53 protein-coding genes (1 of these 53 only partly in view) are annotated in these 56,437 nt (G+C 75.0%); 13 read left to right on the forward strand and 40 right to left on the reverse strand.

Going from position 1 to position 56,437, the window contains the following annotated elements:
• Nucleotides 1-227: 227 nt before the first annotated feature.
• From Cpa01nite_RS08810 to Cpa01nite_RS08820, 3 genes are all read left to right on the forward strand, one after another.
• Nucleotides 228-1,058, forward strand: coding sequence for a purine-nucleoside phosphorylase (locus Cpa01nite_RS08810; protein ID WP_203668384.1), 831 nt, complete (start codon nucleotides 228-230; stop codon nucleotides 1,056-1,058).
• Between the two features lie 109 nt (nucleotides 1,059-1,167).
• The gene (locus tag Cpa01nite_RS08815; protein WP_203668385.1) at nucleotides 1,168-3,069 is read left to right on the forward strand and encodes a phospho-sugar mutase; all 1,902 of its coding nucleotides are present in this window, start codon (nucleotides 1,168-1,170) and stop codon (nucleotides 3,067-3,069) included.
• 87 nt (nucleotides 3,070-3,156) lie between these two features.
• Complete coding sequence (locus Cpa01nite_RS08820) at nucleotides 3,157-3,507, forward strand: hypothetical protein (RefSeq protein ID WP_203668386.1); 351 nt, start codon at nucleotides 3,157-3,159, stop codon at nucleotides 3,505-3,507.
• Between the two features lie 70 nt (nucleotides 3,508-3,577).
• On the opposite strand, the gene deoC is transcribed toward Cpa01nite_RS08820, so the two are convergent.
• From deoC to Cpa01nite_RS08880, 12 genes are all read right to left on the reverse strand, one after another.
• Entirely contained in the window at nucleotides 3,578-4,252 is a 675-nt protein-coding gene (gene deoC / locus Cpa01nite_RS08825; RefSeq protein ID WP_203668387.1) for a deoxyribose-phosphate aldolase, read from the reverse strand.
• Nucleotides 4,249-5,352 (reverse strand): adenosine deaminase, encoded by a 1,104-nt coding sequence (locus Cpa01nite_RS08830; RefSeq protein ID WP_203668388.1) that lies wholly within the window; start codon nucleotides 5,350-5,352, stop codon nucleotides 4,249-4,251. Before Cpa01nite_RS08830 ends, deoC begins: the two co-directional genes overlap by 4 nt.
• Nucleotides 5,353-5,504: 152 nt before the next feature.
• Nucleotides 5,505-5,726, reverse strand: a complete 222-nt coding sequence (locus Cpa01nite_RS08835) for a hypothetical protein (protein ID WP_203668389.1) — start codon at nucleotides 5,724-5,726, stop codon at nucleotides 5,505-5,507.
• A gap of 126 nt (nucleotides 5,727-5,852) precedes the next feature.
• On the reverse strand, nucleotides 5,853-6,791 hold the full coding sequence (locus Cpa01nite_RS08840; RefSeq protein WP_203668390.1) for a hypothetical protein: 939 nt from the start codon (nucleotides 6,789-6,791) through the stop codon (nucleotides 5,853-5,855).
• Between the two features lie 135 nt (nucleotides 6,792-6,926).
• On the reverse strand, nucleotides 6,927-8,219 hold the full coding sequence (locus Cpa01nite_RS08845) for a thymidine phosphorylase (RefSeq protein WP_203668391.1): 1,293 nt from the start codon (nucleotides 8,217-8,219) through the stop codon (nucleotides 6,927-6,929).
• On the reverse strand, nucleotides 8,216-8,629 hold the full coding sequence (locus tag Cpa01nite_RS08850) for a cytidine deaminase (protein WP_203668392.1): 414 nt from the start codon (nucleotides 8,627-8,629) through the stop codon (nucleotides 8,216-8,218). The genes Cpa01nite_RS08845 and Cpa01nite_RS08850 overlap by 4 nt, the downstream gene beginning before the upstream one ends.
• A gap of 78 nt (nucleotides 8,630-8,707) precedes the next feature.
• On the reverse strand, nucleotides 8,708-9,988 hold the full coding sequence (locus Cpa01nite_RS08855; protein WP_203668393.1) for an ABC transporter permease: 1,281 nt from the start codon (nucleotides 9,986-9,988) through the stop codon (nucleotides 8,708-8,710).
• Nucleotides 9,985-11,268 carry an ABC transporter permease gene (locus Cpa01nite_RS08860; RefSeq protein WP_373307372.1) on the reverse strand — a complete coding sequence of 428 codons (1,284 nt, stop codon included), beginning with the start codon at nucleotides 11,266-11,268 and terminating at the stop codon, nucleotides 9,985-9,987. The genes Cpa01nite_RS08855 and Cpa01nite_RS08860 overlap by 4 nt, the downstream gene beginning before the upstream one ends.
• A complete protein-coding gene (locus Cpa01nite_RS08865) occupies nucleotides 11,265-12,845 on the reverse strand; it encodes an ABC transporter ATP-binding protein (protein ID WP_203668394.1) in 1,581 nt (526 codons plus the stop codon). Before Cpa01nite_RS08865 ends, Cpa01nite_RS08860 begins: the two co-directional genes overlap by 4 nt.
• 148 nt (nucleotides 12,846-12,993) lie before the next feature.
• Nucleotides 12,994-14,085 (reverse strand): BMP family lipoprotein, encoded by a 1,092-nt coding sequence (locus Cpa01nite_RS08870; RefSeq protein WP_203668395.1) that lies wholly within the window; start codon nucleotides 14,083-14,085, stop codon nucleotides 12,994-12,996.
• A 228-nt stretch (nucleotides 14,086-14,313) separates the two neighbouring features.
• Nucleotides 14,314-15,516, reverse strand: a complete 1,203-nt coding sequence (locus Cpa01nite_RS08875; protein WP_239068647.1) for an amidohydrolase — start codon at nucleotides 15,514-15,516, stop codon at nucleotides 14,314-14,316.
• Nucleotides 15,517-15,586: 70 nt separating this feature from the next.
• Complete coding sequence (locus tag Cpa01nite_RS08880; RefSeq protein ID WP_203668396.1) at nucleotides 15,587-16,753, reverse strand: mannose-1-phosphate guanylyltransferase; 1,167 nt, start codon at nucleotides 16,751-16,753, stop codon at nucleotides 15,587-15,589.
• Between the two features lie 317 nt (nucleotides 16,754-17,070).
• Between Cpa01nite_RS08880 and sdhC the strand changes: the two genes are divergently transcribed.
• The 4 genes from sdhC to Cpa01nite_RS08900 are packed head-to-tail and all read left to right on the forward strand — an operon-like array spanning nucleotide 17,071 to nucleotide 20,511.
• Nucleotides 17,071-17,406, forward strand: coding sequence for a succinate dehydrogenase, cytochrome b556 subunit (gene sdhC, locus Cpa01nite_RS08885; RefSeq protein ID WP_239068656.1), 336 nt, complete (start codon nucleotides 17,071-17,073; stop codon nucleotides 17,404-17,406).
• Entirely contained in the window at nucleotides 17,406-17,855 is a 450-nt protein-coding gene (locus tag Cpa01nite_RS08890; RefSeq protein ID WP_203668398.1) for a succinate dehydrogenase hydrophobic membrane anchor subunit, read from the forward strand. The genes sdhC and Cpa01nite_RS08890 overlap by 1 nt, the downstream gene beginning before the upstream one ends.
• Before the next feature lie 50 nt (nucleotides 17,856-17,905).
• The gene (gene sdhA, locus Cpa01nite_RS08895) at nucleotides 17,906-19,744 is read left to right on the forward strand and encodes a succinate dehydrogenase flavoprotein subunit (RefSeq protein WP_203668399.1); all 1,839 of its coding nucleotides are present in this window, start codon (nucleotides 17,906-17,908) and stop codon (nucleotides 19,742-19,744) included.
• Nucleotides 19,744-20,511, forward strand: coding sequence for a succinate dehydrogenase iron-sulfur subunit (locus Cpa01nite_RS08900; protein WP_166942903.1), 768 nt, complete (start codon nucleotides 19,744-19,746; stop codon nucleotides 20,509-20,511). Before sdhA ends, Cpa01nite_RS08900 begins: the two co-directional genes overlap by 1 nt.
• Nucleotides 20,512-20,607: 96 nt before the next feature.
• Here Cpa01nite_RS08900 and Cpa01nite_RS08905 read toward each other — a convergent pair whose 3' ends face one another.
• The 9 genes from Cpa01nite_RS08905 to sigE all read right to left on the reverse strand — a co-directional run bounded on the left by Cpa01nite_RS08905 (nucleotide 20,608) and on the right by sigE (nucleotide 28,775).
• Nucleotides 20,608-20,886, reverse strand: coding sequence for a hypothetical protein (locus tag Cpa01nite_RS08905; RefSeq protein ID WP_203668400.1), 279 nt, complete (start codon nucleotides 20,884-20,886; stop codon nucleotides 20,608-20,610).
• A gap of 10 nt (nucleotides 20,887-20,896) precedes the next feature.
• Nucleotides 20,897-21,931, reverse strand: coding sequence for a putative endonuclease domain-containing protein (locus Cpa01nite_RS08910; RefSeq protein ID WP_203668401.1), 1,035 nt, complete (start codon nucleotides 21,929-21,931; stop codon nucleotides 20,897-20,899).
• Between the two features lie 195 nt (nucleotides 21,932-22,126).
• Complete coding sequence (locus tag Cpa01nite_RS08915; protein ID WP_203668402.1) at nucleotides 22,127-23,161, reverse strand: YihY/virulence factor BrkB family protein; 1,035 nt, start codon at nucleotides 23,159-23,161, stop codon at nucleotides 22,127-22,129.
• Between the two features lie 94 nt (nucleotides 23,162-23,255).
• Nucleotides 23,256-23,795, reverse strand: a complete 540-nt coding sequence (locus Cpa01nite_RS08920; protein ID WP_203668403.1) for a 2'-5' RNA ligase family protein — start codon at nucleotides 23,793-23,795, stop codon at nucleotides 23,256-23,258.
• Nucleotides 23,792-24,814 carry a tryptophan--tRNA ligase gene (gene trpS, locus Cpa01nite_RS08925; RefSeq protein ID WP_203668404.1) on the reverse strand — a complete coding sequence of 341 codons (1,023 nt, stop codon included), beginning with the start codon at nucleotides 24,812-24,814 and terminating at the stop codon, nucleotides 23,792-23,794. Before trpS ends, Cpa01nite_RS08920 begins: the two co-directional genes overlap by 4 nt.
• Nucleotides 24,815-24,882: 68 nt before the next feature.
• Nucleotides 24,883-25,272, reverse strand: a complete 390-nt coding sequence (locus Cpa01nite_RS08930; RefSeq protein ID WP_203668405.1) for a twin-arginine translocase TatA/TatE family subunit — start codon at nucleotides 25,270-25,272, stop codon at nucleotides 24,883-24,885.
• 79 nt (nucleotides 25,273-25,351) lie between these two features.
• Nucleotides 25,352-26,602 (reverse strand): S1C family serine protease, encoded by a 1,251-nt coding sequence (locus tag Cpa01nite_RS08935; protein WP_239068648.1) that lies wholly within the window; start codon nucleotides 26,600-26,602, stop codon nucleotides 25,352-25,354.
• 455 nt (nucleotides 26,603-27,057) lie between these two features.
• On the reverse strand, nucleotides 27,058-28,179 hold the full coding sequence (locus Cpa01nite_RS08940) for a zf-HC2 domain-containing protein (protein ID WP_203668406.1): 1,122 nt from the start codon (nucleotides 28,177-28,179) through the stop codon (nucleotides 27,058-27,060).
• A complete protein-coding gene (sigE, locus tag Cpa01nite_RS08945) occupies nucleotides 28,176-28,775 on the reverse strand; it encodes an RNA polymerase sigma factor SigE (protein ID WP_203668407.1) in 600 nt (199 codons plus the stop codon). Before sigE ends, Cpa01nite_RS08940 begins: the two co-directional genes overlap by 4 nt.
• 288 nt (nucleotides 28,776-29,063) lie before the next feature.
• On the opposite strand from sigE, the gene Cpa01nite_RS08950 reads away from it, so the two are divergent.
• Nucleotides 29,064-29,696 (forward strand): O-methyltransferase, encoded by a 633-nt coding sequence (locus tag Cpa01nite_RS08950; protein WP_203668447.1) that lies wholly within the window; start codon nucleotides 29,064-29,066, stop codon nucleotides 29,694-29,696.
• A 181-nt stretch (nucleotides 29,697-29,877) separates the two neighbouring features.
• Here the strand turns inward: Cpa01nite_RS08950 and Cpa01nite_RS08955 are convergent, their stop codons facing one another.
• The 6 genes from Cpa01nite_RS08955 to dapE all read right to left on the reverse strand — a co-directional run bounded on the left by Cpa01nite_RS08955 (nucleotide 29,878) and on the right by dapE (nucleotide 36,219).
• On the reverse strand, nucleotides 29,878-31,491 hold the full coding sequence (locus Cpa01nite_RS08955) for a leucyl aminopeptidase family protein (RefSeq protein WP_203668408.1): 1,614 nt from the start codon (nucleotides 31,489-31,491) through the stop codon (nucleotides 29,878-29,880).
• A gap of 22 nt (nucleotides 31,492-31,513) precedes the next feature.
• On the reverse strand, nucleotides 31,514-31,681 hold the full coding sequence (locus tag Cpa01nite_RS08960) for a DUF3117 domain-containing protein (RefSeq protein WP_082812748.1): 168 nt from the start codon (nucleotides 31,679-31,681) through the stop codon (nucleotides 31,514-31,516).
• A gap of 239 nt (nucleotides 31,682-31,920) precedes the next feature.
• A complete protein-coding gene (locus Cpa01nite_RS08965; protein ID WP_239068649.1) occupies nucleotides 31,921-33,192 on the reverse strand; it encodes a putative hexosyltransferase in 1,272 nt (423 codons plus the stop codon).
• Nucleotides 33,189-34,127: a dihydropteroate synthase gene (gene folP / locus Cpa01nite_RS08970; RefSeq protein WP_203668449.1), complete on the reverse strand. Its 939-nt coding sequence runs from the start codon at nucleotides 34,125-34,127 to the stop codon at nucleotides 33,189-33,191. Before folP ends, Cpa01nite_RS08965 begins: the two co-directional genes overlap by 4 nt.
• Before the next feature lie 55 nt (nucleotides 34,128-34,182).
• Entirely contained in the window at nucleotides 34,183-35,034 is an 852-nt protein-coding gene (locus tag Cpa01nite_RS08975) for an LOG family protein (protein ID WP_203668409.1), read from the reverse strand.
• 81 nt (nucleotides 35,035-35,115) lie between these two features.
• Nucleotides 35,116-36,219 (reverse strand): succinyl-diaminopimelate desuccinylase, encoded by a 1,104-nt coding sequence (dapE, locus tag Cpa01nite_RS08980; RefSeq protein WP_203668410.1) that lies wholly within the window; start codon nucleotides 36,217-36,219, stop codon nucleotides 35,116-35,118.
• A 59-nt stretch (nucleotides 36,220-36,278) separates the two neighbouring features.
• Between dapE and dapD the strand changes: the two genes are divergently transcribed.
• Complete coding sequence (gene dapD, locus Cpa01nite_RS08985) at nucleotides 36,279-37,232, forward strand: 2,3,4,5-tetrahydropyridine-2,6-dicarboxylate N-succinyltransferase (protein ID WP_203668411.1); 954 nt, start codon at nucleotides 36,279-36,281, stop codon at nucleotides 37,230-37,232.
• A gap of 1 nt (nucleotide 37,233) precedes the next feature.
• Nucleotides 37,234-38,151 carry a hypothetical protein gene (locus Cpa01nite_RS08990; protein ID WP_239068650.1) on the forward strand — a complete coding sequence of 306 codons (918 nt, stop codon included), beginning with the start codon at nucleotides 37,234-37,236 and terminating at the stop codon, nucleotides 38,149-38,151.
• A gap of 18 nt (nucleotides 38,152-38,169) precedes the next feature.
• On the opposite strand, the gene Cpa01nite_RS08995 is transcribed toward Cpa01nite_RS08990, so the two are convergent.
• From Cpa01nite_RS08995 to fdxA, 3 genes are all read right to left on the reverse strand, one after another.
• Nucleotides 38,170-39,468: a citrate synthase gene (locus tag Cpa01nite_RS08995; protein WP_203668412.1), complete on the reverse strand. Its 1,299-nt coding sequence runs from the start codon at nucleotides 39,466-39,468 to the stop codon at nucleotides 38,170-38,172.
• Between the two features lie 241 nt (nucleotides 39,469-39,709).
• Nucleotides 39,710-40,867 (reverse strand): succinyldiaminopimelate transaminase, encoded by a 1,158-nt coding sequence (gene dapC, locus Cpa01nite_RS09000; RefSeq protein WP_203668413.1) that lies wholly within the window; start codon nucleotides 40,865-40,867, stop codon nucleotides 39,710-39,712.
• A gap of 4 nt (nucleotides 40,868-40,871) precedes the next feature.
• Nucleotides 40,872-41,198: a ferredoxin gene (gene fdxA, locus Cpa01nite_RS09005; protein WP_203668414.1), complete on the reverse strand. Its 327-nt coding sequence runs from the start codon at nucleotides 41,196-41,198 to the stop codon at nucleotides 40,872-40,874.
• A gap of 126 nt (nucleotides 41,199-41,324) precedes the next feature.
• On the opposite strand from fdxA, the gene Cpa01nite_RS18575 reads away from it, so the two are divergent.
• Nucleotides 41,325-41,642, forward strand: a complete 318-nt coding sequence (locus Cpa01nite_RS18575) for a putative acetyltransferase (protein ID WP_239068651.1) — start codon at nucleotides 41,325-41,327, stop codon at nucleotides 41,640-41,642.
• A 40-nt stretch (nucleotides 41,643-41,682) separates the two neighbouring features.
• Here the strand turns inward: Cpa01nite_RS18575 and Cpa01nite_RS09015 are convergent, their stop codons facing one another.
• The 6 genes from Cpa01nite_RS09015 to Cpa01nite_RS09040 form a co-directional block, all read right to left on the reverse strand.
• A complete protein-coding gene (locus tag Cpa01nite_RS09015; RefSeq protein ID WP_203668415.1) occupies nucleotides 41,683-43,470 on the reverse strand; it encodes a VanW family protein in 1,788 nt (595 codons plus the stop codon).
• Nucleotides 43,471-43,637: 167 nt separating this feature from the next.
• Complete coding sequence (locus Cpa01nite_RS09020; RefSeq protein ID WP_239068652.1) at nucleotides 43,638-44,171, reverse strand: flavin reductase family protein; 534 nt, start codon at nucleotides 44,169-44,171, stop codon at nucleotides 43,638-43,640.
• A complete protein-coding gene (locus tag Cpa01nite_RS09025; protein WP_203668416.1) occupies nucleotides 44,168-44,551 on the reverse strand; it encodes a hypothetical protein in 384 nt (127 codons plus the stop codon). The genes Cpa01nite_RS09020 and Cpa01nite_RS09025 overlap by 4 nt, the downstream gene beginning before the upstream one ends.
• Before the next feature lie 100 nt (nucleotides 44,552-44,651).
• On the reverse strand, nucleotides 44,652-45,722 hold the full coding sequence (locus Cpa01nite_RS09030; protein ID WP_203668417.1) for a PIG-L family deacetylase: 1,071 nt from the start codon (nucleotides 45,720-45,722) through the stop codon (nucleotides 44,652-44,654).
• A 24-nt stretch (nucleotides 45,723-45,746) separates the two neighbouring features.
• Complete coding sequence (typA, locus tag Cpa01nite_RS09035) at nucleotides 45,747-47,687, reverse strand: translational GTPase TypA (RefSeq protein WP_203668418.1); 1,941 nt, start codon at nucleotides 47,685-47,687, stop codon at nucleotides 45,747-45,749.
• A 128-nt stretch (nucleotides 47,688-47,815) separates the two neighbouring features.
• Nucleotides 47,816-49,735 carry an ABC transporter ATP-binding protein gene (locus tag Cpa01nite_RS09040; protein WP_203668419.1) on the reverse strand — a complete coding sequence of 640 codons (1,920 nt, stop codon included), beginning with the start codon at nucleotides 49,733-49,735 and terminating at the stop codon, nucleotides 47,816-47,818.
• Nucleotides 49,736-49,828: 93 nt separating this feature from the next.
• Here Cpa01nite_RS09040 and Cpa01nite_RS09045 point away from each other — a divergent pair, with 93 nt between their 5' ends.
• Entirely contained in the window at nucleotides 49,829-50,443 is a 615-nt protein-coding gene (locus Cpa01nite_RS09045) for a PH domain-containing protein (RefSeq protein ID WP_203668420.1), read from the forward strand.
• Nucleotides 50,444-50,447: 4 nt separating this feature from the next.
• Here Cpa01nite_RS09045 and Cpa01nite_RS09050 read toward each other — a convergent pair whose 3' ends face one another.
• The 4 genes from Cpa01nite_RS09050 to Cpa01nite_RS09065 all read right to left on the reverse strand — a co-directional run bounded on the left by Cpa01nite_RS09050 (nucleotide 50,448) and on the right by Cpa01nite_RS09065 (nucleotide 55,921).
• Nucleotides 50,448-51,518 carry an ABC transporter permease gene (locus Cpa01nite_RS09050; RefSeq protein ID WP_203668421.1) on the reverse strand — a complete coding sequence of 357 codons (1,071 nt, stop codon included), beginning with the start codon at nucleotides 51,516-51,518 and terminating at the stop codon, nucleotides 50,448-50,450.
• Nucleotides 51,515-53,131: an ABC transporter permease gene (locus Cpa01nite_RS09055; protein ID WP_203668422.1), complete on the reverse strand. Its 1,617-nt coding sequence runs from the start codon at nucleotides 53,129-53,131 to the stop codon at nucleotides 51,515-51,517. Before Cpa01nite_RS09055 ends, Cpa01nite_RS09050 begins: the two co-directional genes overlap by 4 nt.
• A gap of 193 nt (nucleotides 53,132-53,324) precedes the next feature.
• Nucleotides 53,325-55,175, reverse strand: a complete 1,851-nt coding sequence (locus Cpa01nite_RS09060) for an ABC transporter family substrate-binding protein (RefSeq protein ID WP_203668423.1) — start codon at nucleotides 55,173-55,175, stop codon at nucleotides 53,325-53,327.
• Between the two features lie 332 nt (nucleotides 55,176-55,507).
• Nucleotides 55,508-55,921, reverse strand: coding sequence for a VOC family protein (locus tag Cpa01nite_RS09065; RefSeq protein WP_203668424.1), 414 nt, complete (start codon nucleotides 55,919-55,921; stop codon nucleotides 55,508-55,510).
• Between the two features lie 181 nt (nucleotides 55,922-56,102).
• Here Cpa01nite_RS09065 and Cpa01nite_RS09070 point away from each other — a divergent pair, with 181 nt between their 5' ends.
• Nucleotides 56,103-56,437: the 5' portion of an iron chaperone gene (locus tag Cpa01nite_RS09070; protein ID WP_203668425.1), read on the forward strand. 106 nt of this gene lie beyond the right edge of the window; 335 of the gene's 441 nt are visible here — the first part of the coding sequence; the start codon lies at nucleotides 56,103-56,105; its stop codon lies beyond the right edge, outside the window.

The raw sequence follows: 56,437 nt of genomic DNA on the forward strand, positions 1-56,437 counted from the left end.
GCGGCGGGGTCGGCGGGCGCGGGCGTGGGTGTCGGCTGCGTCACGCGGTCCATCTTCCCGGACCGGCGCCGGTGCGCACGCCCGCGCCGCGCGCGGGGCCGGGACCTTCCGGGGCTCCCCGGGGCGGCACGGCCCGGTACGCTCGATCGTCGCGACCACACGCCCGTCCGCGCGCGCCCGGGTCGCCGCCACCGACACCGCCGCACGCACCCGCGAGGAGCACCCGCATGGCCGACGACGCCCGGCTCGACGACCCGACCACCGACCCGCTGGCCGTCGCCGCCGACGCCGCCGCGTACCTCGCCGAGGCGACCGGGGTCGAGAAGCACGACGTCGCCCTGGTGCTCGGCTCCGGCTGGGGCGGCGCGGCCGACCTGCTGGGCGAGACCGTCGCCGAGATCGCCGCGCCCGACGTCCCGGGCTTCGCCGCGCCGGCCGTCGTCGGCCACGTCGGCACCATCCGGTCGATCCGGATCGCCGCGACCGGCAAGCACGCGCTCGTCCTCGGCTCGCGCACCCACCTGTACGAGGGCAAGGGCGTCCGCCGGGTCGTGCACGGCGTGCGCACCGCCGCGGCGGCCGGCTGCTCGACCGTCGTGCTGACCAACGGCTGCGGCGGCCTGAACCCCGCGTGGGGCCCCGGCACCCCGGTGCTCATCCGCGACCACATCAACCTGACGACCGTGTCGCCGCTCGAGGGCGCGACGTTCGTCGACCTGACCGACCTGTACGCCGGCCGGCTCCGCGACGTGGCCCGCGAGGTCGACCCGTCGCTGGACGAGGGCGTCTACGTGCAGTTCCGCGGCCCGCACTACGAGACCCCGGCCGAGGTGCGGATGGCCGGGATCATGGGCGGCGACCTGGTCGGCATGTCGACCACGATCGAGGCCATCGCGGCGCGGCACGTCGGCATGGAGGTGCTCGGCATCTCCCTGGTCACCAACCTCGCGGCGGGCGTCGGCGACGAGCCGCTGTCCCACGCGGAGGTCCTCGAGGCGGGCGCCGCGGCCGGCCCGCGGATCAGCCGCCTGCTGGCGGACATCGTCGGCCGCATCTGATCGGCGCGCCGCCGCACCCACCCGGGCGCGGCGGCGCAGCACGGCACCACCGCGGCCTCGCGCCGCGCACCACGGTCGGGGCGGGGCGCCCCGGGAGGGACGGCAGTCGATGAGCGAGCGCACCGAGACCGGTGGGCCGACGCAGGAGCGCGAGCAGGACGGGGCGTGGGCCGCGCTGGCCGCGCAGGTCCGGGAGTGGATCGCGGACGACCCGGACCCGACGACCGCGGACCAGCTGACCCGGTTGCTCGAGCAGGCCGAGGCCGGCCCCACCCAGGTCGCGCCCGCCGCGTCCCCCGAGGACCAGCAGGGCGCCACCGACGTCCGCGCCGCCCGCGAGGAGCTCGCCGACCGGTTCCAGGGCCTGCTCCAGTTCGGCACCGCCGGCCTCCGCGGCGCCGTCGCGGGCGGCCCGCACCGGATGAACCGCGCGGTCGTGATCCGCGCCGCGTCCGGGCTGGGCGCGTACCTGCTCGGCGAGCTCGAGGGCGTGTCCCCCGCGCCCAAGGTCGTCGTCGGCCACGACGCCCGGCACGGCTCCCTCGACTTCGCGCGCGACACCGCCGCCGTGCTGACCGCGGTCGGCATCGACGTCGTCATGCTGCCGCCGTACCTGCCGACGCCCGTGCTGGCGTTCGCCGTCCGGCACCTCGGCGCCGACGCCGGCGTCATGGTCACCGCGAGCCACAACCCGCCGCAGGACAACGGCTACAAGGTCTACCTCGGCGGGCGGGTCGTCACCGACTCCGGCCAGGGCGCGCAGATCGTGCCGCCGATGGACGGCGCCATCGCCGCCGAGATCGGCCGCGTGCCCTCCGTCGCCGCCGTGCCGCGCGCCGCGGCCGGCTGGTCGACGGTCGGCCCCGAGATCGTCGACGCGTACGTCGCGCAGGTGCTCGGGCTCGCGGACCTGTCCGACGAGGCGCGCGCCCGGAACGCCGCGCTCCGGGTCGTGCTCACCCCGATGCACGGCGTCGGCGGCGGGACGGCGCGGCGGGTGCTCGCCCAGGCGGGCTTCACCGACGTGCACGTCGTCGAGCTGCAGGCCGAGCCCGACCCCGACTTCCCGACCGTCGCGTTCCCCAACCCGGAGGAGCCGGGCGCGATCGACCTGGCCGTGGCGCTCGCCGCCGAGGTCCGGGCCGACCTGGTCATCGCGCTCGACCCCGACGCCGACCGGTGCGGCGCCGCGGTGATCGACCCGCGCGCCCGCACGCACATGAGCCCCGGCGCGGCCGGCTCGGACGGCTGGCGCATGCTCCACGGCGACGAGACCGGCGCGCTGCTCGGCAGCGTCGCCGCGGAGCGGTTCGGCGCGGGCGCGCCCGGCGCCCTGCCGAAGGACGACGCCCCGGTGCTCGCCAACTCCATCGTGTCCTCCCGGCTGCTCGGCCGGATCGCCGCGCACGCCGGCCTCCGGCACGCGCAGACGCTCACCGGCTTCAAGTGGATCTCCCGCGTCGAGGGCCTGGTGTACGGCTACGAGGAGGCGCTGGGCTACTGCGTCGACCCCGCGCACGTGCGCGACAAGGACGGCATCTCCGCCGCCCTCACCCTCGCCGGCCTGGCCGCGCGGCTCAAGGCGGAGGGCCGCGCACCGGTCGCCGTGCTCGACGACCTGGCCCGGCGGCACGGCCTCCACCTGACCGACCAGCTGTCGGCCCGGTTCACCGACCTGTCGCAGATCCCGGAGACCATGCAGCGGCTGCGCGAGCACCCGCCGGTCGTCCTCGCGGGCTCGCCGGTGCTGTCCCTCGTGGACCTGGCCGCCGGCTCGGACGCCGACCGCGACGGGCTCCCGCCGACCGACGGCATCCGCCTGCTCACCCAGGACGACACCCGGGTCATCGTGCGGCCGTCCGGCACCGAGCCCAAGGTGAAGTGCTACCTCGAGGTCGTCGTGCCGGTCGAGGAGCACGCGTCCGACGAGACCGTCGGCGAGGCGCGGAAGGCGGCGCGAGCGCGGCTGGACGCGGTGCGCGCGGACGTGGCGGCGGCGCTGGGGCTCTGAAGGGCCGCACGGGCCTGGGCGACGGCCCGTCCCCGCACCCGCGGGGACGGGCCGGCTCCGCGTCCGGTGGGCGCTAACGTGCTGGGGGTGGCCTCGACCGGGGCCCGGCGCCCGCCCGCTGTCCGCGTCCTCGCCCTGGGGCCGGTGCTCCTCGCGACCGCGGTGCTGGTCGCGGCCCTCGCGGTGCTCTGGCTCCGCACGCTGCCCGCCGCGAACCCCCATGAGGTCTGCCCCGCGATCTACCCGGGGCCGTGGTGGTGCACCGCGGCCCAGGTCCAGGCGCGCGGTGCCCGGATCACGCAGGTGCTCCTGCTCGTCTACGCCGCCGTGGTCGCGGCTGCGACGCTGCTGCACCGGCGGTGGCCTCGCGCGGCGTGGCTGCCCGTCCTGGTGCTGCCGGTGGCGGGCTGGCTCACGCAGGTCGCCGCGACGCCGTGACCCGGGACGGATCACGGCCCGGCCCCGCGCGGGGAGCCGGGCCGTGACGGCCGTCGGTGACGGGTGCGGGTCAGTACCCGCCGTCCGCCTCGAACCCGCCGAGCACCGCGGCGGTGCCGGACAGGCCCAGGCGAGTCGCGCCGGCCTCGATCATCGCGAGCGCGTCCGCGGTGGTGCGGATGCCGCCCGACGCCTTGATGCCGAGGCGGCCGCCGACGGTGGCGTTCATGATCTCGACGGCGTGCACGGTCGCGCCGCCCGCGGGGTGGAAGCCGGTCGAGGTCTTCACGAAGTCGGCGCCCGCGGCTTCGGCGGCGCGGCAGACCTCGACGATCTCGTGGTCGGACAGCGCGGCCGACTCGATGATGACCTTGAGCACGACGGGCGCCGGGGTCGCGGCGCGCACGGCGGCGATGTCGGCCTGCACGTCGGCGAACCGGCCCTCCTTGGCGGCGCCGACGTCGATGACCATGTCGACCTCGTCCGCGCCGTCGGCGACGGAGCGGGCGGCCTCGGCGGCCTTGACGTCGCTGTGGTGCTTGCCGGACGGGAAGCCGCACACGGTGGCGACCTTGAGGCCCTGGGCGTCCAGCGGCAGGAACGACGGGGAGACGCACACGGAGTACACGCCGAGCGACGCGCCCTCGGTGACGAGCGCCTCGACGTCCGCGCGGGTCGCCTCGGGCTTGAGGAGCGTGTGGTCGACGAACTGCGCCAGCGCGGCGGCGTCGAGGGACTGGGTCATGCGCGGTGCCTTCCTGTTCCGGTCGGTGCGTGGCCGGGGAGGATCACCCGGTCGATGAGGTCCTGGCGCTCGTCGGCGTGCACGAACGCGTGGCGGGCGGCGGTCACGGTGACCGTCCGCACGTCGTCGAGGGTCCAGCCGGCCTCCGTGACGAGCAGGTGCAGCTCGCGGCTCAGGCTGGTGCGGGACTGCAGGCGGTTGTCGGTGTTCACCGTGACGGCGAAGCCGAGCCGCAGCAGCGTGGTCACCGGGTGCGTCGCGATCGACACCGCCGCGCCGGTCTGCAGGTTCGACGTCGGGCACACCTCGAGGGCGATGCCGCGGTCGCGGACCCAGTGCGCCAACCGGCCGAGCCGGTGGGTCGGGCCGTGCTCCGGGTCCTCCGCGACGTGGATGTCGTCCACCAGCCGGACGCCGTGGCCCAGGCGCAGCGCGCCGACGTCGACGGCCTCGTCCAGCGAGTCGCGGCCCGCGGCCTCGCCCGCGTGCACGGTGACCGGGAACCGGGCGGTCCGCAGCTGCGCGAACGCGGCGCCCAGCGCGCTCGCCGGGAAACCGGCCTCGGGCCCGGCGATGTCGAAGCCGACCACGCCCCGGTCCCGGTTCGCCAGGGCGAGGGCGGCGACCTCGTCGGCGCGGTCGGATTGGCGCATGGCGCACAGCAGCAGGCGGGCGCGGATCGTCCGGCCCTGCTCCGCCGCCTCGGCCTCGCCCTCGGACAGGCCCTCCAGCACGGCGTCGACGGCCTGCTGGAGCGAGAGGCCGCCGGACTGGTGCAGCTCGGGCGCGAACCGCTCCTCCACGTACACGACGCCGTCCGCGGCCAGGTCGAGCACCGCCTCGCGGGCGACGCGGCGCAGCGCCTTCGGCCGCTGCATGACGGCCAGCGTGTGGCTGAAGGTGGCGATGTAGGTCTCGAGGCTGCCGCTGTCGGCCGCGTCGCGGAACCAGGCCGCCAGGGCCTCGGGGTCCGGGGCGGGCAGCTCGTGCCCGACCTTGGCGGCGAGCTCGACGACGGTCTGCGGGCGCACGCCGCCGTCGAGGTGGTCGTGCAGGAGGACCTTGGGCAGCGCGACGATCTGCTCGAAGGTCACGGTCATGGGGCCACCGTAGTCGGCGGGCGCCCCGATCCCCGCATCGGGACACCGGGGCGGCCGGGGGCACCGCGCCGCTTGCGGCCGCGGCCCGGGGATGGGCCCGGCGGCGGTCCCGGCGCGGTTCCGGCGCGGTCCTGGCGCGGCCCCAGCGCGGCTCAGGGGTAGTCGTCGCGCTCGTCCGCGGGAAGGGCGGCGGTCTGCTCCGCGACGTCGGCGGGGTCGGCCTCGCCGGCCAGGTCGGGGCGCGGCTCGTCCGGCTGGTAGCCGCCCTCGCGGACGTCGCCGTCGTCGTCCGGCGCGACCTCGGGGAGGTCCGTCAGCGCGGGCTCGACGAGGCCCGCGTCCTGCCAGCTCCGGTCTCCGGGCACGGTGCTCATGTCCACTCCTGGCGGTCGGCGGCGGGTACGGCACCATCGTGACCCCCCGCCCCCGAGACCGCCAGATCGGCCTGGTCGCAACCTCCGGGTTGCACAACCCCGTCGACGCGGAGGACGCGGACCGCGTCAGCGCGGGCGAGCGGGCAGCAGCGCCCAGGCCAGGTGGGTCCAGTGCCCGAGCGCCGGGACCGGGCCGGCCGGCTCCCGCAGCGCCGCGCGGGGCAGCGGCAGGACCGCGCCCGCGCCGGGCTCGTAGACCCAGTACCCGTCCCCCGCCCGGCCGACCGCGAGCACCACGTGCCGCGGCACCGCGGCGCCCACGCCGCCGGACAGGTCGCCCCCGGAGTACAGCGGGACCGGGACGCCGCGGTCGAGGGCGGCGTCGACGCGGGCGAGCAGGTCGTCGACCTCGTCGGTCCGGGTGTCGTCGACCAGCACCGAGCGGTACCGGACGCCGGGGAACCGGGCCAGGCGGGCGGCGCCCCACGGCGGTGTGCCGAGCGCCCGAGGCCAGGGCAGCACCCCGGCGACCGCACGCGCGGTGCTGCGCCGGTGCAGCGCCGCCTGGAGCAGGCCCCAGCGGGCCGCCGCGGCCTCCTCGCCGGTCGCCGACGCGTGCACGACGCGACCGTCCGGCGTGCGGAACCAGGTCGGGGCGTCGGGGTGGTGCGGGTCCGCGGGCTCGGGCAGGTCGAGGCCGGCGAGCTCCGGCGGCGGCGGGCCGTCGGGCAGGCGGCCGGTCACAAGCCAGAGCGCCAGGCGCGGGTCGCCGGCGGCCGCGAGCAGCCCGAGCACCGCCGCGCCGCAGGTCGTGCCGTCGACCTGCCGCGCCGCGGCCGTCCCCCAGCGCAGGACGCGGCCGGCGGGGACGTCGAGCGGCGCGAGCACCTGCGCGCGGCGGCGGGCGTCGAGCCCGTCGAGCAGCTGGCCCGGCAGCGCGGCGCCGGCGATCGAAGCGCCGACGCGGCCTGCCGGGTTGGCGGGCACCGGCGCGGGCGCCGGCGGCACCACCCGCCCGCGCACCGCCCGCAGCACCGTCGTCAGCTGTCCGGTGCGCCAGGTCATCACACGCTCCACATCGTCGAGAGGTCACAGCATGGCGGGTTCACCGCCGGGAAGCGCCCGGACCGCGACCCCTCGGCGGGGCCGGGACGCGGCGAGGCCCCGCAGCGGCGCGCGCTGCGGGGCCTCGCCCGGGGGTCAGGACGCCGCGATGCGGTCCAGGACCAGCGGGGTCGGCGTGCCGGCCTCGGCGGCGACGTCGAAGCCGCCCTCCAGGGCCTCCTTGGCGCGCTCGAACCGCTCCGGGGTGTCCGTGTGCAGCGTCAGCAGGGGCTGACCCGCCCGCACGGCGTCGCCCGGCTTGGCGTGCAGCTCCACGCCCGCGCCGGCCTGCACCGGGTCCTCCTTGCGCGCGCGGCCGGCGCCGAGGCGCCACGCCGCGATGCCCACCGCGTACGCGTCGAGGCGGGTGAGCACGCCGTCGGCCGGCGCGAGCACCTGCTCGGTGTGCCGCGCGACCGGCAGCGGCGCGTCGGCGTCGCCGCCCTGCGCCTCGATCATCCGGCGCCACACGTCCATCGCCCGCCCGTCGGTGAGCGCCGCGCGGACGTCGTGCCCGGGGCGCCCGGCCGCGGCCAGCATCTCCTCGGCCAGCGCGACGGTCAGCTCGACCACGTCGGACGGCCCCCCGCCGGCGAGCACCTCGAGCGACTCCCGGACCTCGAGCGCGTTGCCCGCGGTGAGGCCGAGCGGCGTCGACATGTCGGTGAGCAGCGCGACGGTGTTCACGCCCGCGTCGGTGCCGAGGTCGACCATGGTGCGCGCGAGCTCGCGGGCGCGGTCCAGGTCCTTCATGAACGCGCCGGAGCCGACCTTGACGTCGAGCACCAGCGCGCCGGTGCCCTCGGCGATCTTCTTGCTCATGATCGACGAGGCGATCAGCGGGATCGCCTCCACGGTGCCGGTGACGTCGCGCAGCGCGTAGAGCTTCCGGTCGGCGGGCGCGAGGCCGGAGCCGGCCTGGCAGATGACGGCGCCGGGGCCGTCGAGCTGCGCCATCATCTCGTCGTTCGACAGCGCCGCGCGCCAGCCCGGGATGGACTCGAGCTTGTCGAGGGTGCCGCCGGTGTGGCCGAGGCCGCGGCCGGACAGCTGCGGCACCGCGACGTCGAACACGGCGACGAGCGGCGCCAGCGGCAGGGTGATCTTGTCGCCGACGCCGCCGGTCGAGTGCTTGTCGGCGGTGGGCCGGCGCAGGCCGGAGAAGTCCATCCGCTCGCCCGAGGCGATCATCGCGGCGGTCCACCGCGAGATCTCGGCGCGGTCCATGCCGTTGAGCAGGATCGCCATGTTGAGGGCGGCCATCTGCTCCTCGGCGACGACGCCGCGGGTGTACGCGTCGACGACCCAGTCGATCTGCGCGTCGGTCAGGCGGTGACCGTCGCGCTTGGCGACGATGACGTCGACGGCGTCGAACTTCTCGGTGCTCACTCGGACTTCCTCTCGACCAGGTCGGCGTTCCCGAACGCGTCGGGCAGCACCTCGGTCATCGGCTTGATCCCGCTCACCGTGTCGACGAGCAGGTCGGGTCCCCCGTGCTCCCACAGGAGCTGGCGGCAGCGGCCGCAGGGCATCAGGGCGTTCCCGTGGGCGTCCACGCAGGCGAACGCCACGAGGCGCCCGCCGCCGGACACGTGCAGGCCGGACACCAGCGCGCACTCGGCGCACAGGGTCAGGCCGTAGGAGGCGTTCTCGACGTTGCAGCCGACGACCACGCGGCCGTCGTCCACCAGCGCGGCGACGCCGACCGGGAACTTCGAGTACGGGACGTACGCGCGGTGCATCACCTCGGTGGCGGCGGCGCGCAGGGCGTCCCAGTCGATCTCAGGGGTGGTGGTCATCTCCAGCTCCTCCCGGGGCCAGCGCCCCACCAGCACGAACGGCCGCCGACCCGGTGGGGGTCGACGGCCGCGCGCGACTCACTTGACGTACGCGACGCCCTCCGCGGCGGGCGCCCGCACGCGGCCGACGAGGCCGGCCACGGCGAAGATCGTCACGATGTACGGGGTCATCAGCATGATCTGGCTGGGGATCGGCGTGCCGATGATGCCGAGGACGACCTGCAGGTTGTCGGCGAAGCCGAACAGCAGGGCCGCGGCGAGCGCGCCCTTCGGGCTCCACCGGCCGAGGATCATCGCGGCGAGGGCGATGAAGCCCTTGCCGCCGGTCATCTCCTTGCCGAACGCCAGTCCGTTCGCGACCGTGAAGAACGCGCCGCCGAGGCCGGCGATGGCGCCGCCCAGCAGGGTGTTCCACACGCGGGTGCGGTTGACCTTGATGCCGACGGTGTCGGCGGCCTTCGGGTGCTCGCCGACCGCCCGCATGCGCAGGCCCCAGCGGCTCTTGAACACCAGCACCTGGAGGACGATCACCACGACGTACATCAGGTAGACGAGGATCGTCTGCCGGAACAGCACCGGGCCGATGACCGGGATGTCCGAGAGCAGCGGGATCGGCAGCGTGGGCAGCCGCTCCGGCGCGTTCAGGGTGGCGGAGTTCTCCCGCAGGACGGTCGAGAACAGGTACGACGTGATGCCGACGACGAGCACGTTGAGCACGACGCCGACGATGATCTGGTCGACCACGTACTTGATGGCGAACACCACCAGCAGGGCCGAGACCAGGGCGCCGGCGATGGGCGCGGCGATCAGGCCGACGTAGGCGCTGGACGTGATGGTCGCGACGACCGCGGCGAGGAACGCGCCGGCGAGCAGCTGGCCCTCGATCGCGATGTTGATGATGCCGGACCGCTCGCTGACCAGGCCGGCGAGGGCGCCGAACACCAGCGGCACCGCGAGGAACAGCGAGCCCTGCAGCAGGCTGGTCAGCGGCAGCGGCTGCGCCTTGCCGGCGACGGCCCAGGTGAGCAGCGCGAACACGAGCACCACGGCGTAGACGGCGGGCAGCCAGACGCCGACCTTGCGGCGGGTCCGGGCGGCTTGGAAGGACCACGCCGCGAGCCCGAGGGCGATGAGGCAGAGCACGATCGCGGTGAGCTTGGACGGGACGGAGAACTGGATGTTCTCGCCCGGCGCGAACATGGTGAACGCGGTCTCGCGACCCGAGGCGGGCAGGATCCCGAACAGCAGCAGCGCCACGGCGGCGACCGCTCCGTAGGCGATCGGCGCCTTGTACGAGACCGGCGGGAGCGGCTTGCCCGCCGCGGCGCGCGCGGGGGCGGGGGCGGCGACGGCGCTCACGCGGCGGCCTCCTTGACGACGGGCGCGGCGAGCTCGGCCGGCTGGGCGCCGGGACCGCGGGGGGACGGGAGGCGGAACACCGCGCGCACCAGCGGGGGCGCTGCGATGAACAGCACGACGAGGGACTGGACGACCAGCACGATGTCGATGGGCGTGCCGGTGCGGGACTGCATCGCGAACCCACCCGCGCGCAGCGCGCCGAACAGCAGGCCCGCGAAGAACGTGCCGAGCGGCTTGGACCGGCCCAGCAGCGCCACGGTGATCGCGTCGAACCCGAAGCTGGCCGCGATGCCGGCGGTGAGCACCTTCTCGGTGCCGAGCACCTGCGCGGTGCCCGCCATGCCGGCCAGGCCGCCGGCGACCAGCATCACGAGCAGGTACATGCGGTTGACGTTGATGCCCGCGGTGCGCGCGGCGTTCGGGTTGGACCCGACGGCGCGGAACGCGAACCCGAGCGTCGACCGGTTCATCAGCCACCACACGAACACGGCGGCGAGGATCGCGACCACGAACCCGAGGTGCAGCCGGAACTGCGAGCCGAGCAGCTGCGGGTACAGCGCGTTCCCGGCGACCGGCGGGGACACCGGGTTGTTGCTGTCGCCCCGCTTGAACGCCGACGTGGTGAGCAGGTAGCCCACCAGGTAGATGGCGATGTTGTTCAGCATGATCGTGACGATGACCTCGTTGGCCCCGGTCCGGGCCTTGAGGTAGCCGGCGATGCCGGCCCAGAGGCCGCCGCCGATCACGCCGCCGATCACGGCGAGCAGCAGGTGCAGCACCGGGGGCAGGTCCCACGCGAAGCCGATGTAGCCCGCGAAGATCGCGCCGAGGATGATCTGCCCCTGCGCGCCGATGTTGAACATGCCGGCCCGGAAGCCGATGCCCAGGCCGAGACCCGCGAGGATCAGCGGCACGGACCAGGTCATGGTCTCGGTGAGCGGCCGGATCGCGCGGGCGAACGTGGCCGCGCCCGGGTCGAAGACGGCGCCCTGGAACAGGGCGACGTAGGCGCCCCACACCGCGTTCCACGCGGCGGAGAAGAAGTCCGCCGGGCGGGCGAAGAAGTACCCGGCGGCGTCCTGCACGGCGCTGTCGGCGGCGGCGATCAGCACGCCGGAGATGACGAGCGCGAGGACGAGCGCCGCGACCGTCACCAGCCAGCTGCTGGTCAGCATCTCGCGCAGCGCGCCCTGGGCGCGGGACTCGAGGCCGTCGTCGCGGCGCGCCGGCGCGGTCGACCCGGCCGGCGGCTGCTCGGGGGCGGGGGTCGCCTGGCTCACTTGCTCTCCTCCTCGGAGGCCTCGATGTCGGCCTCGCCGAGCACGGTGTGGTGGGTCGCGGCCTGCTGCACGGCCTCGGCCTGCGGGACGCCGGCCATCATGAGGCCGAGCACGTCGCGGTCGGTGCCGCCGGGGACGACGCCGACGATGCGGCCGCGGTACATGACGACGATCCGGTCGGCCAGGGCGAGCACCTCGTCCAGCTCGGTCGACACGATGATCACCGGGGTGCCGGAGTCCCGCTCCTGCACGATGCGCTTGTGCACGAACTCGATGGACCCGACGTCGAGGCCGCGGGTGGGCTGGGACGCGATGAACAGCCGCAGCGGGCGGGACATCTCACGCGCCAGGACGACCTTCTGCTGGTTGCCGCCGGACAGCGTGCCGGCGTGCGCGTCGACCGACGGGGTGCGGACGTCGAACTCCACCGTCCGGCGCTCGGCGTTCTCCTGGACCCGCTTCGGGTCCAGCGAGATCCCGCGCGCGAACGGGGCGCGGTCGTAGAGGTCGAGGATGAGATTCTCGGCGACGGAGAAGTCGGCGACGACGCCGTCCTCCGTGCGGTCCTCGGGCACGAAGCCGACGCCCGCGTCGAGCACCTGCTTGACGGTGCGGCCGACCAGCTCGGTGCCGTCCAGCACGACCGACCCGGCGACCGGCTGCTGCAGGCCCAGGATCACCTCGGTGAGCTCGGTCTGCCCGTTGCCCTGCACGCCGGCGACCGCGACGATCTCGCCGCGCGCGACGTCGAACGACACGTCGTCGACCTGGCGCACGCCCGCCTCGTCGAGCACGGACAGGTCGCGCACCCGCAGGGCGACCTCGCCGGCCTGCGCGGGCGCGCGGTCGACGCCGAGCGACACGGAGCGGCCGACCATGAGCGAGGCGAGCTCGGTCTCGGCGGCGTCCGGCCACGCGCTGCCGACGACCTTGCCGCGCCGGATGACGGTGATCCGGTCGGCGACGGCGCGGACCTCGCGGAGCTTGTGGGTGATGAAGACGATGGACGTGCCCGCGGCCTTGAGCTGGCGCATGATCGCGATCAGCTCGTCGGTCTCCTGCGGCGTCAGCACCGCGGTCGGCTCGTCGAGGATGAGGACCCGCGCGTCCCGGGACAGCGCCTTGATGATCTCGACGCGCTGCTGCGCGCCGACCGGCAGGTCCTCGACCATGGCGTCGGGGTCGACGTCGAACCCGAACCGGTCGGAGATCTCCTTGACGCGGCGCCGCGCCTCGGCGAGGTCGATGAGTCCGCCGCCCTTGACCGGCTCGTAGCCGAGGACCACGTTCTCCGCGACGGTGAAGACCGGGACCAGCATGAAGTGCTGGTGCACCATGCCGATGCCCGCCGCCATCGCGTCGCCGGGACCGGCGAACTCGACGGGGCGGTCGTCGACGAGGATCTCGCCGTCGTCCGGGTCGTAGAACCCGTAGAGCACGTTCATCAGCGTGCTCTTGCCCGCGCCGTTCTCACCCAGCAGGGCGTGGATCTCGCCGGGCTCGACCACCAGGTCGATGTGGTCGTTCGCCACCAGGGCGCCGAAACGCTTGGTGATCCCCCGCAGCTCCAGCTTCACGTGGGCCTGCTCCTTCGATCGTTCGTGTCGCTGCGCACACTAGGCCAATCCTGACGGCCGGTGACAGCCGCGGGGCCCGGCGGGCGCCGGTGGACGCACCGGTGGCCCGGGCAGGCGTGCTGCCCGGGCCACCGAGGTGCGTGGTGCGTCAGTTCTGGCTGATGGACTCCACGACCAGGTCGCCGGAGACGATCTGGGCCTTGAGGTCCTCGACGGCCGTCTTGACCTCGTCGGTCACGACCGAGTCGAAGTCGTGGAACGGCGCGATGCCGATGCCCTCGTTCTCCAGGGTGCCGACGTACGGCTCGGAGGAGAAGCTGCCCGCCGAGGCCTCCTTGACCGTGTCGTACACGGCCTGGCCGATCTCCTTCATGACCGAGGTCAGGATGATCGAGGAGTAGTCGGGCGAGGTCTCGAACCAGTCGGCGTCGACGCCGACGATGGAGACGTCGCCGGCCTCCTGCGCCGCCGCGGCGGCACCCAGGCCGACCGGGCCGGCGACCGGCATGATGACGTCCGCGCCCTGGTCGATGAAGCCCGTCGCGAGGTTCTGGCCGTTGGTCTGGTTCTCGAAGTCACCGGTGAAGGAACCCGTCTGGGCCTCCTTGTCCCAGCCGAGGACCTGGACGTCCGCGCCGTTGTCCTCGTTGTACTTCGCGACGCCGTCGACGAAGCCGTCCATGAAGATCGACACGGACGGGAGCTGGATGCCGCCGAAGGTGGCGACGGTGCCCGTGGTCGAGGTGCCCGCGGCGACGTAGCCGGCCAGGTACGCGGCCTCCTGCGTGTTGAACAGCAGCGGCTTGGCGTTGTCCAGCGTGACCGGCTCGAAGTTCTCGTCGGTGAACGCGGAGTCGATCAGCGCGAACTCGACGTCGGGGTTCGCCTCGGCCGCGGCCTGGATCGGGTCCTCGAGGAGGAAGCCGACGCCGATGATCAGGTTGCAGTCCTGCTGGACCAGCGAGTCGATGTTCGGCGTGAAGTCGGTCTCGGCGGTCGACTCGACCTTGACCTCCTCGATGCCCAGCTCCTCGGCCGCGCGGTCCAGACCCTCGGCGCCGGACTGGTTGAAGGACTTGTCCTCGAAGCCGCCCGAGTCGGAGACCATGCAGGCCTTGAAGTCGGAGCCGGCCTCGCCGCCGCCGGCGGTGTCGTCGGACTCCTCCGGGGCGCTGCCGCAGGCGGCGAGGGCGAGCGCGACAGCCCCGGAGAGGGCGGCCGCACGGATGATCTTCTTCACGCGATGCTCCTGCTTCTCGTCGTCGACCGGTCCGCGAGGTCCGGGTGCGCGACGCGCGCCGTTGCGCGTCGCTCCGCCGGGGTCGTCCGGTGTTCGCCGAAACACTAGCCACGCGCAGGTGTCGGCTGTGTTACCGGACACCTTCCGGGGCCCTTCGTTACTCACTTGGAACATTCGTCCGGGCCGCGGCTCACCCGACCGGCCCAGCGCGGGCGACCCCCGGCGCCGTCAGCCGCGCGGCGTCGCCCCGACACGCAGCGCGGCGCGGGCCAGCAGCGCGGCGCCCGCCGCGATCGCGCGCTCGTCCACGACGAGGTCGCCCTGGTGGATGTCGTAGGTGCGTCCGCCCGGCGTCCGCGTCCCGAGCCGCGCCATCGCCCCCGGGACCCGCGTCAGGTACCAGGCGAAGTCCTCGCCACCGAGCGACTGCTCCGTGAGGTGCACGGACTCCTCGCCGAGCACGTCCCGGGCGGCCGCCTCGAGGACGGTCACCGCCCGCTCCTCGTTCTCGACCGGCGGGACGCCCCGCTGGTGCCGCACCTCGACCTCGACCCCGTACGGGGCGACGACCTGCTCGACGGCGTCGTGCAGCACCTGCGACGCCTTCTCCCAGGCCCGCACGTCCAGGCAGCGCAGCGTCCCGCGCACCGACCCGGACGCCGGGATCGCGTTGTGCGCCGAGCCGGACTGCACCGCGCCCCACGTGAGGTTGACGCCGGACCGCGGGTCCAGCCGCCGGCCGAGCACCGCGGGCACCTGGGTGATGACCTGCCCCAGCGCGTAGACCAGGTCGGCGGTGAGGTGCGGCCGGGACGTGTGCCCGCCCGGACCGGTCAGGACGACGGTGATCTCGTCCGACGCGGACGTGATCGGGCCGATCCGGCTGCCGATCCCGCCGACGTCGACCTTCGGGTCGCAGTGCAGCGCGAAGATCCGGCCGATGCCGTCCAGGCCGCCGGCGGCGATCACGTCGAGGGCGCCGCCGGGCTGGACCTCCTCGGCCGGCTGGAAGATCAGCCGCACGCCGTGCGGGAGCTCGCCCGCGGCGTGCAGCTCGGCGAGCACCAGGCCCGCGCCCAGCACCGCCGCGGTGTGCACGTCGTGGCCGCAGGCGTGCGCGACGCCGTGCACCGTGGACGCGTAGGGCAGGCCCGTCGTCTCCTGCACCGGCAGGGCGTCGATGTCCGCCCGGAGCGCGATCCTCCGACCGCCCGTCTCGACCGGGCTGGGCCCGATGTCGCACGTGAGGCCGGTCCCCGGCAACATCCGCGGGGCGAGCCCGGCGAGCCGGAGCCGGTCGGCGACGAGCCGGGTCGTGCGCTGCTCGGTGCGGCCGAGCTCGGGGTGGGCGTGGATGTCGCGCCGGATCTCGACCAGCTCCGGCTCGAGGGTCGCGACGAGCTGGTTGATCCGGGAGGCGTCGACGATCACCCTTCCGACACTAGCCGTCCGCGCAGGTGGCGGCAGGTCCGCAGCGGCGCGCCAGGCCCCGCCGGGGTCGTCACAGCAGGTCGTCGCGGCCGCGCTCGCGCCAGCCGTCGACCGCCTGCTTCACGGCCTGCGCGTGCGCCCGGGTCGTGACGAGCAGGGCGTCGGGGGTGTCGACCACGACCGCGTCGCGGACGCCGAGCACGGTCACGGCGCGGCCCGCGCCGGGCACGACGACCGACCCCGCGGCGTCCAGCCGCTGCACCAGCGCCTCCTCGCCGAGCGTCCGGCCGCCCTCGACCCCGACCGCGGGCAGCAGCGCCGCGAGGGAGTCGAAGTCGCCGACGTCGTCCCAGGTGAACGAGCCCGGCACCACCGCGACCCCGCCGGCGGCGGCCACCGGCTCGGCGATCGCGTGGTCGATGGCGATCTTCGTCAGCCCCGGCCACGTCTCGGCGAGGACGGCGTCCCGGCGCCCCGCGTCGTCCCAGGCGGCGGCGATCGCGCGCAGGCCCGCCGCCAGCGGGGGCAGCTGCCGGGCCAGGTGGTCGAGCAGCACGCCGGCCTGGACGAGGAACATGCCGGCGTTCCACCAGTAGTCGCCGGTCGCGAGGTAGCCGGCGGCGGTCTCGGCGTCCGGCTTCTCGGTGAACCCGGCGACGTGCCGCGCGCTCGGGGCGCCCTCGGCGCCGAGCGGCCCCGCGGCGCGGATGTAGCCGAACGCGGTCGACGGCTCGGTCGCGGTGATGCCGATCGTCACGACGTAGCCGGCGCGCGCCGCGGCGACGCCCTCCGTGACCGCCGACCAGAACCCGTCGAGGTCGTCGATCACGTGGTCGGCCGCGAACGAGCCGAGCACCACGTCGGGCCCGTGCCGCTCGGCGAGGATCGCGGCGGCGAGGCCGATCGCGGCCATCGAGTCGCGCGGCGACGGCTCGGCCACGACCTGGCCCGCGCCGAGCTCGGGCAGCTGCGCGGTGACAGCCTGCGCGTGCCGCACGCCCGTCACGACGAGCACGCCGTCGCGGCCGGTCAGCGGCAGCAGCCGGTCGACCGTGCCCTGCAGCAGCGTGCGGCCCGTGCCGGTCAGGTCGTGCAGGAACTTCGGCGACCCCTGCCGGGACAGCGGCCACAGCCGGGTTCCGGCGCCGCCGGCGGGCACGACGGCGTGGAAGCCGTCGATCGGCCGGGGGGCGGAAGACGCGGAGGACGCGGGCGACGCGGCGGCGGGGCTCGACATGCGGGGCAGCGTATCGGGACGAAGCCGACCCGGGCCGGACGCTCGTCACCCGTGTGAGTGGTTCCGCGCCGGGTGCCGCCGGACCAGGGACTCTGGTCCCGGAGCGGGTGTGCGCTTGGTCACATCAGGCCCGGATCGGGCCTCCCCCGGCGGGTGACCCAGCGCACGATCACTAGAGTGATCGGACCGGACACAGCAGTCCCGCCCGACTCGCCAGGAGGCCTCCCGTGCCCACTGCGCCGACCGAACCGCGCAACGACGCCGCCCCCACGGCGCAGCGGATCCCCGGCGGCACCCTCTACCGCGGCCGCGAAGGCATGTGGTCCTGGGTCGCTCACCGCATCACTGGGTTCCTGATCTTCTTCTTCCTGCTCGTGCACGTGCTGGACACGTCGCTCGTGCGGGTCTCCCCCGAGGCGTACAACGCCGTGATCGGGACCTACAAGAACCCGATCATGGGCCTCGGCGAGGCCGGCCTCGTCGCCGCCATCGTGTTCCACGCCTTCAACGGCATCCGGATCATACTGGTCGACTTCTGGTCGAAGGGCGCGAAGTACCAGCGCGTCATGCTCTGGGTCGTGCTCGGCCTGTTCGTCGTGACGATGGCGGGCTTCCTGCCGCGGCACCTCATGCACGTCTTCGGAGGCGAGTGATGACGACCATCTCCGCTCCGCGCACCCGCGGCGCCGGCCCCGGCCGGCGCACCTCCCGCGGCAACTGGGAGCTGTACGGCTGGGTGTTCATGCGCGCGTCCGGCGTCGTGCTGCTCGTGCTGATCTTCGGCCACCTGTTCGTGAACCTGGTCGCCGGCGACGGCATCAGCGCCATCGACTTCGGGTTCGTCGCCGGCAAGTGGGCGTCCCCGTTCTGGCAGGTCTGGGACCTGCTCATGCTCTGGCTCGCGATGATCCACGGCACCAACGGCGTCCGGACGATCATCAACGACTACGCCGAGCGCGACGGCACCCGGATGGTGCTGAAGCTGGCGCTGTACGTGTCGTTCGTGGTCGTCGTCGTGCTCGGCACGCTGGTGATCTTCACGTTCGACCCGTGCCCGCCGAACAGCCCGGCGGACCTGCTGCCGTCGTTCTGCACGGCCTGACGCCCCGCCCCCTCGTCACCCCCGCTTCTCGCTTGGAGGCATCGACCCCGATGCAGACCCACCAGTTCGACGTCGTCATCGTCGGCGCCGGCGGCGCCGGGATGCGCGCCGCGCTCGAGTCGTCCGCCCGCACCCGCACGGCGGTCATCTCGAAGCTGTACCCCACCCGCTCGCACACCGGGGCGGCCCAGGGCGGCATGTGCGCCGCGCTCGGCAACGTCGAGGACGACAACCCCGAGTGGCACACGTTCGACACCGTCAAGGGCGGCGACTACCTGGTCGACCAGGACGCCGCGACCATCATGGCGAACGAGGCCATCGACGCCGTGCTCGACCTGGAGCGCATGGGCCTGCCGTTCAACCGCACCCCCGAGGGCCGGATCGACCAGCGCCGGTTCGGCGGGCACACCCGCAACCACGGCGAGGCCGCCGTGCGCCGGGCCTGCTACGCCGCGGACCGCACCGGCCACATGATCCTGCAGACGCTCTACCAGCAGTGCGTGAAGAACGAGGTCGCGTTCTTCAACGAGTTCTACGTGCTCGACCTGATCCTCACGCACGACCTGACCGGCCGCGAGGTCCCGGACGGCGAGGACGTCGCCGTGTCCGGCGTCGTGGCGTACGAGCTGGCCACCGGCGAGCTGCACGTGTTCCGCGCCAAGTCGGTCGTGCTGGCCACCGGCGGCGCCGGCAAGATCTACAAGACCACCTCGAACGCGCACACCCTGACCGGCGACGGCATGGCCCTGGCCTACCGCCGCGGCCTGCCGCTGGAGGACATGGAGTTCTTCCAGTTCCACCCGACCGGCCTGGCCGGCCTCGGCATCCTGCTGTCCGAGGCCGCGCGCGGCGAGGGCGGCATCCTCCGCAACGCCGACGGCGAGCGGTTCATGGAGCGCTACGCCCCCACCATCAAGGACCTCGCGCCGCGCGACATCGTCGCCCGGTCGATGGCCAACGAGGTGCGCGAGGGCCGTGGCGCGGGTCCGAACAAGGACTACGTCCTGCTCGACCTGACCCACCTGGACCCCGCGCACATCGACGCGAAGCTCCCGGACATCACCGAGTTCGCGCGCACCTACCTCGGCATCGAGCCGTACACGGAGCCGGTGCCGGTCTACCCGACCGCGCACTACGCGATGGGCGGCGTGCCGACGAACGTCGAGGGCGAGGTCCTCCGGGACACCACGCACGTCGTCCGCGGCCTGTACGCCGCGGGCGAGGTCGCGTGCGTCTCCGTGCACGGCTCCAACCGGCTCGGCACCAACTCGCTCCTGGACATCAACGTGTTCGGCAAGCGCGCCGGCATCTCGGCGGCCGAGTACGCGGCCGGGGCGTCCTGGGTGGACCTCCCGGCCGAGCCGGCCGCGGCGGTCGTCGCCCAGCTCGAGGAGATGCGCGACCGTCCGCAGGGCGAGCGCGTGTCCGACGTCCGCCGCGAGCTGCAGCAGACGATGGACACCAACGCGCAGGTGTTCCGCACCGCCGAGTCGCTGCGTCAGGCGTTCCAGGACATCCAGGTGCTGCAGGAGCGGTACTCCCGGGTCTCGGTCCAGGACAAGGGCCGGATGTTCAACACCGACCTCATCGAGGCGATCGAGCTGGGCTTCCTGCTCGACATCGCCGAGACGGTCGTCGTCGGGGCGCTCAACCGGCGCGAGTCCCGCGGCGGGCACTTCCGCGAGGACTACCCCAAGCGCGACGACGAGAGCTTCATGGAGCACACGATGGCGTACCGCCGGCAGCCCGGCGTGCCCGTCGACTCCCCCGCCGGCTCCGCGCCGAAGGGCGAGGAGGTGCCGCCGCCCGGGCCCGGGCGCCCGGTCGTGCTCCTGGGCACCAAGCCCGTCGTGACCACCGTGTACCAGCCGATGGAGCGGAAGTACTGATGACTGCTGTCGCAGAGCGCTCGGCCGCCGCCGAGCCCAAGGCCGGCGAGATCCCGTCGTTCGAGGTCACGCTGAAGATCCGCCGCTACACCCCCGAGACGCACGGCGACGAGGCGTACTGGGAGGAGCACACGGTCACCGCCCACGGCACCGACCGCCTGCTCGACGCCCTGCACAAGATCAAGTGGGAGTCGGACGGCTCGCTGACGTTCCGGCGGTCCTGCGCCCACGGCGTGTGCGGCTCGGACGCCATGCGGATCAACGGCCGCAACCGGCTCGCGTGCAAGGCCCTGCTCAAGGACCTCAACCCGGACAAGCCGATCACCGTCGAGCCGATCAAGGGCCTGCCGGTGATCAAGGACCTCGTGGTCGACATGGAGCCGTTCTTCGCCTCCTACCGCGAGATCATGCCGTTCCTCATCACGACCGGCACCGAGCCGTCCCGCGAGCGGCTCCAGTCCCCCGAGCAGCGGGCGCGGTTCGACGACACCACCAAGTGCATCCTGTGCGCCGCGTGCACGAGCTCGTGCCCCGTGTTCTGGACCGACGGCCAGTACTTCGGCCCGGCGGCGATCGTCAACGCGCACCGGTTCATCTTCGACAGCCGCGACGAGGGCGGCGCGCAGCGCCTCGAGATCCTCAACGACAAGGAGGGCGTCTGGCGCTGCCGGACCACCTTCAACTGCACCGAGGCCTGCCCGCGCGGCATCGAGGTCACGAAGGCGATCCAGGAGGTCAAGCGCGCGATGATCACCCGCGCGTTCTGACCCCCGGGGGCCTGCGGCCCCTCCCTCGAGTGGAAGATCCGGCCCGACACGCCCCGGCGTGTCGGACCGGATCTTCCACTCGTGCCTCGGGAACGGTCAGCGGCGGCGCCGGCCGAGCCTGCGGAGCACGTCCCGGGTGCCGGTGACCACGAGCGCCACCCACCCGACCGCGAGGACCCCGACACCGACGAGCGCCCCGACGACCGCTCCTCGGACGTCTCCGATCGCGTAGCCCAGGCACCCGGCACCGCCGATCACCACGGCGACGACGGCGGCGACCACCACGATCTCCAGGAGCCCGTCGAGGAGTCCGCGCGCGAGCTCCCGCCCCAGGCTGCCGGACCCCGGTCTCGTCTCGTCAGGTGTCGCTCGCACGACGAGCAGGCTAGACGGCCGAGCGCGGTCCGTGCCGGTCCACGGCACCGAGCAGCCACCGCGCGTCCGCCCGGCGCCCGAGCGCTCGCCGCAGGGCGAGCCGGGCACGGTGCTGCCACCGGGCGCGCGCCGTGGCACTGACGAGGTCGGCCGACGTCGCCCTGACGACCTCCATGCCCAGTGAGCAGAGTCGCTCCTGCCGGCCCGCGTCGGAACTGCGTCGGTCAGCGTCCGCGTGCACCGCGCCGTCGTACTCGCCCACGAGGCCGCTCGTCGGGTCGAGGAGGTCGACCCGTGCCACGAACCGGTGGTCCGGGTCGAGCACGACGGCGTTGCACAGCGGCGCGGGCAGCCCCGCGGCGAGCCAGACCATCCGCAGGCGGGTCTCCTGCGGCGACTCCACCCCGCCTGCGGACAGCTCCAGCGCACGGCGCGCCGCGACCGTCCCGCGCCACCTCCTGCGGGACCGGATCAGCTCCTCCAGGTCGCCCGGGTCCAGGAGGTCCAGCGCCCGCAGACGGTCCAGGGCCACCACGGCCTCGGTCTCCGGCCCGAGCCGAGCCAGGTCGAACGCCGTCCGCAGCGCGCTCGTCGCCGGCAGCCCCTCCAGGACGACCCGCTCGCCCGCCGCCACACGGCTCCGCAGCAGCCGCCTGCCCGGTCCCGGTTCCAACCGCACCTCGGGCGGGGCGAGCAGCAGCACCGGACCCTGCCCGCCGCGCACCCGGTCGTCGCGGCCGTCGAACCAGGCCATCGGGTCGGCCTGCCGTCGGCCCGGGCGTCCACCGCGTGCCGCGCGGGCGGCGGCGAGCGCGGCTCGCTCGTGCAACCGCGCGGCCGCCCACCCGCCCAGCGTCACCTCGTCGGGCACCGCCGCCATCGCGACCCTGGTCCGGACGTCGGGGTCGTCGAGGTCCGTCCCCGTCACCACGTGCACGCCCGAGGCCGCTCGCACGTACCCCGCGCGCAGCGCCGCCCGAGCGCCGCGACGCCGCGCGTCACGGGCGGCGAGCACTGCGGGCAGGTCGTCGTGCGCCACGTCCATGCGCACCACCCTGTCGGCTCGCGCGCCTCCGCGGCCACGACGGCTCCTGCCCTGGGGACGACCCCTGGCGTGTCCCCGCGACCAGCCGGTCTCGAGTGGAAGATCTGGCCCGACACGCGCCGGCGTGTCGGGCCAGATCTTCCACTCGACGGGGAGGGGGTGCGGGTCAGGCCTCGACGGGGAGGGGTGGGTGGGTCAGGCCTCGGCGGGGGACGTGGGGGCGTCCGCCTCGGCGGGGGGCGGGTCGGCGGTCCAGGCGGCGGCCAGGAGGACGATCCGGGCGATCAGGTTGATCCAGATGAGCAGCGTCACGATGACCGCGAACGACGCCAGCAGCGCGTTGCGGTCCGCGGCCCCCGCCACCACCGACGTGCCCAGGACCCGCACGACGCCCAGGCCCAGTGCGGCGATCACCATCCCCTGCCGCAGGTCCCGCCACGGCGGCCGGAGCCCCGCCAGCACGAGGACGATGAGCGCGAACGTCCCGGCGTCCACCACGAACGCGACGGCGATGCCCGCGCCGCGCAGCACGAGCTGGCCGACCGGCGAGTCGTCCAGCCCCAGCACGCCGAGCGCCCAGTCCGCCGCGGTGGTGGTCGCGATACTGAGCAGCGCCGACGCCAGGATCGCGAGCCCGATGCCGACGAACCCGCCGAGCTCGCGCAGCTTGCCGGTCACGATGTTGCCGCCGCCCCCGTCGGCGGCGAACATCGCGCGGACCGCGGTGCGCAGCGCGGCCATGGCGGAGATCGCGCTGACCAGCAGCACGACGAACGCGACCGCGCCGGCGATCCCGATCCCGGTGCTCAGCTGGAGCGACTCCGGGTCGATGACGCCGTTGTCGTCGGGGTCCGTCTTCACCAGCCCCGGCAGGTTCGCGTCGATGGTGTCGAGCACGGTCTGCCGCAGGGCGTCGTTGTTGCCGAGCACGGCCATGAACACCGTGTACCCGATGGTCAGGCCGGCGAACACCGAGAAGATCGTGGCGTACGCGATGCCGCCGGTGAGGACGCCACCGCCGCCCTCGCCGAACCGGGCGTTCGCCCGCGCCGCGCGGGTGCCCTGCCACCACGCCAGCACCGCCTGGGCCCGGGCGACCAGCCCGGCGAACCCGCCGGGGTACACCCGGGCGCCGACGTCCCGCCGGTTCCCCGCGGCGACGTCGTCGGTGGTCGCGGCTGCGGCGGCGTGCGCGCGGCCGGCGCCCTGCGGTTCTGCCGGCACTCCCATGCGGACGACCCTAGGGAGCGCGCGGCGGCTCGGCATCCGGAGCCGCGACCCGTCCCGGCCGGTCAGGGCCGCGACCGGACCGGGTCCGCCGCCCTCAGCCCGCGAGCGGGTAGGACCCGATCGTCCGCCACGCGCCGTCGTCGCCGTGCTCGTAGACGTGGATCTCCGTCACGTCGAACCGCGCCTCGTAGCCCGCCATGTCGGCGAACGCGCGGTCGAGGGCGTCGTCGGGCACCTCGTGCGCGATCGTGACGTGCGGGTGGTAGTGGAACCGCAGCTCCTGGTCGAGGACGCCCGACCGGATGTCGACCTCGAGCAGCTCGCAGGACGCGATGCCCTCCACGACCTCGACGAACACGACCGGCGACACCGGCCGGAACGTCGCCGTCCCCCGCAGGTGCACGGCGAACGGCCGGTGCCGCGCGGCGACCTCCCGCAGGTGCGCGTCGGCGTCCGCCAGCGCCGCGGTCGGCAGGACGGTCGGGCCGAGCAGGGTGATGTGCGGGCGGATCAGGTGGGCGGCGGGGTCCCCGACGCGGGCGCGTGCCGCCGTGAGCTCCGCGGCGTACGGCTCCGGGACGGAGACCGCCACGCCGATCCGGAGCTCGTCGGCGAACGGCCCGGTGGGGTTCATGCGGTCCGGCGGCGCGGCAGGAGCCCGAAGCGGTCGGCGACCCGGTCGAGCGTGGCCCGCGCGATCGCCCGCGCCCGCTCGGCGCCGTCCTCCAGCACCGCGTCGAGCGAGGCCGGGTCGGACAGGTAGCCGTCGACGCGCTCCTGGAACGGGGCGAGGAACTCGACCACGACGTCCGCCAGGTCGACCTTGAGGTGCCCGTAGCCCTTGCCCGCGTAGTCCGCGACGATCGCGTCGACCTCGCGGCCGGTGAGCGCCGAGTAGATCGTCAGCAGGTTGGCGATGCCGGGCTGGTTCTCCCGGTCGAACCTGATCTCCGAGCCGGTGTCCGTCACCGCGGAGCGGATCCGCTTGGCGACGGTCTTCGGCGGGTCGAGCAGCTCGATGATGCCGTTCGGGCTGGCCGCCGACTTGCTCATCTTGGCGGTCGGGTCCTGCAGGTCGTAGATCTTGGCGGTCGCCTTGACGATGTGCGCGTCCGGCACGACCGCGGTGCCGTCGCCGAACCGCTTGTTCAGCCGCTCGGCCAGGTCGCGGGTCAGCTCCAGGTGCTGGCGCTGGTCCTCGCCGACCGGCACGAGCGCCGTGTCGTACAGCAGGATGTCCGCCGCCATGAGGATCGGGTACGTGAACAGGCCGACCGTGGTGCCCTCGGCGCCGTGCTTGGCCGACTTGTCCTTGAACTGCGTCATCCGGCCGGCCTCGCCGAACCCGGTCTGGCAGGACAGCAGCCAGGACAGCTCCGCGTGCTCCGCGACGTGCGACTGGACGAACAGGATCGACCGCTCCGGGTCCACGCCGGCCGCCAGGTACTGGGCCGCGGTGCGCCGGGTGCGCTCGCGCAGCTGCACGGGGTCGGGCGACACCGTCAGGGCGTGCAGGTCCACCACGCAGTACAGCGCGTCGTAGGCGTCCTGGAGCGCGACCCACTGGGTCAGCGCGCCGAGGTAGTTGCCGAGGTGGAGGGAGTCGGAGGTGGGCTGCATCCCGGAGAAGATGCGAGGGGAGCCGGAGACCATGGGTCCATTCTGACGGTCGGGGGCGGGTGGCCCGTGCAGGGGGTCGGGGCGGGGCGTGCGGCGCGCGGTCAGGTGGCCTCGTCGTCGAACGGCGCGGGGTCGCCCGGCGGCAGCGGCGTCGTCGCCGGCGCGGCGCGGGAGGCGTGCCCGGCCGCCGCGGCACCGGCCGCGGCGGCGGTGGTACGGGCCCCTGCCGGCGCGGGCTCGGGGTCGAGCAGCGCGTCGCGGACGATCCGGCGCGGGTCGTACTTGCGCGGGTCCAGCGCGGCCCAGTCGATGTCCTTGACCTCGTCGCCCAGCTCGTCGTCGACGCGCCGCCGGGTGTCGGCGAGGAAGTGCCGGGCCTGCTTGGTCAGCCGGGCCAGCTGCTCGGCGTAGCGTGGCAGCCGCGTCGGGCCGATCACGAGGACGGCCACGACCAGGATCACGAGGAGCTCGCCGCCGTTGATCCCGAACACCCGCCCAGGCTACCGCCCGGCGACCGCGGGACCTAGCGGTGTTCGCGCGGGACCCGGCGGCCGTCCCGCGCGGCCCGCGTCAGCCCGGGGCGGACTCGTCGAGCACCACCCGGACGTCGCGCTCGGCGCCGCCGGCCTCCCGCACCCGCAGGGTGACGGCCTCGCCCGGCGTGCGGGCCCGGATCGCGACGACGAGCTCGTCCGACGCGGTCACCGGCCGGCCGTCGATCGACAGGATGACGTCGCCCGCCCGGATCCCGGCGCGGTCGGCCGGGCCGTCCGGCGTGACGGGCTGCTGCCCGCCCTGCGGCTCGGTCGCGACCTGGACGCCCTCGCCCGTGTACGCGCCGTCGAGCAGCACGCCGATCACCGGGTAGGTGGCGACGCCCGACTCGATGAGCTGCTCGGCGGTGCGCCGCGCCTGGTTCGACGGGATGGCGAACCCGAGCCCGATGCTGCCGCCGCTGGTCGCCGCGGTGCCGGGCGGCTGGGCGATCGCCGAGTTGATGCCGACCACCTCGCCGGCGGCGTTCACCAGCGGGCCGCCGGAGTTGCCCGGGTTGATCGCGGCGTCGGTCTGGATCGCGTTGATGAACGCGGTCTCCTCCGCGCCGTCCCCCGCCGCCACCGGGCGGTTGAGCGCGCTGACGATGCCGGTCGTGACGGTGCCGGCGAGACCGAGCGGCGCGCCGACCGCGACCACCGGGTCGCCCACCTGCACCGCGTCCGAGTCCCCGAGCACCAGCGGGGTGAGCCCCTCGGCCTCGACCTTGAGCACCGCCAGGTCGTAGTCCGACGTGCTGCCGACGACCGTCGCGGCGAGCTGGGAGCCGTCCGCGAACAGCACGACGATCGAGGCGCCCGAGCCGGCGGCACTCGCGACGACGTGGTGGTTCGTGAGGATGTAGCCGTCCTGGCGCAGCACCAGGCCGGAGCCCGTCGAGCCGCCCGTGGCCGAGGTGACCTCGATCGACACGACCGACGGCAGCACCGTGGAGGCGATGCCCGCGACGCTGTCCGGGGCGCGGTCGCCGGTGCCGGTGCCGGTGCCCACGGTGGCGGGCAGGCCGGCGTCGGCCAGGTGCGGGTCGTCCCGCTCGATGCGCGCGCCGACGACGCCGCCGACCAGGCCCGCGCCGAACGCCGCGACCACGAGGCCCGCGACGACCGCCAGCGGCACGCGCCGGCGCCGGCCGCCGCGGCGGCGCCCGGCGGAGGGCGCGACGCCGAGGTCGGGCATCGGGAGCACCCCGGGCGGCAGCAGGCCGGGCGCGGGCGCGGCGCCGGGGTCCGCGGGCAGCGGGACCGGCGGCAGGTCGGTGACGGGCACGGGCGCGACGGGCGGTCCGGCGGCCGGTGCGCCGGCGGGGCGCGGGGCCCCGGCGGGCGCGCCCCAGGGCGACGGCGCGCCCCACGGCGACGGCGCGCCCCAGGGCGAGGGCCCGGGCTGCGCGGGCGTGGCCGGCCGCTGCGCCGCGCCGGCCCACGGCTGCGGGCCCCCGGCGGGCGGCGGGCCGCCGGCGGGGTGCTGGCCGGATGCGGGCGGCGCGTACGGCGAGGGGGCGGGCTGCCGCGGCGCCGCGTACGGCGACCGCTGCGGTGCCCCAGGGACCCCGGACGACGGCGCGCCGGCCGGCCCGGTCCACGACGGCGGCGCCGTCCAGCCGCGCGGGGCGGGCGGCGGCGGCGCGAACGGGTCGGCGGCGGGCGCGGGCTGCTCGCCCGCCCGGTCGTCGGCCCGCGGCTCCCCGGCGCCCGGCTCCGGGGCGCGGTCGTCCGGCGCCGTCACGGCAGGTGCACCGCGGCGGCGAACGTGTCCCAGCCGCGGGTCAGGCGGGCGGGCAGCCCGGAGTCGAACTCGCCCTCGGGGAACTGCGCCACGACCTGCGCGGCCTCCGTCCCGGTCCGGGAGGACACCACCTCGACGACCGTGTCGCCCGACTGCCAGGCGGCGTGCCACGGCTCGGCGGACAGCAGGTACACGGTGCGGCCCTCGACGTCGATCGGCTCGGCCGCGGTCAGCGCGGACACGTCGAGGCGGCCGTGCTGCTCGGTGACGACGACGTCGCCGGTCGGCCCGGCCAGGTCGACCTCGAGCGTGCGGCCCTCGTCGCGCAGGTGCACGGACGTGACCGACCAGCCGGCGGGGACCTGCGCGGGCGAGGTCCAGCCCTCGGCGCGCATCCAGTCCAGGTAGTCCTGGGTCGACGAGCCCGCGGCGGGGCCGGTCGCCCCGCCGGCGCTGACGGCCGGCACGGCGGCGAGGCCCGCGTCGCCGAGCAGCGACAGGGCCTCGGTGTGCTCGGTGGCGGGTGCGACGGTCGGCCGGTCGCCCAGCAGGAACAGCCCGACCGCGACGACGCCCAGCCCGGTGAGCGAGCCCACCGCGGCGCGCAGCCCGCGCCGCCCGTGCCCGGGGGTGCCGGACGGGCCAGGGACGACCGGCCGGTCGCCGAGCACCCGGCGCGACCCGAGCAGTGAGCCGCCGAGGACGCGGCCCGAGCCGAGCACGGACCGTCCGCCGAGGACGCCCTCGCCGAACGGACCGCGCCCGCCGAGCAGGCCGCCGATCCCGGAGCCGGGCGTGGTCGGCGTGCTCGGGAACGCCGCGGTGCCGTGCACGGGGCCCGGCGGGACGAACGGGTCCATCGCGCCGTGCCGGGTGCGGTCCGCGGGCGCCCCGGGCGGGATCGGTGCGCCGCCGAGGGCGAGCAGCCGGGCCGTCAGGTCACCCGCCGGGCGCACGTCGTCGCAGCCGGACAGGACCCGGCGCGCCGCCCGGGCGGCGGCGAGGTCGGCCGCGCACCGCGGGCAGCCGGCGACGTGCGCCAGGGCGCGCTCGGCCGCGGCCGGGGCGAGCTGGCCGTCGACGAGCGCGCTCACGCGGTCGCCGAGGTGGCCGCTCATCGGGCGCCCGCCGGGGCCGTCACCTCGGACGGGGTCGCGCCGGACGCGGCCGCGGCGCGGACCGAGGCGGGCGCGCGGTGCTCGAGGGCGACCCGGAGCCGGGCCCGGGCGCGGTGGATGCGCGAGCGCACCGTGCCGAGCTTGATGCCCAGGGTCACGGCGATCTCCTCGTACGACAGACCCTCGATGTCGCAGAGCACGACGGCCGCCCGGTACTCGGGCGGCAGCTCGTCGAGCGCGCGCTGCACGTCGACGTCGAGGTTCTCGTGCTCGAACGCGCGCTCGGGGCCGGCGCCGGTCGCCGGGTAGCGGTCGCCGTCCTCGCCCATGGCGTCCATGCGGATGCGCTGCTTGCGGCGGGCCGTGTCGAGGAACAGGTTGGTCGTGATCCGGTGCAGCCAGCCCTCGAACGTGCCGGGGGTGTACGTGGACAGCGACCGGAAGACGCGGACGAACACCTCCTGCGTGAGGTCCTCGGCGTCGTGCCGGTTGCCGGTGAGCCGGTAGGCCAGGCGGTACACGCGCGCGGAGTGCTCCCGGACGATCGCCTCCCAGGTCGGGGGCTGCCAGTCCGGGTCGGGCAACGAGGTCGCCATCCACGTCCTTCGATCTCGGGGGCCGCAGCGGGAGCGGCCCGGGGACCCAGTGTCCCAGGGCGGGGGCCCGGGTGCGAACCCGTCCACCCCTGTCCTCGCACAACGCGCACAGGTCCCGCCCCGTTCCCGCGCGCCGGGGTGACGTCCGCGCGTCGCGGCCGTCGGCGCGGCGGGCGCCGGTCCGCGCGCACTAGGCTGGCCAGCGCGCCCGCGCACGTCCGCGCACCCGCACCCCGCACCCCCCGCGCCGCGACCCACCCGCCGCGCACCCGCGACCAGGAGGACACCATCGCCACCGACAAGGCCGCCAGCTGGGTCTACGCCGAGGGCTTCGTCCCCGAGGACGACACCCTGCTGCGCGCGCGCGACCGCGCCGGCGAGCTCGGCTGCACGCCGGTGCAGCCCGGGACGGGCGCGGCGCTCACCGTGCTGGCCGCCGCCGGCCGGGCGCGCGCGGTGGTCGAGGTCGGCACGGGCGCCGGGGTCAGCGGGCTGCACCTGCTGCGCGGGATGCCGACGGACGGCGTGCTCACCACCATCGACGTCGAGGTGGAGCACCAGCGCGCGGCCAAGCAGGCCTTCGCCGAGGAGGGCGTCCGCGCGGCGCGCACCCGGACGATCTCCGGCCGGGCGCTGGACGTGCTCCCCCGGCTGACCGACGGGGCGTACGACCTGGTGTTCGTGGACGCCGACATCGAGAGCTACCCCGCGTACGTCGAGCGCGCGGTGCGGCTGCTGCGCCCGGGCGGCGTGCTGGCCGTGGACGACGCGCTCTGGCACGACCGGGTCGCCGACCCGGCGCGCCGGGACGAGGCGACGACGCTGGTCCGCGAGACCGGGCGGCTGGTCCGCGAGGACGACCGGCTGCTCCCCGCGATGCTCCCGGTCGGCGACGGGCTGCTGGTGGCCGTGCGCCGCTGACGCCGGCGCCGCCTCGGACGACGGAAGGCCGCCCTCCCCGTGCGGGGTGGGCGGCCGTTCGCGTGCGGGGTGGGCGGCCGTTCGCGCGCCGGGTGGCCGGCCGCTCGCGCGCCGGGTGGGGGCCGTTCGCGTGCCGGGTGGCCGGCCGGGCCCGCGGTCGACCCCGGCCCCGGCCCCCGGTTCAGCGCAGCGCCGCGAGCCAGCGCAGCAGCAGCCGCGCCCCGAAGCCCGTCGCGCCCTCGGTCACCTCGTGCTTGTCCGCCGTCGACCGGGCGGGCCCGGCGATGTCGAGGTGCGCCCAGGTCCGGGCACCCACGAACTCGCGGAGGAACAGCGCGGCCGTGATCGACCCGCCGCCGTACTTCCCGTCCTGCGGCACGTGCCGCAGGTCCGCGACCGTGGAGCGCACCGCGTCGGCGTAGTCCTCGACGAGCGGCATCGTCCACAGGGGCTCGCCGGACTCGGCGCCCGCCGCCTCGAGCGCGGCGCTCAGCCGCGGGTCGGTGGCGTACAGCGCGCCGTGCTGCTTGCCGAGGCCGAGGCTCGCCGCCCCGGTCAGCGTCGCGACGTCGACGAGGACGTCCGGGTCGAGCGTGGCGTCGGCCCAGGCCAGCGCGTCGCCGAGCACCAGGCGGCCCTCGGCGTCGGTGTTGGCGATCTCGACGGTCCGGCCGCCCCACATCCGCAGGACGTCTCCGGGACGGTACGAGGCGCCCCCGACGTGGTTCTCGGCGAGCGGCAGCACGGCGGTGACCCGGTGCGGCAGCTCGGCCGCGGCGGCGCCGAGCACGGTCGCGAGCGCCACGGCGGCGCCGGCCATGTCGGTCTTCATCGGCACCATCGCCTCGCGCGGCTTGATGGACAGGCCGCCCGTGTCGTAGGTGATGCCCTTGCCGACGACCACCACGTGCTTCGCGCGGCGCGGTGCGGCGCCCGCAGGCCCCGCCGGGTCGTAGGACACGGTGACGAGCCGGGGCGGGGACGCCGAGCCGGCGCCCACCGCGAGGATGCCGCCGAAGCCCTGCGCCTCGAGCTCGCGCGGGCCGAGCACCTCGACGCGCAGGCCGGCGGCGCGCGCCAGCTCGGACGCGCGGTCGGCGACCCAGGCCGGGTCCTTCGTGCTGGCCGGGGTGTTGGCGAGGTCGCGGACGAGCCACGTGGCGGTCGCGCCGCGCACGGCCTCGTCGAGCGCGGCCTGGGCGCGGACGCCCTCCCGGCCGACGACGACGAGCTGCTCGGCCGGCGCCTCGGCGGCGGCCGGCGGCGCGCCGATCCGCTGCACGCGGTAGGCGGCCAGCAGGTAGCCCTCGGCGAACGCGCGCACCGCGGCGGGGCCCTCGGACCCCGGCTCGGTGGCGACGGTCGTGAGCACCCGGCGCAGGCCGCGGGTGGCGCGCGCCAGGGCGGCCCCGGCGCGCCGGAGCTCGTCCGGGGTGCCGGACCCGACGCCGACCAGCACGAGCCGCCGCGGCAGGCCCGCCCAGGGCAGGGCCCCGGTGGCGCTGCCGACGGGGCGCGGCAGCAGCGCGGTCCACGCCTCGCCCGCGGCGCCGGTGAGGCCGGCCCGCTCGGCGAGCTCCGCCAGGTCGATGCCGTAGCGCGCGGCCGCGTCGGCGGTCCCGCGGCGCGGCTGCAGGTCGGTGTCGTCCGGCGCCGACGGGGCGACCGGGACGGCCACCGCGTCGACGTCCGGCTCGAGCAGCAGGTCGGAGGTCGCCAGCGAGCCGGCCGCGAGGCCGACCGCCGGGACCGTCCGGCCCACGCGCACCGCGGACGGGGTCAGGGAACGAGCCACGTCGTCGCCGGCGCCCGGGTCGTCAGGAGACGACGGAGGTCAGGGCCTCGCCCAGCTCCTGCGCCTCGGTCGCGTTGAGCTCGACGACGAGTCGGCCACCGCCCTCGAGCGGGACCCGCATGACGATGCCGCGGCCCTCCTTGGTCACCTCGAGCGGACCGTCACCAGTCCTCGGCTTCATCGCGGCCATGCGTGGCTCTCCTTCGCGTCGTCAGCTGGGCTCCCGGGCACCCGGGCTGCCACGCCCGCCGGGGGGCGGAACGGGCGAACGCGGGCCTCCGGCTCCCGGATGTCCAGCGCCCAGTCTAGTTCACCGGGGCGACAAGGCGGGGCCGTCCGCGCGAGGCGGGGCGGGGAACGCGCTCGTCAGGCCCCTGCGGCGTCGCCGCGCGGCTCCGGCGGGCCCGCCCCGGCGGGTGGGCCGGGGCGTCACGGCGGCCACCCCGCGGGCGGCTCGAACCGCCAGATCTGCCACACCCAGACCACCTGCAGCACGAGCATGAGCGCGGCGACCCCACCCGTCCACGCCCACCGCGCCGCGCGCGGCCGGGTGACGACCCCGGCGGTGGCGGCGGCCAGCGGGAACGCCAGCAGCAGGAACCGCGCCAGGCTGCTGCCGGGCTCCACCGCCGCGGCGAGGTACAGCAGGTACGCCGCCGACCAGGCGTGCAGCTCGCGCCCGAGCCGCCACGCCGAGGGCGTGACCAGGCACGCGACCACGAACGCGGCCGCCGCGAGCACCACCCAGGGCGCCGCGTCCCCGAACCAGAACGCGGGCACGTACCCCCAACCGGCGAACGGCGCCGTGGTGGCGGCGCCGCGCCAGGCCTCCTGGGTCTGCAGGTAGGCGTCGGGCACGCCGGTGACCCAGCCGCAGATCGCGAGCCAGGCGAACCCCGACACCACCGCCGCCACCCCGACGGCCGCGATGCCGGCGAGGTCCCGAGCCGGCGGCCGGGTCCCGGACGCCCGCCACTCGCGCCAGCGCACCAGCGCGTGCACCGCGACCACCACCGCCATGGGCAGCGCGACGGCCCGGGTGAACCCGAGCGCCAGCACCGCGGCGCACGCCCAGCCGTACCGCCGGGACACGATCGCGAGCAGCGACGCCGCGACCAGCAGGAGCGCCGTCGACTCCGTGTACCCCACCTGCAGCACGACCGAGGTCGGGAACACGCTGACCAGCAGCACCGTCGCCAGCGGCAGGCCCGGCCGCGCGGCGACCGCCCGGGGCGCGCCGCGCACCACCGTGCGGTGGACCAGCAGCACCGCCCCCGCGCCCGCCAGCAGCGACACCGTCGGCGCGACCACCGCCCAGGAGCCGCCGGTCACCGCCATGACGGCGCGCACGAGCAGCGGGTACAGGGGGAAGAACGCCCAGGCGTTCTGCTGCACGACGCCGTCGGCGCCCACCGGCAGCTGCGCGGGGTACCCGCCCTCGGCGATCGTCCGGTACCAGGTGGCGTCCCACATCAGGCCCGCGTAGTCCGCGTAGCCGGGCGACGCCCCGGTCCAGCCGCTCGCGACCTGGCGGGACGCCACGACCAGCAGCACCACCGCGGAGAACGCCCGGGCGGCGGCGTAGACCGCGAGCGCCTGCACCCACCACGGCCAGGTCCGGGGGTCGCGGGCGCGGCGCGCGGGGACGGGCTCGGCGGCGTCCCGGCCCGGCACCCCGGGGACGCCCGGGGCGGCCGTCACGCCAGGCCCCGGACGGCCCGCGCCGGCGGGGCGTCGCCGCGCAGCGCCGCCACCATGTCGACCGTCCGCCGGGTCGCCCGGACGTCGTGCGCGCGGAACACGCGCGCGCCCAGCCACGCCGCGAGGGAGGTGGCGGCCAGCGTGCCCTCGAGGCGGTCCTCGGGCGGCAGGTCGAGGGTCTCCCCCACGAAGTCCTTCCGGGACAGCGCGACCAGCACGGGGTGGCCCAGCGCGGTGAGCGCGGCCGTGCGCCGCACGAGGTGCAGCGAGTGCCAGGTGCTCTTGCCGAAGTCGTGCGTCGGGTCGACCAGGACGCTCGCCGGGTGCACGCCCAGGGCCACGGCGCGCGCGGCCGACGCGCGCAGCGTCGCCAGCACGTCGAGCAGCACGCCGTCCCGCGGGTCGGCGCCGGCGGGGGCGTCGGGCGGCAGCGGGTAGGACACCCGCAGCGGGTCGGTGCGCGGCGGCAGCCCGCCGGTGTGCGAGCACACCACGCCGAGCCCGCGCTCGGCGGCGACCTCGACCAGCGCCGGGTCGTGCCCGGCCCAGGTGTCGTTCAGCAGGTCGGCACCCGCGTCGGCGGCGGCGCGCGCGACCTCCGCGCGCCACGTGTCGACGGACACCAGCAGGTCCGGGTGCCGGCGCCGGACGCGCTCGACCAGCGGGACGACCCGGGCGATCTCCTCCGCCGCGTCCACGGCGGGGCCGCGGCCGGCGCGCACGCCGCCCAGGTCCACCAGGTCCGCGCCCTCCTCCGCGGCGCGGGCCACCGCCGCGTCGGCGGAGGCGTCGTCGTGCCGGGCCGCGGCGTAGAACGAGTCGGGCGTGCGGTTCACCACCGCCATGACGACGGGTCGCCCGGGGCCGAACCAGCGGCCCCGCAGCAGCAGCGGCGCCCCCGGGGCCGGGACCCCGGCCGGGTCCGCCGCCGGCACGCCGGCCCGGTCCGCCGCCGGCACGCCCGCCGGCTCCGTCGCCGCGCCCCCGGCGTCAGCGCCCACCCGCGACCTCGTCCGCCTCGTCGGCCACCTCCGCCTCGGACTCCTCCTGCGCCCGCTCCGCCGCCGCCGCGGCCTCGCGCTCGGCGGCCCGCAGCTCGTCGCCGCGGTCGCGCACGATCCGCACGGCCTCCGCCGGGTCGTCGACCAGCCGCAGCAGCGCGAGGTCGGCCTCGCGGATCATGCCCCGGTCGAGCACCGGGCCGCGCAGCCAGTCGACCATGCCCTGCCAGTAGTCGGTGCCGACCAGCACGATCGGGAATTCGGTGACCTTGTGCGTCTGCACCAGGGTGAGCGCCTCGAACAGCTCGTCGAACGTGCCGAACCCGCCGGGCAGCACGATGAAGCCCTCGGCGTACTTCACGAACATCGTCTTGCGCGCGAAGAAGTAGCGGAAGTTCACGCCGAGGTCGACCCACGGGTTCATGCCCTGCTCGAACGGCAGCTCGATCCCGAGCCCGACCGACAGGCCGCCCGCCTCGGACGCGCCCTTGTTGGCGGCCGACATGATGCCGGGGCCGCCGCCGGTGATCACCGCGTAGCCCGCGTCGGCGAGCAGCCGGCCGACCTCCTCGCCCAGCGCGAAGTCCGGGTGCTCGGGCACCGTGCGCGCCGAGCCGAAGACGCTGACCGCGGGCCCGAGCTCCGCGAGCGCCCCGAAGCCCTCGACGAACTCGCTCTGGATCCGCATGACCCGCCACGGGTCGCCGTGCAGCCAGTCGGCGCCGTCGCCGCCGGAGAGCAGCCGCTGGTCGGAGGTGGTGGTCGGGATCTGCCCGCGCCGCAGCAGGACGGGCCCCTTGCGGTAGCCCGAGCCGGGGACGGGAACGCCGTCGTCGCTCATGGGCCCGACTCTACGGTCCGTCCCGGTGCGCGCACGGCCCGCCGGGGGGACGCCGGGGTGAACCCCCGGCGGCCGTCCGGGTCAGGCCGTCAGCCAGGCGCGCAGCGCGTCGTGGCACAGCCGCAGCTGCCGGACCGGCAGCCGCTCGTCGTCCTTGTGCGCGAGCAGCGGGTCCCCCGGGCCGAAGTTCACCGCGGGCACCCCGAGCTCGGAGAACCGCGCGACGTCGGTCCACCCGTACTTGGGCGCGGGGGCGCCGCCGGTGACGCCGAGCACGGCGGCGGCGAACTCGGCGGCGGCCGGGTCGTCCAGGCCGGGGCGCGCGCCGGCGGCGGCGTCGGTGACCACGACCTCGAAGCCGTCGAACAGCTCGCGCACGTGCGCCTCCGCCTCGGCGACCGACCGGGACGGGGCGAACCGGTAGTTCACGGTGACGACGCACCGGTCCGGCACGACGTTGGTCGCGACGCCGCCGCCGATCAGCACGGCGTTGAGGCCCTCGCGGTACACCAGGCCGTCGACCTCGACCGAGGCGGGCTCGTAGGCGGCGAGCCGGGCGAGCACCGGCGCGGCCCCGTGGATCGCGTTGACCCCGGTCCAGGCCCGCGCCGAGTGCGCCGCGACGCCGGCCACCCGCACCTCGGCGCGCAGCGTGCCGTTGCAGCCGCCCTCCAGGCCCGCGTCGGTGGGCTCGCACAGGACCGCGAAGTCGGCGGCCAGCCAGTCCGGGTGCTCCCGGGCGATCCGGCCCAGGCCGTTGAGCGACGCCTCGACCTCCTCGTGGTCGTAGAACACCCACGTGACGTCGCGGCCGGGCTCGGTGAGCGCGGCGGCGAGCGCCAGCTGCACCGCGACACCGCCCTTCATGTCGACGGTGCCGCGGCCCCACAGCACGGCGTCGTCGCCCGAGCCCTCGAGCCGGGTCGGCAGGTTCGCGGGCTCCTCGGTCACCGGCACCGTGTCGATGTGCCCGGCGACCACGACCCGGGACGCCCGGCCCAGGTGCGTCCGGGCCACCACCGCGTCGCCGTCGCGCAGCACCTCGAGGTGCGCGTGCCCGCGCAGCGCCGCCTCGACCGCGTCGGCCAGGGCCCGCTCGCCGCCGCTCACCGAGCGGATGTCGCAGATCGCGGCGGTCAGCGTCGTGAGGTCGGCGGTCAGGTCGAGCGGGGTGGTCGTCGTCACGCCCGCGACCCTACCCGGGGGCGAAACCGTGCCCGTCCGCGGCGCCTAGGCTGAGCGGCATGACCGACCGCACCGCCTGGGCATGGGGCCTGGCCACCCTGACCGACTCCGGATCCGTGCTCGACACGTGGTACCCGCAGCCCGCGCTGGGCGACGTCCCGGCCGCCGCGGAGTGCCCCGAGGAGCTCGCGGCTCTCGTCACGACGGACCCCGCCCGCGGCGTGCGCACCGAGACCGTGCTGACCGTGGTCGACCTGGACGCCGAGCCCGTCGACACCGCCGACGCCTACCTGCGCCTGCACCTGCTGTCGCACCGCCTCGCGGCGCCGAACACGATCAACCTGGACGGGGTGTTCGGCGCGCTGCCGAACGTCGTGTGGACCGACCACGGCCCGTGCGCGGTCGAGGGCTTCGAGACCACCCGCGCCCGGCTGCGCGCGGCCACCGGCCGCCCGGTCACGGTCTACGGAGTCGACAAGTTCCCGCGGATGGTCGACTACGTGCTCCCGTCGGGCGTGCGGGTCGCCGACGCGGACCGCGTCCGGCTCGGCGCGCACCTCGCGTCCGGCACGACCGTCATGCACGAGGGCTTCGTGAACTTCAACGCCGGCACGCTCGGCACGTCGATGGTCGAGGGCCGCATCTCGCAGGGCGTCGTGGTCGGCGAGGGCAGCGACATCGGCGGCGGCGCGTCCATCATGGGCACGCTGTCCGGCGGCGGGCGCGAGCGGGTGTCGATCGGCGCGCGGTCGCTGCTCGGCGCGAACGCCGGCCTGGGCGTCTCGCTCGGGGACGACTGCGTCGTGGAGGCCGGCCTCTACCTGACCGCGGGCACCAAGGTCGCGCTGGTCGGGCAGACCGGCGAGGACGGCGCCCCGCGCGTCGTCAAGGCCCGCGAGCTGTCCGGCGCCGACGGCGTGCTGTTCCGCCGGAACTCCCTCACCGGCGGGGTCGAGGCCGTCGCGCGCACCGGCACCGGCATCACGCTCAACGCCGCGCTGCACGCCAACTGAGATGTCCCGCCGCCGCACGGCCTCGCGCCTCGGCTGCGCGGCGCTGACCGCCCTGGTCCTGCTGGCCGGGGCGGTCGGCGCGGTCGTGTGGACGCTCGGCGGCACCGGCCCGGCGGAGGCGTCCCGGCGGTGCACCGCGACCCTCGACGGCACGGCGTGGACGCTGTCGGCGGACCAGGCGGACAACGCGGCGCTCATCGCCCTGACCGCCGCGCACCGCGGGCTGCCCGCGCGCGCCGCCACGATCGGCCTCGCGACGGCGCTGCAGGAGTCGCGGATGATCAACATCGACTACGGGGACCGCGACTCGGTGGGCCTGTTCCAGCAGCGGCCGTCGCAGGGCTGGGGCACCGTCGAGCAGATCATGGACCCCGTCTACTCGACCGGGAAGTTCTACGACGGGCTGGTCCAGGTGCCCGGGTACACCGAGCTGCCGGTGACCGAGGCGGCGCAGGCCGTGCAGCGCTCCGGGTTCCCCGACGCCTACGCCCAGCACGAGCCCCGGTCCCGCGCGTGGGCGTCCGCGCTCACCGGCTGGACGCCCGCCGCCGTGCACTGCGACCTGGACCCCGCGCAGGGCCCGGGCGACGTCGACGCCGTCGCCGCGCGCGTCCAGCGCGACCTCGCCGGGACCGTCTCGACGGCGCTCGACGCCTCGGCCGACGGGTCGACCGGCCCGGTCCTGCTGCTCGACACCGGCGGTCTGGCGGCCGTGACCGGCGGGGACCCCGTGCGGGCGTCCTGGGCCGTCGGTCAGTGGGCCGTCGCCGCCGCCGAGGCGCTGGGCGTCGAGGCGGTCGAGGTCGGCGACAGCCGGTGGGACCGCGGCGGCGACGGCTGGGTCGCCGGCGGCGCGGAGGCCGAGGCGGCCGCCGTCCCGCCGGGCACGGTCGCCCTCACGCTCCCCGCGACGCCCTGACCCGCCACGCCCGCGGCGTCAGCGCGCGGCGAGGTCCACGTAGTCGCGCTCGGGCGAGCCCGAGTACACCTGCCGCGGGCGGCCGATCTTCGTCTGCGGGTCGGTCATCATCTCCCGCCACTGCGCGATCCAGCCGGGCATGCGGCCGAGCGCGAACAGCGGCGTGAACATGCGCTCGTCGAAGCCCATCGCCTTGTAGATCAGGCCGGTGTAGAAGTCGACGTTCGGGTACAGCTTGCGCGAGATGAAGTACTCGTCGGACAGCGCGATCTCCTCGAGGGTGCGCGCGATGTCCAGCAGCTCGTTGTCCTTGCCGAGCGCGGCGAGCACCGCGTCGGCGCTCTCCTTGACGATCGCGGCGCGCGGGTCGTAGTTCTTGTAGACCCGGTGCCCGAAGCCCATGAGCCGGACGCCCTGCTCCTTGTTCTTCACGCGGCGCATGAACTCGGTGGCGTCGCCGCCGTTCGCCTGGATCTCGGCGAGCATCCTGAGCACGGCCTCGTTGGCGCCGCCGTGCAGCGGGCCGGACAGCGCGTTGATGCCGGCCGCGACCGAGGCGTAGAGGTTCGCGTGGCTGGAGCCGACGATCCGCACGGTCGAGGTCGAGCAGTTCTGCTCGTGGTCCGCGTGCAGGATGAGCAGCTTGTCGAGCGCCTTCACCACGGTGGGGTCGACGTCGTACTGCTGGTACGGCACCGCGAACGTCATGCGCAGGAAGTCCTCGATGTACCCGCGCGAGTAGTCCGGGTACAGCAGCGGCTCGCCGCGCGAGGTGCGGTGCAGGTACGACGTGATCGTGCGGGTCTTCGCGAGGATCAGCACGGTCGCGAGCTCGACCGTCGCCGGGTCGAACGGGTCGAGCGACTCCGGGTAGAACGTCGGCAGCGCGTTGATCGCGGACGACATGACCGCCATCGGGTGCGCGCCCGACGGGAACGTCCCCATGAACGTGCGGAAGTTCTCGTGCACGAACGTGTGCCGGTTGATCCGCTCGACGAACGCGTCCAGCTGGTCGGGCGTCGGCAGCTCCCCGTTGATGAGCAGGTACGCCACCTCGAGGAAGGACGAGCGCTCCGCGAGCTGGTCGATCGGGTACCCGCGGTAGCGCAGGATGCCGGCGTCGCCGTCGATGTAGGTGATCTGCGACTCGCAGGACGCGGTGTTCATGAAGCCGGGGTCGACGGTGACCAGGCCGGTCTCGCGCAGCAGCGAGGACACGACGACGCCGTCGTTGCCCTCGGTCGCCCGGACGACGGGCAGGTCGTGCGGGGTGCCGTCGACGACCAGCTGGACAGGCTCGGTGGTGACGTCGGACATGGCGCTCCTCCTCGGGCGGTGTGCGGGGTGCCGGACCTCGGTCCGGTGGTCCGCGAGGTCGTGCAGTCGTACGGGGGCCGGCGGCCGCTGCGGTGCGGGCGCGAGCCACGGGGGTGGCGTCGGCCTGCGACGAGGCTACGTGCCGACCGGGGGCTGATACACCCGGGGGCGGCGAGATGGCCTGTGACGAGGGTCACACGGCCGCTCGCGGCCCGGCCGCGCCGCACCACCCGGCGCGACGTCAGCGCGCCGCGACCGCCGCGAGCCGCGCGACCGCCGCCGCGATCCGCTCGTCCGTGCCCGTGAGCGCGACCCGCACGTGCCGCGGGGCGCCGTAGAACGCCCCCGGCGCGACCAGGATGCCGCGGTCGGCCAGCCGCCCGACGGTGGCCCAGCAGTCGTCGTCGCCCTCCGCCGGGCGCGCCCACAGGTACAGCCCGGCGGCCGACCGGTCGACGACCAGCCCCGCGTCGACGAGCGCCCCGAGGAGCGCCGCGCGCCGCGCGCGGTACCGCTCGCGCTGCTGCGCGACGTGCGCGTCGTCGCCGAGCGCGACGGCCGTGGCCGCCTGCACCGGGGCCGGCACGATCATCCCCATGTGCTTGCGGGTGGCGAGCAGGTCCGCGACCAGGGCCGGGTCGCCCGCCGTGAACGCCGCGCGGTAGCCGGCGAGGTTCGACTGCTTGGACAGCGAGTACACCGCGAGCAGCCCGGTGACGTCGCCGCCGGTGACCCGCGGGTCGAGCACGCTCGGCACGCCGCTCGTGGCCCACGGCTCGTCCCAGGCCAGCTCGGCGTAGCACTCGTCCGACGCGACCACGACGGGGCGGCCGGTGCGTGCGGCGGCGGCGCGGGCGGCCTCGACGACGGCGCGCAGCTCGTCGACGCCGAGCACGCGGCCGTCGGGGTTGCCCGGCGAGTTCAGCCAGACGAGGCGCACCCGGTCCCCGTCCGGCCCGGCGAGGAGCGCCACGGGATCGTCGGTCGCGACGGGCTCGGCCCCGGCCAGCCGGGCGCCCACGTCGTAGGTCGGGTAGGCGGCGGCGGGGTGGGCCACCAGGTCGCCCGCGCCCAGCCGCAGCAGCGACGGCAGCAGGGCGACGAGCTCCTTGGAGCCGACCGTCGGCAGCACGCCCGCGGGGTCCAGGCCCGGGACGCCGCGGCGCCGGGCGAACCAGGCGACGACCGCCTCGCGCAGGGCCGGCGTCCCCCACGTCTGCGGGTACCCGGGCGCGTCCGCGGCGTCGGCCAGCGCGCGCCGCACGACCTCGGGGGTCGGGTCGACCGGGGTGCCCACCGACAGGTCGACGATGCCGTCGGGGTGCGCGCGCGCCCGGTCCGCGTACGGGGTCAGCGTGTCCCAGGGGAAGTCCGGCAGCGCGCCGGTCAGCAGGCCCACGCGCCTACTCGCCGTGCACCTGAAGCGGCAGCGTCGCGATGATCGGGTGGTCCTTGGGGATCTCGCCCATCTTGGCGGCGCCGCCGGGCGAGCCCAGGTCGTCGAAGAACTCGACGTTGGCCTTGTAGTACTCGCTCCACTGCTCGGGGACGTCGTCCTCGTAGTAGATCGCCTCGACGGGGCACACCGGCTCGCAGGCGCCGCAGTCGACGCACTCGTCGGGGTGGATGTAGAGCGACCGCTTGCCCTCGTAGATGCAGTCGACGGGGCACTCCTCGATGCACGCCTTGTCCTTGACGTCCACGCAGGGCTGGGCGATCACGTAGGTCACGGTGTCCTCCACGCGCCCCCGGCCTCGGCGGTCGGGCACGGTCCGGGTCGGGTCGGGCTGGCTGCTCCTAGTATCGCTCACCTGCGCTCGCACGGCGCAGCAGGCCACGACGAGACGGGGACCACAGTGACCAGCGACGCCAGCCGGCCGCCCGGACCGCCGCCCGGCGGGGCCACGCCGCCGCCCGCCGGGGCCGCGCCGCCGCCCGGCGAGCCCGCGCCGCCCTGGCGCGCCTGGCCCGTCGGCGCCCGCGCCGTCGTGCGCCGGCGGCTGCCCGCGGGCGAGCCGCAGCCCTACACCGACGTGCTCGGCGACCTCGTGGCCGTGGACGACGACGGCGTCACCGTCCGCACCCGCCGCACCGGGGACGTGCGGGTGCCGGGCGACGAGATCGCGCTCGGCAAGCTGGTGCCGCCCGCGCCGGAGCGCCGCCCGCGACGCTGAGCGCGCGCCACCTCCGCCGGCTCGCCGCGCGGCCCGGGCCTCAGCCCGCCGGCGCCGCCGCCGGGTCCGGGCCGCACACCACGCGGTTCTGGGCCTTGTACGTCCAGGTGGACGGCTCGACCGCGACGACCTCGCCGTTGAGCTTGATCGTCCGCGTGTTCGTGATCCGGAAGCCCGGGTTGCCCGCGGACTGCGGCGCGCACGTCGCGGTCTGCGAGTACACCGTCGTCGGCTGCACGACGTTGGTCTTGGGGCCGGCCTCGGTCGTGACCTCGAAGTACGGCGTGCTCCAGATCTTGACCACGGTCTGCCCGCCCGCGGTGTACGCCTGGACGAGCGCGCCGTAGGGCGTGGTGTTCTTCCACCGCATGTCGAGCGTGCCGGTGAACAGGGTCGCCTCGCGGCCGGCCGGGTACCGGGTGAACCACTCGGAGTGCGGCTTGTGCTCCACGTCCTCCATGCCGGCGAAGTACGCGGCGTTGTAGGTCGTCGTGGACAGCTGGGACAGACCGCCGCCCCAGGCGTCGGTGTGCTCGCCGTTCACGATGGCGCCCGCGGTGGTGAAGCCGTGCGCCGCGTCGATCGGGCCGAGCGCGTCGGTGAGGCTGAACGTCTCCCCCGGCCGCACCAGCGTGCCGTTGATGGCGGCGGCGCCCGCCGCGATGTTCTGGGTGCGGCGCGGCTCCGAGGTCAGGGGCGTCGAGAACTCGGAGACCACCTGGGCGACGCCGAGCGCCTGGAGCGCCTCGGTGGTCTGCGCCGGGTCGGACTGGACGAGCTCGACCGCCGCGTCGCGCTGGTCCGCCTGCGTCGCCGCGGCGACCGCCTCCGCGAGCGTGGCGGGGTCGAGCGTCGTGCCGGGAGTGCCCGGCACGATCACCGGCGCGCCGTCCTGGAACTCGAACCGCGCGTCCGAGGCGGTGCTCAGCAGGTTCGTCGAGCGCGCCAGCACGGCCTCGACGAGGGCCGCGCCGTCCATGCGCAGGACCAGGTCGGACTCCTCCGGGACCATCGAGGCGGTCGCGGTCAGCACGTCGACCGGCAGCTCGACCGTCTGGCCGGCGACCTGGACGGCGACGGGCGCGGCGGCGACGCGGGACGCGACCTCCTGCAGCGCGCGGTCGGTCTCCTCCTGCGTGATGTCCGGCTCGACGACCTCCGTGTCCAGCTCGATCGGCCGCGCGGCGGTGAGCCAGCTGCTGACCAGCGTGTCGCGGGCGGCGTCGGCGTCCAGCGCCCAGCCGTCCTCGGCGGCGACCGCGTGCGCCTCGCCGTCCGCGAACGCGATCGAGCCGTCGACCGGCGCCAGGGCGAGCGTCCCGGCCAGTCCCTCGATCGCGGCGTCGAGCCGCGCGTCGTCGACGACGGTGACCGGCTCCTCGGCGGCGCCGCCGACCAGGTGCTGCCACAGCCGCTGGGGTCGCAGGTCCGCGCCGGTCAGCCCGTCCACGGTGGCGTCGACGTCGAGGGTCAGCCCCGCGGCGGCCGGGTCGACGGCGCCGGAGATGTCCCGGGCGGCGACCGGCACGGCCTGGGTCGCGAGCTCACCGATCTCGCCCGTCAGCCGCTCCCGCGCGGCCGCGGCGGTGAGACCGCCGACCTCGACCCCGGCGACCGTCGTGCCGCGCGGGACCCGGTCGGCCAGCGCGTACGCGGCGCCGACGTAGGCGCCGCCGAGCACGACGACCACGCCGCCCACGACCAGCAGCGTGCGCAGCCACCGGCGCCGCGGGCGGTCGGCGTCGAACTCGTCGAGCGGGGACCACTGCTCCTCGGAGCCGTCCCCGTCCACGACGGGCTCGGTGCCCTCCGCGCTGCCCTTCGCCATCCGGTCCCCCTCGCGAGTGCGCGCCGCCAGGATCCGGGCGCCGCGACCGCCGATTCTACGGCCGTCACCCCGTCCCGCCCCGTGCGGCTGACCCGATTTGGGGCGGTTCGCAGGTCACGACTTCGCAACGACCGGGGACGGCGCCCGGCACGCCGCCGGGACCCCGGTCAGCGCAGGCCGCGCACGCGCCGACGCAGGTGCACGAGCGACCCCGCCTCCGGGTCCCCCTCACGCGACTCGAGGACGTCCGCGAGCACCACGTCGTGGTCCCCCGCCGGCACGATGCGGGCGGTGCGGCACTCGAACCACGCGGCCGCGCCGGAGACCCACGCCGCGCCCGACCGGGGCGCGGGGACGTGCGGGACGCGCGCGAGCTGGCCGACCGCCGGCCGCCCCGGGGACGCCAGCCAGTCGGCCACCGGCGCGTGGTCGTCCGCGAGCACGCTCACCGCCCAGGTGTCGACGTCGTCCAGCGCGTCGCGCACGCGCGCGTCCTGGTGCACGCAGAGCAGCAGCATCGGCGGCTCGAGCGAGACGGACGTGAGCGCCGACGCGGTCATCGCGTGGTCCGTCCCCTTCCAGCGGACGGACACGACGACGACGCCCGCGGGCAGCCGACCCATCGCCGACCGGAACGCGTCGGTCGCCGCGGCGCCGGTCGCGGCGGCGCCGTCCCCGTACAGCGGGTCGACCGTGGTCACGGCGCGCTCGGGCGGCGCAGCGGCACCTCGGCGAACCACCGGCGCGGCGCGAGGGCCACACCGAGGGCGACGGCGAGCGCGCCGAGCGCCCAGCCCCAGCCCAGGGCGGCGTCCCCGCCCGGCACCAGCACGTCCCCGCCCGGCCCGAGACCCGACAGCACCTGCACCGAGCCGAAAAGCCCGACGAGCAGCCCGAGCGACCCGGTCCAGCCCGCCCACGCGCGCACGGTCACGGCGGCGGCCAGCACGAGCAGCAGGCAGACGACGAGCCCCCAGGGCCGCACGGACCGGTGCATGACCGTGCCGACGGCGCCCACGAGGACGCCGAGCAGCAGGGCGCCGAGGGCGCGGAGGACCATCCGGGGCGTCACGATCGGCACGCGCGCCAGGCTACCGCGCCGGGTTCGTCGGTCCGCGGTCGGCATCGGCACCGGTGGCTGCCGAGGTCGGCGCGGGACCGCCGACCTCGGCGGGCGGGAGTCAGCGCGGGAGCGGGGCGGACGGGGCGCGGCCCGGCGCCCAGGCGTACGACTCCGTCGGCAGCACCGGCGCCAGCACGAGGTTCGACAGCGCGTAGCAGGCGACGGCGTCCGGGTGGTCCAGCGCCGTCACGGCCTGCACCTGGGTGGCGTGCGCGCGCAGGGCCGCGAGCACGCGGTCCCGGACCGGCAGCACGTCGACCGTCAGGTCCACGACGCCGTCGGTGGCGACGGACGGCAGCGGGCCGGCGGGGTCGGGCAGCGCGAGCGGCCCCTCGCGGGTCGCGCGGCGGTCGCCGGCCGCGGCGGCCAGCACGGCGCGCGCGCCCGGGTCGTCGGCGAGCGCGGCGTACCCCGCGCGCAGGGCCGCCTCCGGCGCGACGGCCCACGCGACGGCCGGCGCCCAGCCGTCGCCGGCGGCCGCGGTCGCCAGCTCGACCGCGCGCGCCGTGATCGCGTGCGCCCGGACGTGGTCCGGGTGGCCGTACCCGCCGCCCGGCTCGTAGGTCGCGACGAGGTCGGGCCGCCGGTCGAGCAGCAGCCCGGCGAGCCGCGCGGCGGCGACGTCGAGCGGCACGGACACGAGCGCCGCGGCCGGGACCTCGGCGGCCGCCCCCGCGGCCCCGACGGAGACCCACGCCATCCCGGAGTCCTCGTACCGCCAGGCGGCGGCGTCGCGCGCCGAGCGGGCAGACGACGTCCCCTCGGACCCGCGGGAGACGACACCCTCTGCCCGCTCGGCGCGATCGGCGCCGTCGGCGAGGTCCGGGCGCGACGGCAGGGCGTCCAGGAAGACCTGGGTCGCGCCCAGGGCGGCCACCGCGGCCGTCAGCTCGCCCTCGCGGTGCGCGGCCAGCGCCGGGCCGTCGCCCTCCAGGGCCGCGAGCGGCGCGCCGATCACCTCGCCGCGCTCGCCGCGCGTGCAGGTCACCACCGTCGCGGGCGAGCCGGCCGCCGCCCACGTCGCCAGCAGCGCGCCGGTCGACAGCGTCTCGTCGTCCGGGTGCGCGTGCACCGCGAGCACGCCACCCGTGCGGGTCGGCGTGCTCGTCGTCGGCACCGCCGTGCTCATGCGCGCGCCCTGACCAGCCCGCCGTCAGGAGCGCTTGGTGCGGGCCGCGGCCCGGGCGCGCTCCGTCTGGTCCAGGATCACCTTGCGGATCCGCACCACCTCGGGGGTCACCTCGACGCACTCGTCCTCGCGGGCGAACTCCAGCGACTCCTCGAGGGTCAGGTGCCGCGGCGGCACCAGGTTCTCGAAGTTGTCGGCGGTGGAGGAGCGCATGTTGGTGAGCTTCTTCTCCTTGGTGATGTTGACGTCCATGTCCTCGGCGCGGGAGTTCTCGCCGACGATCATGCCCTCGTAGACCTCCTGCGTCGGGTCGACGAAGAACGACCCGCGCTCCTGCAGGTTGATCATCGCGAACGGCGTCACGGAGCCGGCGCGGTCGGCGACCAGCGAGCCCGCGACGCGGGTCTCGATGGGGCCGGCCCAGGGCTCGTAGCCCTCGGCGATCGAGGACGCGATGCCGGTGCCGCGGGTGTCGGTGAGGAACCGGGTGCGGAAGCCGATGAGGCCGCGCGACGGGACCAGGAACTCCATGCGGACCCAGCCGGTGCCGTGGTTCGACATGGTCTCCATGCGGCCCTTGCGCTGCGCGAGCAGCTGCGTGACGGCGCCCAGGTACTCCTCGGGCACGTCGATGGTCATGCGCTCGACCGGCTCGTGCACCTTGCCGTCGATGGTCTTCGTGACCACCTGCGGCTTGCCGACGGTGAGCTCGAAGCCCTCGCGGCGCATCTGCTCGACCAGGATCGCCAGCGCCAGCTCGCCGCGGCCCTGCACCTCCCAGGCGTCGGGGCGGTCGGTGGGGACGACGCGGAGCGACACGTTGCCGATGAGCTCCGAGTCGAGGCGGTCCTTGACCTGGCGGGCCGTGACCTTGTGGCCCTTGCCGCCCTTGCCCGCCAGCGGCGAGGTGTTGATGCCGATGGTCATCGAGATCGCCGGGTCGTCGACCGTGATCAGCGGCAGCGGCCGCGGGTCGTCGGGGTCGGTCAGCGTCTCGCCGATGGTGATGTCGGCGATGCCCGCGACCGCGACGATGTCGCCGGGGCCGGCCTTCTCGGTCGGCACGCGGTCGAGCGCCTTGGTCTCGAGCAGCTCGGTGATGCGGACGTTCTGCATCGTGCCGTCGGCGCGCGCCCAGGCGACCGTCTGGCCCTTGGTCAGCTCGCCGTTGAAGATGCGGAGCAGCGCGAGCCGGCCGAGGAACGGCGAGGCGTCGAGGTTGGTGACGTGCGCCTGCAGCGGCGCGCCCTCGGTGTACGTCGGGGCCGGGATCTTCTCGAGGATCGTCTGGAACAGCGGCTCCAGGCTGTCCGAGTCCTCCGGCAGGCTGCCGTCGGCGGGCTGGGTCAGCGACGCGCGGCCGGCCTTGGCGGCGGCGTACACGACCGGGACGTCGAGGATCGCGTCGAGGTCCAGGTCCTCGACCTCGTCGTGCAGGTCGGACGCCAGGCCCAGCAGCAGGTCGGTCGCCTCGGCGACGACCTCGGTGATCCGGGAGTCGGGGCGGTCGACCTTGTTCACCACGATGATGACGGGGAGCTTCGCGGCCAGGGCCTTGCGGAGCACGAACCGGGTCTGCGGCAGCGGGCCCTCGGACGCGTCGACGAGCAGCACGACGCCGTCGACCATCGACAGGCCGCGCTCGACCTCGCCGCCGAAGTCGGCGTGGCCCGGGGTGTCGATCACGTTGATCGTGATGCCACCGGGCTCGCCCGCCGCGGCCGCCGCGGGGCCGGCGTACCGGACCGCGGTGTTCTTCGCGAGGATGGTGATGCCCTTCTCGCGCTCGAGGTCGCCGGAGTCCATCGCGCGCTCGTCCACGTGGGCGTGCGCGCCGAAGGCGCCCGACTGGTGGAGCATGGCGTCGACGAGGGTGGTCTTGCCGTGGTCGACGTGCGCGACGATCGCGACGTTGCGCAGGTCGCCGCGCACGAGGGTGCCCGTGGGCGAAGTAGGCGCAGTCATGTCAGGACTCGTTTCCGCGAGAGAGGGAAGGAAGAGGGGCGCGACGACGTCGAGCGCCGATCAAGTGTACGCGCACGCGCGCCCCGGCACGAGGATCGTGCCGGGGCGCGGACGCAGGGAGTGCGGGATCAGACCGAGCCGTCGCCGCCGCCGCGCGGGCGGAGGTTGCCGTCGTACCGGCCCGCGTTGGTGACCTGCTCGTCCTCGAACGCCTGGACGCGCTGCCCGTCGGCCACCGCGTGCTCCGCGGCGGACGTGCCGGCGGGCGCGGCCGCGGCGAGCAGCCGGTCCCGCTCCTCGCGGCGCAGCTTCTGCTCGGCCGGGTTCGGCACGGGCACCGCGGCGAGCAGGCGCCGCGTGTAGTCCTGCTGCGGCGAGCGCAGGATCTGCTCGCGCGGGCCCACCTCGACCAGGTCGCCCTTGCTCATCACGGCGATCCGGTTGGACAGGATCTCGACGACCGCGAGGTCGTGGCTGATGAACAGGCAGGCGAAGCCGTACTCGCGCTGCAGCTCCTGGAACAGCTCCAGCACGCGCGCCTGCACCGACACGTCGAGGGCGGACGTCGGCTCGTCGGCGATCAGCAGCTTGGGCGACAGGGCCAGGGCGCGGGCGATGCCGACGCGCTGGCGCTGACCGCCGGACAGCTCGTGCGGGTAGCGGTTCCGCATGGCGCGGGGCAGGTGCACCCGGTCGAGCAGCGACTCGACCCGGCGGTCCAGGTCGGCGCCCGACGCGACCTTGTGCAGCTTGAGCGGCTCGCCGATGGACTCGCCGATCGGCAGGCGCGGGTTCAGCGAGGAGCCCGGGTCCTGGAACACGATCGAGACGTCCTGGCGCACGGCGCGCAGGTCCTTCGGCTTGATGCCGGCCAGCTCGACGCCGTTGACCTTGAGCGAGCCGCCCGCGACGGGCAGCAGGCCGACCGCGGCGCGGCCGACGGTGGTCTTGCCGGAGCCGGACTCGCCGACCAGGCCGACGACCTCGCCCGCGCCGATGGTCAGGTCGATGCCGTTGATCGCGCGGAAAGCGGGGACGCGACCGCGGCCCGGGTACTCGATGACCAGGTCCTTCGCCTCGAGCGAGTAGCTCGTGGCGCGCGCCGGGGCGGCGGTGCCGAACGGGTCGACGCCCGCGCGCTCGGTGACGTGCAGCGTGCCCTCGGCCTGGGCGACCGGGTGCTCGCCGTGCAGGCCCTGCGCGGCGTAGGACTCCGAGCCGAGGTGCGGCACGGCGTCCAGCAGCTGCCGGGTGTACTCGTGCTGCGGGCGGTTGAACACCTCGTCGGCGGAGCCGGACTCCACGACGCGCCCGTTCTTCATCACCATGACGCGGTCCGACAGGTCCGCGACCACGCCCATGTCGTGGGTGATGAGGATGATGCCGGCGTCGACGCGGTGCCGCAGGTCGCGCATGAGCTTGAGGATCTCGGCCTGGACGGTGACGTCGAGCGCCGTGGTCGGCTCGTCCGCGATGAGCAGCTTCGGCTCGCAGGCGAGCGCCTGGGCGATCATCGCGCGCTGGCGCTGGCCGCCGGACAGCTGGTGCGGGTACTTGTCGACGGCCTCCTCCGGGCGGGGCAGGTCGACCAGGCGCAGCAGCTCGATCGCGCGGGCGCGCGCGTCCTTCGGCGTCATGTCGAAGTGCACGCGCAGCGTCTCGACGATCTGGAACCCGACCGTGTAGACCGGGTTCAGCGCCGTCATCGGCTCCTGGAAGATGACGGAGACGTCCTTGCCCCGCACCTTGCTCAGCTGCTTGTGGTTGAGGCCCAGCAGCTCGCGGCCCGCGAGCTTCGCGGAGCCCTCGGAGCGGCCGTTCGGCGGCAGCAGGCCGATCAGCGACATCGACGACTGCGTCTTGCCGGAGCCCGACTCGCCGACGATCGCGAGGACCTCGCCCGGGCGGACGTCGTAGCTGACGTCCTGGGCGGCCGGGAACCACTCGCCGTCGACGAAGAACTCGACCGTGAGGTCGCGGACCTCGAGGATCGGCTCCTTGGCGTCGACGCTGGGGCCGCCGGGGGCGGTGGCGTGGTCAGTGGTCACGGTTCACGAGATCCTTCCGTGGGACGGCCCGATGTGGGCGGGCCGCGCGACGTCGAGAGGGGCGGACGTCCGCTGGTCTGGGACGATGGCCGCATGGTCTCGGCGGACGTGGTGGAGTACAGGCCGGCCTTCGGCCGGGTGCTGGCGGTGGTCGTGGCGGTCCTGGGGCTCGGGGGCCTCGTGACCGGTCTGGTGGCCGACGCGGGGGCGACGTGGCCCTACGTGGCACCGGTGGTGCTGGTGGTGCTGTGGGTGTGGGCCGCCTACTGGCGCCCCGCCGTGCTGGTCAGCCCCGCGGGCGTCGAGCTCCGCAACGTCACCCGGACGATCGAGCTGCCCTGGCCGACGATCCAGCGGGTCGACACCCGCTACGCCCTGACGCTGCACACCGCCTACGGCGACTACGCGGCGTGGGCGGCACCCGCCCCGGGCAGGAGCCGCGTGGCGACCTCCGGCGCGGGCGACGTCGCCGACCTCCCCGGCTCCACCTACGGCCCGGGCGGGACCGTGCGCCCCGGCGACCTGGCGTCGAGCGCCTCCGGCCAGGCGGCCATCATCGTGCGCCGCCGCTGGGAGGAGCTGCGCGACGCGGGCGTCCTGGAGGACCCCCGCCTCGAGCGGGCCACCCCGCGGGTGCGCTGGCACGCCGGCACGCTGGCCGCGATCGCGGTGCTGATCGCGGCCAGCGTGCTGACCGTGGCGCTCTGACACGTCAGGCTCGCGCCGCGGCCCGGGCCTGCGCGCGAGCCTTGCGGGCGTCCGCCTTGGCCAGGGCCCGCTTGGTCGGGATGCGCCGCTGCCGCGGGTCGAACGCGTCGCGCAGGCCGTCGCCGATGAAGTTCACGCACAGCGCGATCGTCACGATGAACAGGCCGGGCCACCAGAACAGCCAGGGCCGGGTGGCGAAGGCGGTCTGGTACTCGTTGATGAGCTGGCCGAGCGACACCTCGGGGCTGCTGATGCCGAAGCCCAGGTAGGACAGCGCGGTCTCGAGCAGGATCGCCGAGGCCATGAGCAGCGTCGCGTTGACGATGATCACGCCGACGGCGTTCGGCAGGATGTGCTTGAACATGATCCGGGCGTTCGAGGCGCCGGCCACCCGGGCCGCGTCGACGAACTCCCGCTCGCGCAGCGTGAGGAACTGGCCGCGCACGAGGCGGGCCATGTTCGTCCACGACACCAGCGACAGGGCGATGGCCAGCGACCACGGGTTCGCGCCGCCGACCAGGACGCCGAGGATGGCGCCGATCATGATGACCGGGATCGTGATGATCATGTCGGTGAACCGCATGAGCAGGTCGTCGAGGCGGCCGCGGAAGAAGCCCGCCAGCGCGCCGACGACGACGCCGATCGTGGTCGACAGGAGGCCGATCACGAACATGACGGTGAGCGACTGCTGGGTGCCGCGCATGACGAGCGCGAACCCGTCGTGCCCGATGTTGTCCTGCCCGAACGGGTGCGGGCCGATGGTGAAGCCGCCGTCCTCGAACCCCATGGTCGGGGCGCCGCCGGCGTTGACGATGTCGCTGGTCTCGCGGTAGCCGTACTGCCACCAGCCGGGGATCGGGCCCCAGCCGATCGAGGTGGTCACGAGGAGCACGACCGCCGCGAGCACGACGGCGGAGATCATCGCGCCGCGGTGCCGCACGAACCGCCGCAGGACGATGCGGCCCTGGGAGAGGCCCTCGACCTCCTTGAGCTCGATCGCGTTCTCGGTGTTCTCGACCTGGGCCTTCGGGTCGGTGATGCCCTCGTTCGGCTCGAGGGGAGGAGTGATGCTCATGAGTTCACCCGGATCCGGGGGTCGAGCGCCGCGTAGACGAAGTCGACCACGATGTTGGCGAGGACCAGGAGCGTGCCGGTCACCAGGAAGTACCCCATGACCGGGTCCGCGTCCCTGCCCTGCAGCGACTTGATGAACAGGGCGCCCATGCCGCTCCACGCGAAGATGCGCTCGGTGATGATCGCGCCGCCGAACAGCGCCGCGATGTCGAGCGGCACGATCGTGGCCAGGGGGATCAGCGCGTTGCGGAACGCGTGCCGCGTGGTCACGACCCGCTCCGAGAGGCCCTTGGCGCGCGCGGTGCGGATGTAGTCCTGGTTCATGACCTCGAGCAGGCTCGCCCGGGAGTACCGGGTGTAGCTGGCGAACGAGATCAGGATGAGGGCGATCGTCGGCAGCACGAGGTGCGTGAACCGGTCGAGCGTCTCCACCCAGTAGCTCCCGGTCAGGCCGGGGGTCTGGGAGCCGATCGTCGCGATCGGGCGGCCGTTGATCTGCGAGGCGTTGGAGTAGCTCTCCCAGACCCGCATGACGCGGTCCACGTAGATCAGGAGGCCGACGCCGAGCGCCGTGACCGCCGCGGCGCGCATGGAGATGCCCCGGTCGTAGCCGCCGAAGGCCCAGCCGACCGCGACGCCCACCGCGATCGTGACGACGCCGAGACCGAGGATCAGCGGCGTGGTCGCGTTCACGAACACGTACTGGAGCGGGTAGTACAGCGCCGCGCCGATGGCGACGGTGGTGAGCGAGGCGTAGAGCGCGCGGCGGTTCCCGAGGCCGGCGGTCAGCGCGACGACCCCGAACGCGATGCCCACGCCGATCGCGACGACGCCGACGATCCCCAGGCTCGGGTCGAGCAGCCAGCCCGTGCCGGTGACGAACACGAGCACCGCGACCGTCGACAGGGTCGCGGCGGCGAACGAGATCCACCGGGCACGCCGGCTGCCGCCGATGATCGACGACCAGACCACGCCGGACGCCAGGGCCAGGACCGCCATCCACACCGGCGGGATGGTCGGGTCCGCGAGGAAGTCGTTGAACCCGATGGCGCCCCAGAGCTTCAGCAGCACCGCGACCCAGAAGGACGGCAGCGAGTAGAGCACGAACGACAGGAACGTCACCGAGTAGTCGAAGCGCGTGTACTGGCGCAGTGCCGACACGATGCCGACGAGGACGCCGAGGCCGATCGCGATGAGCGTCGACGCCGCCACCAGCTGCACGGTGCTCGGGATGGCCGAGGACAGCAGGCTGGTGACGGGCTGCCCGCTCACCCAGCTGGTGCCGAGGTCACCGGTGAACACCCCGCCGAGCCACTTGAAGTAGCGGATCACCGGAGGGGTGTTCAGGTCGAGGGCGCGCACGCGCGCCTCGATCAGCGCCTCCTTGTTGGGGGCCGTGCTGGTGCGCAGGTCCTCGAGCGGGTCGAGCGCGTAGGACAGGAGCATGTAGACGATGAACGTCGCCCCGAGCAGCACGATCGCGGACGACAGGAGGCGTCGACCGAGGAAGGTCAGGGTGGGCGCGGCGCCCCGCAAGCGGGAGCGTCGGGCCGAGACCGGTGCGTCGGGCGCGGAGCGCGCGCCGGAGGCACGGGTCGTCACAGAGGTGGCCATGGGGTCCTTGCCTCACGGGAAGGGGTACTCGCAAGGCGCAAGTGTAGGCACGCCGGATAGGTGTGCTGCGCCCGGGCCTGGGTCGGCCGTGAGTGCCGGTACGGCTGTGGTACTGGGTGGCACGGCAACGGGGGTACCGCGGTCGGTGCCGCGGTACCCCCGTGCCGGCGTGCTCAGGCGAGCGGTGCGGAGGTCACTCCGACTCGGACGCGCTCGGCGCGTCCAGGCTGTCGGAGGCGCTGATCTCCCACTCCCAGTAGTTCCAGAAGATCGTCGGCGACAACGCGATGGTCGAGACGCCCTGCAGGACGTCGCGGTACGCGACCACGCCCGGGAACTGGAAGATGTTGACGCCGAAGGCGTCCTGGTTGAGCTTCTGCTCGATCTGGACGGCCAGCTCGGCCTCGCGGTCCGGGTCGGTGTTGGTGCTGACCTGGGCCCACAGGGCGTCGACCTCGGTGTTCGAGTAGCCGCCGTAGTTGTTCTGGCCACCTGTGACGTAGTTCGCCTCGGCGTTCAGGATGAACGTGTTGGTCGACTGCCAGCCGAACAGCGCCGCGTCGTAGGTGCCGGTGCCGAGGATGGTGCCCCAGGTGTCGTCACCGTTGTCGATGACGTTGAAGCCGGCCTGCGTGGCGGACGCCTGGATGAGCTGGAACTCGTTCGCACGGCGCACGTTCGACTTGCCGTAGAGGAAGCGCACGTCCACCGGGGTGGTCACGCCGGCCTCGGCGAGCAGCGCCTTGGCGCCCTCGATGTCGACGTCCGTCCACGCGTCGGAGCCGTTCTCGGCGACGACCGTGTCGTAGTTGGGCGAGCCCGGGACGTACAGGAAGGAGTCGCGCGTGGTGGCGTCCTCCTGCAGCGGGGTGATCAGCTTCTCGATGATCTCCTGGCGCGGGATCGTCTTGAGGAAGGCCTCGCGGACCTTGCGGGCCTTCTCCGCGTCGCCGCCGTAGGTGGCCGGGTCGAACGGGCCGCCGTTGTCGAAGGTCAGGTCGACGTGCTCGTAGGTGCCCTCGGGCGCCGTGGTGTACGAGACGCCGTCGATGCCGTCGAGCGTCGCGAGGACGTCCACGGACGACTGCGGCGCGATGAGGTCGACCTCACCGTTCTGGAGCGCCGTGACCGAGGCCAGCGGGTCCTCCGAGTAGCGGATCGTGATCGAGTCGACCTTCGGCTCCGGGCCCCACGTGTAGTTCTCGTTGCGCGTCAGCGTGAGGTACTGGTTCTCGACGTAGTCCGAGATGACGTAGGCGCCGTACGAGAGGTACAGGTCCGGGTCGTCCGGGAGCGACGTGAAGTTGAACGCGTTCGTCCAGGTGTCCGCGATCTTCGCGAGCGCCTCGGCGTCGTTGTTCTCGAACGCGTCCTCGACGGCCTGCTTGGCCTCGGTGGGGTCCTCGACGCCCAGCGCCAGCCGACCGACCACGTGCGCCGCGACCGGGCTGGGCTGGTTCATCGACACCTCCCAGTCGGAGCGGGGGGTGTCGTAGACGAACGTCACGGAGCGGCCGTCGTCGCCGATCTCCGGGAACGTCGAGATCTGGTTCATCGCCGGCGACGACGAGTCGAAGTAGACCTCGCCCTCGGCGACCTCGGAGTTGCCCTCGTCGTCGACGGCGACGTCGGAGGCGGCGACCGTGTCGAACTTGTCGTTCTGGGCACCCCAGAACAGGATCATGTCCGCCGCGTCGACCGGCTCGCCGTCGGACCAGGTCACGCCCTCGTTGACCGTGTACTTGACGGTGAGCGGGTCCTCGGAGACGACCTCGTACGACCCGAAGTCCTCGTTCTTCGCGAGGTTCAGGTCGCCGTCGTAGTAGTTGAAGAACGAGGTCGTCAAGTAGACGATGTTCGCGTTCGCCGTGGCGTTGCCGTTGGCCGTCAGGTTGTTGGTCGAGCGGAAGGGCTCGTTCCACCCGACGTTGACCGAGGTGCTGCCCTCGATCTCGGTCTCCTCCGCGGGGCCGGAGCACGCGGTGAGCACGAGGGCCCCCGCGGCCACCGCGGCCACCGCGGCGCTGATTCGCCTGATCTTCAATGTTCCTCCTGTGAAGGTGGCGCCCGCGTGTCCCTCGCCGCGCGGGCCGACCGGAGGGGTCGTCCCGAGCACGGCAGACGCACGGTCCCGCCATGGATGGGGCAACGCTAGTGACCCCAAAACCGACATCTGTCACCCAGACCCCTGCGGAGGGCGATCGTTACCGGATCGATACTGAGCAGTAGTGTCCAGCATCCAAGACGCTACGTGCCGGAAACGAGCCGGAAACATCGGGATCGTCCGGGCGGGGAGCCTCGCGCCCGGGCGCGACAGGTCGCCCGCCGAGCGGGACCCGCGGCGGGTGTGCTAAGCGCCGGTCGACGACGCCGGCCTCACGCGCCGGCCGGTGCCTCCACCGTCTGGAGGTTCAGGACGTTCCCGTCCGGGTCCTCGAACCAGACCGCCCGCATCGCGCCGTCCACGAGCACGCCGTCCCGCCACTCGCCGGACGGCAGCTCGAACGTCTCGAAGCCGATGCCGCTCGACCGCAGCGCCCCGACCTCGCGGTCGAACGCCTCGTCCGCGACCTGGAACGTGACCGCTGTCGCCCGGTTGGTGCCCGCGTAGGACGACGGGTACACCAGCATCCCGCCGGACCCGGTGGCGTAGACGACGCCCATGTCGTCGGCCCCGGGCGACCCGGGTGGCTGCGTCGCGCGGAACCCGAGGGTCTGCTCGTAGAACCGGCGCGCGCGCCCCAGGTCCCGCACGGCGAGGCAGGGCATCGCGGGGTGGTCGGACAGCATCGTCGCCTCCGCGGCGGGTCGCCCGACGGTCGGCCGACCGGCTCGACGCGAGCGTACGGCGGCCGGTCGCAGCGGCCCGCCCTCCGAACCGGGAGGTCGGTCAGGATCGGAGAAGCACCGCCTCGACCTGCGCTCCTACGGTGGAGCACGACCGCACCCGTCCGAGCAGGAGGCGCCGAGCATGACCGAGACCCGTGAGTCCACCGCGAGCTTCACCGCCGAGGAGCGCGCCGCGATGCAGGAGCGCGCCGCCGAGGTCCGCGCCGCGCGGAAGCGCGGGAAGGGCGCCGACGCGGAGGCCGAGGTCCTCGCCAAGATCGCCGAGCTGCCCGACGACGACCGCGCCATGGCGGAGCGGGTCCACGCGATCGTCCGGGAGGTCGCGCCCGGCCTGGCGCCCCGCACCTGGTACGGGATGCCGGCCTACGGCGCGCCCAAGGCCGTGCTGTTCTTCCAGCCAGGGTCGAAGTTCGGGTCCCGGTACGCCTCGCTCGGCTTCAACGAGGACGCGCGGCT

The organism is Cellulomonas pakistanensis, assembly GCF_016862755.1.
Classification (GTDB): Bacteria; Actinomycetota; Actinomycetes; order Actinomycetales; family Cellulomonadaceae; genus Cellulomonas; species Cellulomonas pakistanensis.

Bases quoted from the DNA above. Each gene is read 5' to 3' on its own strand.
- Cpa01nite_RS08995 (WP_203668412.1), bottom strand. From the start codon at position 39,468: ATGTCCGACGTCACCACCGAGCCTGTCCAGCTGGTCGTCGACGGCACC.
- Cpa01nite_RS08815 (WP_203668385.1), top strand. From the start codon at position 1,168: ATGAGCGAGCGCACCGAGACCGGTGGGCCGACGCAGGAGCGCGAGCAG.
- sigE (WP_203668407.1), bottom strand. From the start codon at position 28,775: ATGGCGACCTCGTTGCCCGACCCGGACTGGCAGCCCCCGACCTGGGAG.
- Cpa01nite_RS09045 (WP_203668420.1), top strand. From the start codon at position 49,829: ATGGTCTCGGCGGACGTGGTGGAGTACAGGCCGGCCTTCGGCCGGGTG.
- Cpa01nite_RS09055 (WP_203668422.1), bottom strand. From the start codon at position 53,131: ATGGCCACCTCTGTGACGACCCGTGCCTCCGGCGCGCGCTCCGCGCCC.
- Cpa01nite_RS08910 (WP_203668401.1), bottom strand. From the start codon at position 21,931: ATGGACGTGGCGCACGACGACCTGCCCGCAGTGCTCGCCGCCCGTGAC.
- Cpa01nite_RS08840 (WP_203668390.1), bottom strand. From the start codon at position 6,791: ATGACCTGGCGCACCGGACAGCTGACGACGGTGCTGCGGGCGGTGCGC.
- Cpa01nite_RS08940 (WP_203668406.1), bottom strand. From the start codon at position 28,179: ATGAGCGGCCACCTCGGCGACCGCGTGAGCGCGCTCGTCGACGGCCAG.
- Cpa01nite_RS09030 (WP_203668417.1), bottom strand. From the start codon at position 45,722: ATGAGCACGGCGGTGCCGACGACGAGCACGCCGACCCGCACGGGTGGC.
- typA (WP_203668418.1), bottom strand. From the start codon at position 47,687: ATGACTGCGCCTACTTCGCCCACGGGCACCCTCGTGCGCGGCGACCTG.
- sdhC (WP_239068656.1), top strand. From the start codon at position 17,071: ATGTGGTCCTGGGTCGCTCACCGCATCACTGGGTTCCTGATCTTCTTC.
- Cpa01nite_RS08830 (WP_203668388.1), bottom strand. From the start codon at position 5,352: ATGACCGTGACCTTCGAGCAGATCGTCGCGCTGCCCAAGGTCCTCCTG.
- Cpa01nite_RS08960 (WP_082812748.1), bottom strand. From the start codon at position 31,681: ATGGCCGCGATGAAGCCGAGGACTGGTGACGGTCCGCTCGAGGTGACC.
- trpS (WP_203668404.1), bottom strand. From the start codon at position 24,814: ATGGTCTCCGGCTCCCCTCGCATCTTCTCCGGGATGCAGCCCACCTCC.
- Cpa01nite_RS08810 (WP_203668384.1), top strand. From the start codon at position 228: ATGGCCGACGACGCCCGGCTCGACGACCCGACCACCGACCCGCTGGCC.
- Cpa01nite_RS08900 (WP_166942903.1), top strand. From the start codon at position 19,744: ATGACTGCTGTCGCAGAGCGCTCGGCCGCCGCCGAGCCCAAGGCCGGC.
- Cpa01nite_RS08880 (WP_203668396.1), bottom strand. From the start codon at position 16,753: ATGTCGAGCCCCGCCGCCGCGTCGCCCGCGTCCTCCGCGTCTTCCGCC.
- Cpa01nite_RS08850 (WP_203668392.1), bottom strand. From the start codon at position 8,629: ATGACCACCACCCCTGAGATCGACTGGGACGCCCTGCGCGCCGCCGCC.
- Cpa01nite_RS08975 (WP_203668409.1), bottom strand. From the start codon at position 35,034: ATGAGCGACGACGGCGTTCCCGTCCCCGGCTCGGGCTACCGCAAGGGG.
- Cpa01nite_RS09065 (WP_203668424.1), bottom strand. From the start codon at position 55,921: ATGCTGTCCGACCACCCCGCGATGCCCTGCCTCGCCGTGCGGGACCTG.
- Cpa01nite_RS08835 (WP_203668389.1), bottom strand. From the start codon at position 5,726: ATGAGCACCGTGCCCGGAGACCGGAGCTGGCAGGACGCGGGCCTCGTC.
- Cpa01nite_RS08920 (WP_203668403.1), bottom strand. From the start codon at position 23,795: ATGAACCCCACCGGGCCGTTCGCCGACGAGCTCCGGATCGGCGTGGCG.
- dapD (WP_203668411.1), top strand. From the start codon at position 36,279: ATGACCGACCGCACCGCCTGGGCATGGGGCCTGGCCACCCTGACCGAC.
- Cpa01nite_RS08890 (WP_203668398.1), top strand. From the start codon at position 17,406: ATGACGACCATCTCCGCTCCGCGCACCCGCGGCGCCGGCCCCGGCCGG.
- Cpa01nite_RS08990 (WP_239068650.1), top strand. From the start codon at position 37,234: ATGTCCCGCCGCCGCACGGCCTCGCGCCTCGGCTGCGCGGCGCTGACC.
- Cpa01nite_RS09015 (WP_203668415.1), bottom strand. From the start codon at position 43,470: ATGGCGAAGGGCAGCGCGGAGGGCACCGAGCCCGTCGTGGACGGGGAC.
- Cpa01nite_RS08915 (WP_203668402.1), bottom strand. From the start codon at position 23,161: ATGGGAGTGCCGGCAGAACCGCAGGGCGCCGGCCGCGCGCACGCCGCC.
- sdhA (WP_203668399.1), top strand. From the start codon at position 17,906: ATGCAGACCCACCAGTTCGACGTCGTCATCGTCGGCGCCGGCGGCGCC.
- Cpa01nite_RS09050 (WP_203668421.1), bottom strand. From the start codon at position 51,518: ATGAGCATCACTCCTCCCCTCGAGCCGAACGAGGGCATCACCGACCCG.
- deoC (WP_203668387.1), bottom strand. From the start codon at position 4,252: ATGACCCAGTCCCTCGACGCCGCCGCGCTGGCGCAGTTCGTCGACCAC.